The 56,573-nt window shown below is 70.9% G+C and carries 55 protein-coding genes (1 of these 55 running past the window's edge); 30 read left to right on the plus strand and 25 right to left on the minus strand.

The features are described from left to right. Both KF837_43430 and KF837_43435 read right to left on the minus strand, forming a co-directional pair. Nucleotides 1–732: hypothetical protein (locus tag KF837_43430; GenBank protein MBX3234225.1), on the minus strand; the 732-nt coding region annotated here is incomplete at its 3' end. Nucleotides 733–892: 160 nt separating this feature from the next. Beyond that, nucleotides 893–2,359 (minus strand): hypothetical protein, encoded by a 1,467-nt coding sequence (locus KF837_43435; GenBank protein ID MBX3234226.1) that lies wholly within the window; start codon nucleotides 2,357–2,359, stop codon nucleotides 893–895. Nucleotides 2,360–2,441: 82 nt separating this feature from the next. Between KF837_43435 and KF837_43440 the strand changes: the two genes are divergently transcribed. From KF837_43440 to KF837_43465, 6 genes are all read left to right on the plus strand, one after another. Then, nucleotides 2,442–2,912: a hypothetical protein gene (locus KF837_43440; protein MBX3234227.1), complete on the plus strand. Its 471-nt coding sequence runs from the start codon at nucleotides 2,442–2,444 to the stop codon at nucleotides 2,910–2,912. Between the two features lie 21 nt (nucleotides 2,913–2,933). Then, nucleotides 2,934–4,496, plus strand: a complete 1,563-nt coding sequence (locus tag KF837_43445) for an MBOAT family protein (GenBank protein ID MBX3234228.1) — start codon at nucleotides 2,934–2,936, stop codon at nucleotides 4,494–4,496. 4 nt (nucleotides 4,497–4,500) lie between these two features. Beyond that, nucleotides 4,501–5,007, plus strand: coding sequence for a hypothetical protein (locus KF837_43450; protein ID MBX3234229.1), 507 nt, complete (start codon nucleotides 4,501–4,503; stop codon nucleotides 5,005–5,007). Then, on the plus strand, nucleotides 5,004–6,683 hold the full coding sequence (locus tag KF837_43455; GenBank protein ID MBX3234230.1) for a hypothetical protein: 1,680 nt from the start codon (nucleotides 5,004–5,006) through the stop codon (nucleotides 6,681–6,683). Before KF837_43450 ends, KF837_43455 begins: the two co-directional genes overlap by 4 nt. A gap of 746 nt (nucleotides 6,684–7,429) precedes the next feature. Further along, the gene (locus tag KF837_43460) at nucleotides 7,430–7,702 is read left to right on the plus strand and encodes a hypothetical protein (protein MBX3234231.1); all 273 of its coding nucleotides are present in this window, start codon (nucleotides 7,430–7,432) and stop codon (nucleotides 7,700–7,702) included. A 164-nt stretch (nucleotides 7,703–7,866) separates the two neighbouring features. Next, nucleotides 7,867–10,107, plus strand: coding sequence for a bifunctional salicylyl-CoA 5-hydroxylase/oxidoreductase (locus tag KF837_43465; protein MBX3234232.1), 2,241 nt, complete (start codon nucleotides 7,867–7,869; stop codon nucleotides 10,105–10,107). Here the strand turns inward: KF837_43465 and KF837_43470 are convergent. After that, nucleotides 10,088–10,687 carry a hypothetical protein gene (locus tag KF837_43470; GenBank protein ID MBX3234233.1) on the minus strand — a complete coding sequence of 200 codons (600 nt, stop codon included), beginning with the start codon at nucleotides 10,685–10,687 and terminating at the stop codon, nucleotides 10,088–10,090. The genes KF837_43465 and KF837_43470 overlap by 20 nt on opposite strands. 80 nt (nucleotides 10,688–10,767) lie before the next feature. Here KF837_43470 and egtB point away from each other — a divergent pair, with 80 nt between their 5' ends. From egtB to KF837_43490, 4 genes are read left to right on the plus strand one after another with little or no spacing between them, the layout of a single operon-like run. Then, nucleotides 10,768–11,997 (plus strand): ergothioneine biosynthesis protein EgtB, encoded by a 1,230-nt coding sequence (egtB, locus tag KF837_43475; GenBank protein ID MBX3234234.1) that lies wholly within the window; start codon nucleotides 10,768–10,770, stop codon nucleotides 11,995–11,997. Then, nucleotides 11,994–12,977, plus strand: coding sequence for an L-histidine N(alpha)-methyltransferase (gene egtD, locus KF837_43480; protein ID MBX3234235.1), 984 nt, complete (start codon nucleotides 11,994–11,996; stop codon nucleotides 12,975–12,977). Before egtB ends, egtD begins: the two co-directional genes overlap by 4 nt. Before the next feature lie 4 nt (nucleotides 12,978–12,981). Continuing rightward, nucleotides 12,982–13,896, plus strand: a complete 915-nt coding sequence (gene gluQ, locus KF837_43485) for a tRNA glutamyl-Q(34) synthetase GluQRS (protein ID MBX3234236.1) — start codon at nucleotides 12,982–12,984, stop codon at nucleotides 13,894–13,896. Between the two features lie 59 nt (nucleotides 13,897–13,955). Continuing rightward, complete coding sequence (locus tag KF837_43490) at nucleotides 13,956–15,806, plus strand: SUMF1/EgtB/PvdO family nonheme iron enzyme (protein ID MBX3234237.1); 1,851 nt, start codon at nucleotides 13,956–13,958, stop codon at nucleotides 15,804–15,806. Nucleotides 15,807–15,854: 48 nt separating this feature from the next. Here the strand turns inward: KF837_43490 and KF837_43495 are convergent, their stop codons facing one another. Genes KF837_43495 through gpmI form a run of 4 tightly spaced genes read right to left on the minus strand, consistent with a single transcriptional unit; the run spans nucleotide 15,855 to nucleotide 20,899 of the window. After that, complete coding sequence (locus tag KF837_43495; protein ID MBX3234238.1) at nucleotides 15,855–17,015, minus strand: serine/threonine protein kinase; 1,161 nt, start codon at nucleotides 17,013–17,015, stop codon at nucleotides 15,855–15,857. A 24-nt stretch (nucleotides 17,016–17,039) separates the two neighbouring features. After that, nucleotides 17,040–17,957 (minus strand): LysM peptidoglycan-binding domain-containing protein, encoded by a 918-nt coding sequence (locus tag KF837_43500; GenBank protein MBX3234239.1) that lies wholly within the window; start codon nucleotides 17,955–17,957, stop codon nucleotides 17,040–17,042. Then, nucleotides 17,954–19,363 (minus strand): serine/threonine protein kinase, encoded by a 1,410-nt coding sequence (locus KF837_43505; GenBank protein ID MBX3234240.1) that lies wholly within the window; start codon nucleotides 19,361–19,363, stop codon nucleotides 17,954–17,956. The genes KF837_43500 and KF837_43505 overlap by 4 nt, the downstream gene beginning before the upstream one ends. Beyond that, nucleotides 19,364–20,899, minus strand: coding sequence for a 2,3-bisphosphoglycerate-independent phosphoglycerate mutase (gene gpmI, locus KF837_43510; GenBank protein MBX3234241.1), 1,536 nt, complete (start codon nucleotides 20,897–20,899; stop codon nucleotides 19,364–19,366). A gap of 57 nt (nucleotides 20,900–20,956) precedes the next feature. Between gpmI and KF837_43515 the strand changes: the two genes are divergently transcribed. The 7 genes from KF837_43515 to KF837_43545 all read left to right on the plus strand — a co-directional run bounded on the left by KF837_43515 (nucleotide 20,957) and on the right by KF837_43545 (nucleotide 29,183). After that, entirely contained in the window at nucleotides 20,957–21,667 is a 711-nt protein-coding gene (locus KF837_43515) for a ribonuclease HI (protein ID MBX3234242.1), read from the plus strand. A gap of 78 nt (nucleotides 21,668–21,745) precedes the next feature. Beyond that, nucleotides 21,746–22,324, plus strand: a complete 579-nt coding sequence (locus tag KF837_43520; GenBank protein ID MBX3234243.1) for an N-acetyltransferase — start codon at nucleotides 21,746–21,748, stop codon at nucleotides 22,322–22,324. Nucleotide 22,325: 1 nt separating this feature from the next. Then, nucleotides 22,326–23,165, plus strand: a complete 840-nt coding sequence (locus KF837_43525) for an SDR family oxidoreductase (GenBank protein MBX3234244.1) — start codon at nucleotides 22,326–22,328, stop codon at nucleotides 23,163–23,165. Between the two features lie 573 nt (nucleotides 23,166–23,738). After that, complete coding sequence (locus tag KF837_43530; protein MBX3234245.1) at nucleotides 23,739–25,793, plus strand: tetratricopeptide repeat protein; 2,055 nt, start codon at nucleotides 23,739–23,741, stop codon at nucleotides 25,791–25,793. Between the two features lies 1 nt (nucleotide 25,794). Next, entirely contained in the window at nucleotides 25,795–26,196 is a 402-nt protein-coding gene (locus KF837_43535; protein ID MBX3234246.1) for a hypothetical protein, read from the plus strand. Between the two features lie 6 nt (nucleotides 26,197–26,202). Beyond that, nucleotides 26,203–28,485, plus strand: a complete 2,283-nt coding sequence (locus KF837_43540; protein MBX3234247.1) for a hypothetical protein — start codon at nucleotides 26,203–26,205, stop codon at nucleotides 28,483–28,485. Then, nucleotides 28,485–29,183 (plus strand): class I SAM-dependent methyltransferase, encoded by a 699-nt coding sequence (locus KF837_43545; protein MBX3234248.1) that lies wholly within the window; start codon nucleotides 28,485–28,487, stop codon nucleotides 29,181–29,183. The genes KF837_43540 and KF837_43545 overlap by 1 nt, the downstream gene beginning before the upstream one ends. Before the next feature lie 5 nt (nucleotides 29,184–29,188). Here KF837_43545 and KF837_43550 read toward each other — a convergent pair whose 3' ends face one another. Beyond that, on the minus strand, nucleotides 29,189–30,982 hold the full coding sequence (locus KF837_43550) for a PAS domain S-box protein (GenBank protein ID MBX3234249.1): 1,794 nt from the start codon (nucleotides 30,980–30,982) through the stop codon (nucleotides 29,189–29,191). Between the two features lie 73 nt (nucleotides 30,983–31,055). On the opposite strand from KF837_43550, the gene KF837_43555 reads away from it, so the two are divergent. After that, a complete protein-coding gene (locus KF837_43555; protein MBX3234250.1) occupies nucleotides 31,056–31,388 on the plus strand; it encodes a hypothetical protein in 333 nt (110 codons plus the stop codon). A 215-nt stretch (nucleotides 31,389–31,603) separates the two neighbouring features. Here KF837_43555 and KF837_43560 read toward each other — a convergent pair whose 3' ends face one another. Further along, on the minus strand, nucleotides 31,604–32,722 hold the full coding sequence (locus tag KF837_43560; protein ID MBX3234251.1) for a hypothetical protein: 1,119 nt from the start codon (nucleotides 32,720–32,722) through the stop codon (nucleotides 31,604–31,606). Nucleotide 32,723: 1 nt separating this feature from the next. Further along, nucleotides 32,724–33,485 (minus strand): hypothetical protein, encoded by a 762-nt coding sequence (locus KF837_43565; protein ID MBX3234252.1) that lies wholly within the window; start codon nucleotides 33,483–33,485, stop codon nucleotides 32,724–32,726. A 164-nt stretch (nucleotides 33,486–33,649) separates the two neighbouring features. On the opposite strand from KF837_43565, the gene KF837_43570 reads away from it, so the two are divergent. Next, nucleotides 33,650–34,495: an AraC family transcriptional regulator gene (locus KF837_43570; GenBank protein ID MBX3234253.1), complete on the plus strand. Its 846-nt coding sequence runs from the start codon at nucleotides 33,650–33,652 to the stop codon at nucleotides 34,493–34,495. Between the two features lie 48 nt (nucleotides 34,496–34,543). On the opposite strand, the gene KF837_43575 is transcribed toward KF837_43570, so the two are convergent. Continuing rightward, complete coding sequence (locus KF837_43575) at nucleotides 34,544–35,317, minus strand: hypothetical protein (protein ID MBX3234254.1); 774 nt, start codon at nucleotides 35,315–35,317, stop codon at nucleotides 34,544–34,546. A 34-nt stretch (nucleotides 35,318–35,351) separates the two neighbouring features. After that, entirely contained in the window at nucleotides 35,352–35,774 is a 423-nt protein-coding gene (locus KF837_43580; GenBank protein MBX3234255.1) for a DUF4440 domain-containing protein, read from the minus strand. Nucleotides 35,775–35,922: 148 nt separating this feature from the next. Between KF837_43580 and KF837_43585 the strand changes: the two genes are divergently transcribed. The 4 genes from KF837_43585 to KF837_43600 all read left to right on the plus strand — a co-directional run bounded on the left by KF837_43585 (nucleotide 35,923) and on the right by KF837_43600 (nucleotide 42,019). Next, a complete protein-coding gene (locus KF837_43585; protein MBX3234256.1) occupies nucleotides 35,923–37,269 on the plus strand; it encodes a hypothetical protein in 1,347 nt (448 codons plus the stop codon). A 242-nt stretch (nucleotides 37,270–37,511) separates the two neighbouring features. Next, a complete protein-coding gene (locus tag KF837_43590; GenBank protein MBX3234257.1) occupies nucleotides 37,512–39,974 on the plus strand; it encodes a HEAT repeat domain-containing protein in 2,463 nt (820 codons plus the stop codon). 115 nt (nucleotides 39,975–40,089) lie between these two features. Continuing rightward, nucleotides 40,090–40,602 carry a hypothetical protein gene (locus tag KF837_43595; GenBank protein MBX3234258.1) on the plus strand — a complete coding sequence of 171 codons (513 nt, stop codon included), beginning with the start codon at nucleotides 40,090–40,092 and terminating at the stop codon, nucleotides 40,600–40,602. A gap of 73 nt (nucleotides 40,603–40,675) precedes the next feature. After that, nucleotides 40,676–42,019, plus strand: a complete 1,344-nt coding sequence (locus KF837_43600) for an alpha/beta hydrolase fold domain-containing protein (protein ID MBX3234259.1) — start codon at nucleotides 40,676–40,678, stop codon at nucleotides 42,017–42,019. Nucleotides 42,020–42,033: 14 nt separating this feature from the next. Here the strand turns inward: KF837_43600 and KF837_43605 are convergent, their stop codons facing one another. Next, nucleotides 42,034–43,590 carry a hypothetical protein gene (locus KF837_43605; protein ID MBX3234260.1) on the minus strand — a complete coding sequence of 519 codons (1,557 nt, stop codon included), beginning with the start codon at nucleotides 43,588–43,590 and terminating at the stop codon, nucleotides 42,034–42,036. Nucleotides 43,591–43,628: 38 nt separating this feature from the next. Here KF837_43605 and KF837_43610 point away from each other — a divergent pair, with 38 nt between their 5' ends. Together KF837_43610 and KF837_43615 are read left to right on the plus strand one after the other, a co-directional pair. Continuing rightward, entirely contained in the window at nucleotides 43,629–43,991 is a 363-nt protein-coding gene (locus KF837_43610) for a hypothetical protein (GenBank protein ID MBX3234261.1), read from the plus strand. 101 nt (nucleotides 43,992–44,092) lie between these two features. Continuing rightward, complete coding sequence (locus tag KF837_43615; protein MBX3234262.1) at nucleotides 44,093–45,316, plus strand: hypothetical protein; 1,224 nt, start codon at nucleotides 44,093–44,095, stop codon at nucleotides 45,314–45,316. On the opposite strand, the gene KF837_43620 is transcribed toward KF837_43615, so the two are convergent. After that, entirely contained in the window at nucleotides 45,317–45,898 is a 582-nt protein-coding gene (locus KF837_43620; protein ID MBX3234263.1) for a hypothetical protein, read from the minus strand. Nucleotides 45,899–46,000: 102 nt separating this feature from the next. After that, nucleotides 46,001–46,687, minus strand: a complete 687-nt coding sequence (locus KF837_43625) for a Crp/Fnr family transcriptional regulator (protein MBX3234264.1) — start codon at nucleotides 46,685–46,687, stop codon at nucleotides 46,001–46,003. Nucleotides 46,688–46,801: 114 nt separating this feature from the next. Here KF837_43625 and KF837_43630 point away from each other — a divergent pair, with 114 nt between their 5' ends. After that, the gene (locus KF837_43630; GenBank protein MBX3234265.1) at nucleotides 46,802–47,329 is read left to right on the plus strand and encodes a DUF962 domain-containing protein; all 528 of its coding nucleotides are present in this window, start codon (nucleotides 46,802–46,804) and stop codon (nucleotides 47,327–47,329) included. Here the strand turns inward: KF837_43630 and xth are convergent. The 8 genes from xth to KF837_43670 form a co-directional block, all read right to left on the minus strand. Beyond that, a complete protein-coding gene (gene xth, locus KF837_43635; GenBank protein MBX3234266.1) occupies nucleotides 47,326–48,213 on the minus strand; it encodes an exodeoxyribonuclease III in 888 nt (295 codons plus the stop codon). The genes KF837_43630 and xth overlap by 4 nt on opposite strands. A 6-nt stretch (nucleotides 48,214–48,219) precedes the next feature. Beyond that, on the minus strand, nucleotides 48,220–49,116 hold the full coding sequence (locus KF837_43640; protein ID MBX3234267.1) for an alpha/beta fold hydrolase: 897 nt from the start codon (nucleotides 49,114–49,116) through the stop codon (nucleotides 48,220–48,222). 285 nt (nucleotides 49,117–49,401) lie between these two features. Then, nucleotides 49,402–49,830, minus strand: a complete 429-nt coding sequence (locus tag KF837_43645) for a hypothetical protein (GenBank protein MBX3234268.1) — start codon at nucleotides 49,828–49,830, stop codon at nucleotides 49,402–49,404. A 155-nt stretch (nucleotides 49,831–49,985) separates the two neighbouring features. After that, entirely contained in the window at nucleotides 49,986–50,240 is a 255-nt protein-coding gene (locus KF837_43650; GenBank protein MBX3234269.1) for a hypothetical protein, read from the minus strand. A gap of 9 nt (nucleotides 50,241–50,249) precedes the next feature. Then, entirely contained in the window at nucleotides 50,250–50,636 is a 387-nt protein-coding gene (locus KF837_43655; protein MBX3234270.1) for a VOC family protein, read from the minus strand. A gap of 29 nt (nucleotides 50,637–50,665) precedes the next feature. Further along, nucleotides 50,666–51,028, minus strand: coding sequence for a helix-turn-helix transcriptional regulator (locus KF837_43660; GenBank protein MBX3234271.1), 363 nt, complete (start codon nucleotides 51,026–51,028; stop codon nucleotides 50,666–50,668). Between the two features lie 31 nt (nucleotides 51,029–51,059). Next, nucleotides 51,060–51,731 (minus strand): metalloregulator ArsR/SmtB family transcription factor, encoded by a 672-nt coding sequence (locus KF837_43665; protein MBX3234272.1) that lies wholly within the window; start codon nucleotides 51,729–51,731, stop codon nucleotides 51,060–51,062. After that, nucleotides 51,731–52,348 carry a class I SAM-dependent methyltransferase gene (locus KF837_43670; protein ID MBX3234273.1) on the minus strand — a complete coding sequence of 206 codons (618 nt, stop codon included), beginning with the start codon at nucleotides 52,346–52,348 and terminating at the stop codon, nucleotides 51,731–51,733. The genes KF837_43665 and KF837_43670 overlap by 1 nt, the downstream gene beginning before the upstream one ends. A 100-nt stretch (nucleotides 52,349–52,448) precedes the next feature. On the opposite strand from KF837_43670, the gene KF837_43675 reads away from it, so the two are divergent. Both KF837_43675 and KF837_43680 read left to right on the plus strand, forming a co-directional pair. Then, on the plus strand, nucleotides 52,449–52,769 hold the full coding sequence (locus tag KF837_43675; GenBank protein ID MBX3234274.1) for a VOC family protein: 321 nt from the start codon (nucleotides 52,449–52,451) through the stop codon (nucleotides 52,767–52,769). 234 nt (nucleotides 52,770–53,003) lie between these two features. Beyond that, entirely contained in the window at nucleotides 53,004–54,233 is a 1,230-nt protein-coding gene (locus tag KF837_43680) for a trypsin-like serine protease (protein ID MBX3234275.1), read from the plus strand. Between the two features lie 54 nt (nucleotides 54,234–54,287). Here KF837_43680 and KF837_43685 read toward each other — a convergent pair whose 3' ends face one another. Beyond that, on the minus strand, nucleotides 54,288–55,070 hold the full coding sequence (locus tag KF837_43685) for an SDR family oxidoreductase (protein MBX3234276.1): 783 nt from the start codon (nucleotides 55,068–55,070) through the stop codon (nucleotides 54,288–54,290). Next, nucleotides 55,067–55,414, minus strand: coding sequence for a nuclear transport factor 2 family protein (locus KF837_43690; protein MBX3234277.1), 348 nt, complete (start codon nucleotides 55,412–55,414; stop codon nucleotides 55,067–55,069). The genes KF837_43685 and KF837_43690 overlap by 4 nt, the downstream gene beginning before the upstream one ends. Nucleotides 55,415–55,512: 98 nt before the next feature. Here KF837_43690 and KF837_43695 point away from each other — a divergent pair, with 98 nt between their 5' ends. After that, a complete protein-coding gene (locus tag KF837_43695) occupies nucleotides 55,513–55,815 on the plus strand; it encodes a winged helix-turn-helix transcriptional regulator (protein MBX3234278.1) in 303 nt (100 codons plus the stop codon). Nucleotides 55,816–56,241: 426 nt separating this feature from the next. Further along, nucleotides 56,242–56,573 carry the 5' end (the start) of a hypothetical protein gene (locus KF837_43700; GenBank protein MBX3234279.1) on the plus strand. The gene runs 478 nt beyond the window's last position, so only the first 332 of its 810 coding nucleotides appear in the window; the start codon lies at nucleotides 56,242–56,244; the stop codon falls past the right edge of the window.

Here is a 56,573-nt window from a genome sequence, read left to right on the forward strand (position 1 = left end):
GGCGGGCGCAGCGGGCGTCGCCGGCGCAGCTGGCGTGACCGGAGCGGCGGGCCGGGCCGGAGCAGCGGGCGGGGGAGCGGCGGGCGTCACCGGCGCGGTGGGCGTGACCGGCGTCGTCGCCACACGCGGTGTGCTCGGCGATGCGAGGGCTTCGCGGCGGGCTGCGGCCTTTTCGGCCTCGAGGCGCTGGGTCGAGGCTGGGGCGGCCTCGACCTTCGTGATCTCTGGCTTCTCGTCGCCCTGTGGGCTCAGATCGGGGAGCTCCTCGTCCAGGAGGAGGTCCTCCTCCGTGAGGTTCTCGTCGACGATCTCGACCCAGCTCATCTCCACCTCTTGCGTCATGCGCCTAGGTGGAGGTGGCGGCTTGGTCGGCGGCGACGGGATGACAGGCATCGGCGGCAGCGTGTGCTTCGCGCCCGGCAACCGCGGAGGCCGCGGCGGGCGCGGGCGCGACACCGGCACCGCGCGATCGTCCAGCTCGGGCGGGACGTCGACCGCGACCGGAGCCGCGGGCGGCGTCGCCTCCTGCGAGACCTCCTCCGTGACTCCCTCCGCGACTCCCTGCGTGACGACCGGATCCGGGCGCGTCTCGAGCCACGCGACCTGCACTTCCATCGTCTGCCGCCGCGTCGGTGGCTTCGTCGCGCGCGTGTGCTTCGACTCCTGCATGTCCTCTTTCGGCGGAGGCCCGGTCGGGCGCGCCGAAGGACGATCGGGCGGGTCGGCCGGCATCGGACCCGAGACGATCGCACGCCCCGCTTCGCGTCTCAACGCTTCAACGCAGGGGCTGCGCCCCTGCACCCCGCTCGCTGGTCTCGCAGCCGCGCTGCGCGCGGCCGCCGCCAGCTTCGCTGGGGCGCCGCGCTGCGCTGGCGCGGGCGAGGGTTGGGTTTCAATTGGGGAGGGGCTTCGACGGATGAGGTGCGATCGCCCAGGCTTCGAAGCCGCTCGTGATGGCCTTGAAGAGGAGGTCGCCGAGGACCTCGCCGCCGGCGGGGGATGGGTGCGTGAGGTCGCTGCCCGCGAGGCCCTTCTTCACCCAGCGCGCCATCGAGCCTTCGCCGCCCATCGCCTCGTACGTGTTCCAGAACGCGACCCCCGCCTCCGCCGCCACCTTCTGCTGCGCGTCCACGAGCTTCTTGATCACGGGCTTCGTCCGCAGCTCTCCGTCCTTGCCCTTCTCGGCGCGATCGAGCGGCGCGACGACGAGCACGCTCGCGTTCGGCGCCGCGCCCTTCACCTTGTCGATCAAGCCGCGGAGCGTCCTCTCGTACTCCTCACGATCGGCCATCCCGCCCTCGCTCTCGTTCGTGCCGAAGTTGAGGATCACGAGCGCGGGATCGCGGAGGTCGAGCTGCTCCTTCCAGTGCGCGCCGTCCATCGCTCCCAGGAGCGCGCCTCGTCCTCCGTTCGCCCCGAGCGCGTCGTACACGACGCCCGGCACGTCGCGCTCGAGCGCGACGCCGAAGAGCCGCGGTGAGCCGGAGACCACCCGCAGCGTCATCTTGCTCTCGCCGTCGACGACCGAGAACGAGTGGACCCTCGACGTCTTCGCGTCGCCCTTCGTCGAGAACGTCTCCGTCTTGCCCTCGGCCTTCAGCTCGACGTCGCCGCCGTTCGGTGTCTCCATGTAATATACATCGAATCGGGAGACCTTCTTGCCGAACGTCTCGCCCTTCGAGGTGCCGTACCACGCGACCGCGCCGGGGGAGCCGACGAAGCTGACGCCGCCGACGCCGTAGGCGAGGTCGCGGTTGAACGGTCCGGTGATGCGGCTCGAGGTCCAGCCCTCCCCCGCCCCCTGGACGACGTCGTTGTGGAAGTACCAGTCCCACGCCTTCGCGACGAGGATGAAGCCGTGCCCCGCGTCGCCGTACTCGGCCTGCATCTTCCGGCGCATCGTCCCCGAGATGTAATCGCTCGTGATGACGCTGTCGCCGTAGTGCTCGATGCGCGTGACCGCCCCCGTCTCCTTGCGCTTCGTCTTCGCGAGCCGCGCGTAGAACGCGTCGAGGTGGTGGGTCGGGTCTTCGATCGCGAGCGAGCCCTTCGTCTTCGCGAGGTCGGCGGCGGACGGCGGCGCGAGGGCGGGCTTCTCCGGCAGCGCGTTCGTCACCGTGCCTTCGTTCTTCGAGGCCTCGAGCTTCGTCTCGCCCTGCGTCGGCGCCGGCGCAGGAGCCGCGCCCGCGCCCCCGCCCGCGCTCGAGGGCTCGGAGTCGATCTCGTTCGGCGGGGGCGACCACGGCGCGCGCGCGACGCGGAAGCGCTCGAGCTTCGGCGTCGCGTAGGGGATCGCGAGCAACACGAGCATCACGCCGACCGCAGCGGACGTCTTGCCGAGGAGCGGATGCGTCGTCACGACACCGTTCTAAGCGCCGGCGACGAAGGCCGCAAACTCTTGGCGCCGGCCGGCCCGCGCCGTGCTCTCCGACATGGGCACCATGGCCAACCTCACGAACACCGACGAACCGGAATGGATGGAGTCGAGCGACGCCGCGCCGATCGAGGCGCACCGCCCCGATCGGATCTCTCCCGCCATGGCCGGCGCGGTGGCCGGCGCGGTCGCCGGCGGGCTCGCGCTCGCGCTGGTCCACGCGATCGCGAGCGGCGGGCTCGCCGCTGCGATGGAGCGCGCCGCGGCCGTGCGCGGCGTCTCGTTCGAGGCGACCCTCGGCCTCGCCTACGCCACCGCTGCGGCGGCCGGTACGTTGACGGGCGGCCTCTTCGGCAACGTCACGCGGAACCTGCGAAAGTGGCCCGCCCTCGCGATCTGGAGCGTCGTGTACTTCACGAGCGCGGCGATCGTCTTCGTCCTCGCCACGCGCGCCACGCTCGCCGGTCCGATCGTCGCCGCGGGCGCGCTCTACGGGCTCCTCGTGTCCGTCTCCTTGCCCATTCGCCGCGCTCGCTGACATATACGGCTACGCGCTGTCGTGACAGCGCGCAGCCGCATGCTCTTCGCCAGCCCGACCTACGGCGTCTTCCTGCTCGTCACCTACGTGGTGTTCTGGGCGCTGCGTCGCCGGCCGTTCCTGCGGCCGCTCTTCTTGATGTTGGCGAGCTACGTCTTCTATTTCGTCGGCACCTTCGACGCGGCGAAGGAGCAAGACGTCCCGTTCGGCCCGCTCGGCTGGACCATCCTGTGCGTCGCGATCATCTTCTGCGGGAGCACGCTCGACTTCTGGATCGGCAAGACGCTCGACCGCACCGAGTCGCCGCGGAAGCGCAAGGCGCTCCTCCTCTGCTCGATCGTCTACTACCTGGGCGTCCTCTCCATCTTCAAGTACTTCAACTTCGCGACGGAGTCGGTCGCGACCGTGCTCGGCTGGGCCGGCGTGCACGTCGAGCCCGCGCACCTGCGGCTCGTCCTCCCGTTCGGGATCTCGTTCTTCACGTTCGAGACGATGAGCTACACGATCGACGTCTACCGCCGCGAGATCCCCGCCGCGACGCGCTACCTCGATTACCTCCTCTTCGTCTGCTTCTTCCCGCACCTCGTCGCGGGCCCGATCGTCCGGCCGAAGTCGATGCTCCCGCAGCTCGCGGCCGAGCCGGTCGCCTCCGACGCGATGAAGGCGGAGGGCCTCTTCCTCATCGCGACCGGGCTCCTCAAGAAGATCGTGATCGGCGACACGCTCGGCTTGAACCTCGTCAACCGCGTGTTCGACAACCCCGAGCGCTACTCGTCGCTCGAGACGCTCGTCGGCGTGTACGCGTACGCGATCAAGATCTACGCGGACTTCTCCGGCTACTCCGACGTCGCGATCGGGAGCGCGAAGCTGTTCGGCTACGAGCTCCCGCGCAACTTCGACGCGCCGTACACCTCGGCCGACCTCCAGGAGTTCTGGCGCCGCTGGCACATCTCGCTCTCGACCTGGCTCCGCGACTACCTCTACGTCACGCTCGGCGGCAACCGCGGCGGCACCTGGGCGACGTACCGGAACCTGCTCCTCACGATGGTGCTCGGCGGGCTGTGGCACGGCGCGTCCTGGAACTTCGTCATCTGGGGCGCGCTCCACGGCGGCGCCCTCGCCGTGAACCGCGCCTGGCAGCGGCGCCATCACGTGAAGCGACCGGTGGAGCCGATCGGCGCCGACATGGTCGCGAAGGCGACCGCCCTCGGCGGCGCCGAGATCCAGCGCGCGCCGGTGGTGTGGACGCCGCGGCGCGTGCTCTCCGTCTTCACGACGTTCCACTTCGTCTGCTTCGCGTGGATCTTCTTCCGCGCGCCCTCGTTCCTCCACGCGACCGCGCTCCTCTCCCGCTTCGGCAAGCTCTCGTTCGCGAGCCCGAACCTCTCCGCGCGCGTCGTCGGCGTCCTCGTGCTCGGGATGGTGACCCACTTCATCGGTCCCTCGCGCGCGTTCTCGAAGCTGAAGGACCTCTTCGTGCGAGCGCCGGCGGTGGCGCAGGGCGTCGCGCTCGCGGTCTGCGCGTGGGTGTTGCACTTCGCGGCTGCAGCCAAGGCCGAGCCGTTCATCTATGGTCAGTTCTGACCTCATGGCGATCGAAGCTCGTGATCGGCGCGCGCGGATCGGATTCGGGACCGCGAACGTGCTCGTGTCCCTCGCGGTGGCGGGCGGCGTGTTCCGGCTGCTCCCTACGCGGTGGTGGGTCGTCGACGGCGGCGCGGTGATCGTCTCGGCGCTCCTCCTCGCGTCCGGCGTGACGCTCCTCCGCAAGATGCCGATCGCGGAGACCTTGACGCGGGTCGCGGCCGCGATCGTGCTCGTGCTCGGCCTCGCGCTCGTGACCGCGATCTTCGGGACCGCGGGCTGGCTCAGCGGCGTCTACGGGCAGATCGGCGTCGGCGGCGCGATCGTCTTCGGCCTCGTCGGCGCGCTCGTGCTCCCGTACGTCGTCGTGCTCCCGGCGGTGGAGCTCGCGTGGCTCGGCCCGCGCGCCGCGAAGCCACCGGCGCCGGAGCCGGAGCCGGAACCGCCGGAGCCGCCGGCCGAGGAGGCGGAGCCCGAAGCGAGCTCGAAGAAGAAGCGGAAGAAGAAGTGAACCGCGCGACGCTGAAGCGGTTCTTCATCGGGTGGGCCGTCTTCCTCGTGGTCCTCCTGATCGGGATGCAGGAGTGGTCGGCGCTCGCGAAGCCGAGCGCGCCCGTGTACGTCGTCACGTCGTGGCAGCGCGGCAAGCGCATCGCGCGCGACGTGCGCACGGAGCCGGAGCCGGAGATGACGGGAGCGCCCAGCGGCGTCGACGTCGCGACCGAGGAGATCACCGGCGAGGGCCCGATCGTCATGAGCGGCGTACCGTTCGACGTGAACCTCGTGCCGGGACGCGACGGCGTGAAGGCGACGCTCGACGGCAAGACGGCGTACGCCACGGTCGACGATCTGCTGAGCGTGCAGGCCTACGACCGCGCGCACATCATCGTCGAGCAGGGGTTCGGCTGGGGCGTGAACCGCGCGCTCGTGCTCGACGTCCTCGGCGAGCAGCTCGGCGTGAAAGGTGACGAGCTCCTCGCGCGCGGATCGTTTCGCCGCGTGCGCTTCGAACGCAGGCCCTGGCGGCCGGCGCTCGCGCGCGACGCATCGAGGGCGCCGGACGCGCGCCCCCGCATCGAAGCGGCGACGCTGACGCGCGAGACGGTGCGCGACGCGCTGAAGGAAGCGGCGACGCACCTCGCGCGCAACGTCGACGGTCAAGGACGCTACCGCTACCTCATCGAGGCGGCGACGAACAACACGCTCCCCGGCTACAACTGGCCGCGTCACTCCGGCACCACGTTCTTCCTCGCGCAAGCCGCGGCGATCCTCGACGACGAGTTCGTGCGCCGGGCGTGCCTTCGCGCAGCCGGGCGGTTGCGCAACGAGATGACGCGGCTCTGCGGCGACCACGGGTGCATCACCGAGGACCAGCCGGTCGCGGAGGTGGGCTCGAGCGCGCTCGCGCTGATCGCGTTCACCGAGATCGTCCGCACGAAGGCGGACCGCTCGTATCGCGACGACATCGCGCGGCTCACCGCGTTCCTGCGCAGCCAGCAGCGACCCGACGGCGAGCTGATGCACTTCTACGATCGCGTGAAGAAGCAGCCGATCGACACGCAGGTCCTCTATTACAGCGGCGAGGCCGCGCTCGGGCTCGCGCGCGCGCACGCGGTCCGCGAGGATCCTCGCGACCTCGAGGCGGCGACGAAGCTGCTCGCGCGCATCTCGGGCGCGGGTTGGAGCTTCTTCGGGAGCCGCTACTACTACAGCGAAGAGCACTGGACCTGTCAGGCCGTCGCCGAGCTCTGGGACCGCGCGCCCAACCCGGACGCGCTCAGGTTCTGCTCGCGGTGGCACGAGTACCAGCGCCGCCTGCAGTACGACGCGAAGGACACGCCGTTCGACGCGGACGGCGCCTTCGGCTTCAGCCCGCTCGTGTCACCGCGCGTGACGCCGGCCGCGAGCCGCGGCGAGGCCGCCGGCGCGCTGCTCGCCGTGCTCCTCCAAGAGAAGCGCACCGCCGAGATCGCGGAGGTCGACCTCGAGCTCCGTCGCGCGCTCGCCTTCGTGCTCCGGCACCAGTTCCACCCCGGCCCCACCTACCTGTTCGCCGATCCTGTGGCAGTGCGCGGCGCCCTGCCAGGCAGCCCCGTCGACTGGCAGCTCCGCATCGACTACGCCCAACACGCCGGCAGCATGATGGCCCGCTGGCTCGAGCTAGACGCGCTCCAGAACCCCAAGTAACTGCCGCAAACAAACTGCCGCGTCGAGAAGGGCCCCGCGACCGCGGCCGCCACCCATGTGCCGCTTGGGGCGTCGAGAAGGGCCGTGGTCGCGGGGCGGGGGTGTCGGGGGCAGAGCCCCCGACCTTGAGTACCCAGGCCTCGAGATTGCACCTCAGACAAGAAGTGCGTCCGCCTACATCGGCTCCTCTAATTTCGCAAGAAAAGTGGTCGTGGTCGCGGTCAGGGCGTAACTTCAATAAAACCTGGGGACAAAATCCGGCCTACGGTCGCGGTTGTGTCCCGGAACTGAGGGGAATGCCGAACGATTCCTGCCCCACCGCGATGCAGCGCCCGAACCCGGGCGCGGCGGCTTCTCACGGTGGCAGCGCAGGCGCCGAGCTCGGCCGTACGCGGCGGGACCCGCGACGCTCCTACATGGGAGCTCTCCTCATCGTCGGGTTTCGCCCGACACCCACCCCGAAGAAACAGCCCTCGCGTTGTTCCCTTCGGGGCCCCGCATTGTGTGCAGGGGATTCGGCCGCGCCTCCCCGACGGGCAGCGGACGGATCACGAGTAGACGCTGCGAACGCTCCGGCGTCCTGCGTCGCGTCTTCGGCGTTCGTGCTCGCGGGTTCGCTCGCGGCAGGGACGCATGCAAACCGCGCGTGCTCCTCCTCACGGCGGAGCGCGCCTCTAGCCATCGTCGTTCGCGGCGATGCCACTGTTACGAACGGCCGCGAGTCCCGCGGCTCGAGAGGTAATGGGATGACCCCTGTTTCTGAACCCATCATCAAGTCCCTCGATGCGATCTCGCTCGAGGAGGCGCTCCAGTATCTGGAAACGGCAGAAGGTGACGAGCTCACGGCGGCGATCGCGCTCGCCAAGGATCGGAACCTCCTGGACGACCACGATGCGGGAGAGCCGGATGAGGCGGAGGTCCACCATGCTCTGTTCATGCTGCGTCGTGCACGCGGTCTGAACGCGCCCAGCTTCGATCTGATGCGCGTCCAGCTCCGCCGGCTCCTCGCCGCCGCCTGAGCAGGGTACTCGTACCCAACGTCGGGGGCTCTGCCCCCGACATCCCCGCCCCCCGAACACGGCCCGCTGTGGCGGCCGCGTTCGGGGGGCCCCTTCACGACGCAACGTTCTGTGTGTGGTAGAGCCTCTGGTCGAGAACGAGGCTCGGGATGAAAGTCGTCTGTATTGGGGGTGGGCCTGCGGGGCTCTATTTCGCGCTGCTCTACAAGAAGGCGCGGCCGGACGCGGACATCACGATCGTCGAGCGGAATCCGGAGGGGGTGACGTTCGGGTGGGGCGTCGTCTTCTCGGACGAGACGCTGTCGTATCTCGAGGACAACGATCGGCCGACCCACGAGCGCATCACGCAGAGCTTCGCGCACTGGACGGCGATCGACATCCACTACAAGGGCGCCTGCCTCCGCTCGGACGGACACGGGTTCTCCGGCATCGCGCGGAAGGAGCTGCTCGAGATCCTGCAGGACCGCTGCCGCGAGCTCGGCGTGACGCTGCGCTTCGGGACCGAGGTCGACGACTACACCCGATTCACCGAGGGCGCCGACCTCGTCGTCGCGTGCGACGGCGTGAAGTCGAAGATACGAGAACGCCACGCCGAGGCGTTCGTGCCGTCGATCGAGCTCCGGTCCGCGCGGTACATCTGGCTCGGGACGAAGAAGAAGTTCGACGCGTTCACGTTCTACTTCGAAGAAAACGATCATGGCATGTTCCAGGTGCATGCCTATCGCTTCGACGCGGACACGAGCACCTTCATCGTCGAGTGCGACGAGGCCTCCTTCTTCGCCGCCGGCCTCGACAAGGCCTCGACCGAGGAGAGCATCGCGTATTGCGAGAAGCTCTTCGCGCACCACCTGAAGGGCGAGCGGCTCTTGCCGAATCGCTCGACCTGGAACCAGTTCCCCACGATCAAGAACGAGCGCTGGAGCCACGGCAACGTCGTGCTCATGGGCGACGCCGCCCACACCGCGCACTTCTCGATCGGCTCGGGCACGAAGCTGGCGATGGAAGACTCGATCGCGCTCGTGAAGGCGCTCGTCGCGACCGACTCGATCTCCGGCGCGCTCGAGGCCTACGAGGTCGACCGCCGGCCGATCGTCGAGCGCACGCAGAAGGCGGCGCAGGACTCGCTGCTCTGGTTCGAGAACGTGAAGCGCTACCGCGAGCAGGACCCGACCCAGTTCGCGTTCAGCCTCCTCACCCGCAGCAAGCGGATCACGTACGAGAACCTGAAGCTGCGCGATCCGGGCTTCGCCGAGCACGTGCGCTCGTGGCACGAGGCGCGGACGCCGAGCGCGCCGAAGGACGCGCCGGCGATGTTCACGCCGTTTTCGCTGCGCGAGCTCGTGCTCCCGAACCGCGTCGTCGTCTCGCCGATGTGCATGTACTCGGCGGTGGACGGGCTCCCCAACGACTTCCATTTCACGCACTACCTCGCGCGTGCGCTCGGCGGCGCCGGCCTCGTGATGACGGAGATGACCGACGTCTCGCGCGAGGGCCGCATCTCCCCCGGCTGCGCGGGCATGTACCTCGACTCACACCTCGAGGCGTGGCGGCGCATCGTCCAGAACGTGCACGCCATGACGCCGGCGAAGATCGGGATGCAGCTCGGCCACGCCGGCCGCAAGGCGTCGACGAAGCTCGCGTGGGAGGGCAGCGACCGCCCGCTCGACGACGGCAACTGGCCAATCATCAGCGCGTCTCCGATTCCCTATTATCCCGAGAGCCAGGTCCCGCGCGAGATGGACCGCGGCGACATGGACGCGGTGAAAGCCGACTACGTCCGCGCGACGAAGATGGCAGACGACGCCGGCTTCGATTTGATCGAAGTCCACATGGCGCACGGCTACCTCCTCGCGAGCTTCCTCTCGCCGCTCACGAACGTCCGCAAAGACGAATACGGTGGGCCGATCGAAGATCGGATGCGCTACCCGCTCGAGGTCCTCGAGGCGGTCCGCGCGGCGTGGCCGAAGCACAAGCCGCTCAGCGTGCGCATCTCGGCGACGGACTGGATCGCGGGCGGCATCACCGACGCCGACGTGCTCGTGCTCGCGCGCGCGCTCTCGGAGCGCGGCACCGACGTGATCGACGTCTCCGCCGGCATGACGTCGCCGGAGGCGCGGCCGCGGTTCTACGGGCGCATGTACCAGGCGTACTGGTCGGACATGATCCGGAACGAGGTGAAGGTCCCCACCATCACGGTGGGCGGCATCTCGAGCGGCGATCAGATCAACACCCTCGTCCTCTCCGGCCGCGCCGACCTCTGCGCGCTCGCGCGGCCGCACCTCGCGAACCCGCACTTCACGCTCGGCGCCGCGATCGAGCAGGGATGGCGCGACGCGTTCGTGCCCAACCCCTACGGACTGGTCCGTCCCCTCGGTCCTGCGCCCGTCACGGCGAAGCCTGTTTGAGCTTCTCGTAGTCCTTCGCCGCGGCCTCCACCACCGCGAGATCGCGCGAGGCCTTCTCCGCGTCGGCGAGGAGCTCGGCGGTGAAGATCATGATCCCCCAGATGCCGTTGTCGCGGCGCTTGAACGGCCAGCGCGTGTTCTTCACCGTGACGACGCTCGCGCGATCGCCGTCCCGATCGACGTGCGCGACGCCGGAGAGGTCCTTGCGGAGGCGGCGTCCCCAGCCGCGCGTCCGGTAGAGGTGCGCGAAGACGTCGGCGCCGTCGGGAGCCTCCGCGAACGGCGCGTAGGCCTGCGCGAGCTCGTCCCGTTGCGGCGCCGGATAGCTCGCGAGCACGAGGTCGCGCGCCTTCTTGCGAACGTCGCGCAGCGTGTAACACGCCCAGATCGCCTCCTGCTCGATGTACGAGAAGAAGGCGCGCGGATCGTCGTCGCCGACGTGTCGCGCGACGCGCATGTACGCGCCCTCCGGCGTCGTGTCGGGAGGGTACGGCCGATAGAAGAGGACGAAGCCGGCGCCGATCACCGCGATCGCAGCGCCGCCGATCTTGAGCGCGGAACGTCGCGAGAGGTTTGTCATCTCGGATCGAGGATCGCAGCAAACCGTCGCATATGGTCACGAGGGTTGCCGTAGGGAAGAGGCGCGTTTATGGCTCGTCGATGCACCGGCGGATCGAAGACCTCGCCGGACTCGTAGCACGGGTCCTCACGACGAGGAGAGCGACGATCGCGCTGGCGGAGCCGCTCGAGCAGGAAGACTGGGTCGCCCAGTCGATGCCGGACGCGAGCCCGGTGAAGTGGCACCTCGCGCATACGACCTGGTTCTTCGAGCGCTTCGTGCTGGGCGCGCTCGGTTTCGAGCCGGTGGACCCCCGGAACGACTACCTCTTCAACTCGTACTACGAGAGCGTCGGCAAGCGGGTCGAGCGCGCGAAGCGAGGGCTCTTGACGCGCCCCACCGCGCGCGAGGTGCTCGCCTATCGCCGCACGATCGACGAGCGGCTCGCCGCCCTCGAAGGGTCGCCGCGCCTCGCCGAGGTCGGCGCCGCGCTCGAGCTCGGCCTTCACCACGAGGAGCAGCATCAGGAGCTCCTCCTCACCGACGTGAAACACCTCCTCTCCGAGAACCCGCTCGCGCCGGCGTACCGCCGCGGCCATTCGCCCGCGCCGCGCCCCGCGCCGCAGCTCGCGTGGCGCGACTTCGCGGGCGGCGTCGCCGAGATCGGCCACCGCGGCTCCGCGTTCTCGTTCGACAACGAGCGCCCGCGGCACAAGGTGTATCTTGCACCTTTCCGGATCGCGACGCGGCTCGTGACCGCGGGCGAGTACCGCGCGTTCGTCGCCAGCGGCGGGTATCGCAAGCCGGAGCTCTGGCTCTCGGAGGGCTGGGCGTGGATCCAGGCGGGCGCGCACGCCGCGCCGCTGTACTGGCGCGACGGCATGCACTTCACCCTCGACGGCGAGCGCGCGATCGACGACGCGGAGCCCGTCACGCACGTGACCTACTACGAGGCGGACGCGTTCGCGCGCTGGGCCGGGGCGCGCCTCCCGACCGAGGCGGAGTGGGAGCACGCCGCCGCCGACGCGACGCCGGGCGGCTTCGTCGAGGACGGGCACCTCCACCCGCGCGTGGCGGCGGAGGGCTTCACCCAGATGCTCGGCGACGCGTGGGAGTGGACCGCGAGCGCGTACGCGCCGTATCCCGGCTTCGCGCCGCTCGAGGGCGCCTTCGGCGAGTACAACGGCAAGTTCATGGTGAGCCAGATGGTGCTGCGCGGCGGCTCCTGCGCGACGCCGCGTGGCCACGCGCGCACCACGTACCGCAACTTCTTCCCGCCGAGCGCCGCCTGGCAGTTCAGCGGCATTCGATTGGCAAAGGACGGCGCATGACCCCTCTCGACGGCACCTCTTCCTGCTCCGCGCCGGCGGCCGAGCGCAATCCGTTCCTCGCCGACGCGCTCGCGGGCCTGCGCGCGCGGCCGAAGCGGCTCTCGCCGAAGTACTTCTACGACCTCGAGGGCTCGCGCCTCTTCGACGCGATCTGCGACCTGCCGGAGTACTACGTCACACGCACGGAGACGGCGATCCTCGAGCAGCGCGCGGCCGAGATCGCCGATCGCCTCGGGCCGTGCCGCATCGTGGAGCCGGGCGCGGGGAGCGGAACGAAGACGCGCATCCTCCTCGCCGCGCTCGGGCCCGATCGCTGCCGCGAGTACGTGCCGGTCGACATCGACGGCGAGCACCTCGCGCACGCGGCGGCGCAGCATCGCGCGGCGCTCCCGTGGCTCCGCGTCTCGCCGTACGCGGCGGACATCACGACCGCGCTGCCGTCGCGGAGCGAAGAGGGCACGCGCACGGTCGTGTTCTTCCCTGGCTCCACGATCGGCAACTTCGATCCGCCCGAGGCGGAGCAGCTCCTCCGCCGCTTCCGGCGCGCGGCGGGCGCGGACGGCCGCGTCGTGGTCGGGTTCGATCTGAAGAAGGATCCGTCCGTCCTCCACGCCGCCTACAACGACGCGCGCGGCGTGACGGCGGCGTTCAACCGCAACGTGCTCCGCCGCATGAACGACGAGCTCGGCGCCGACTTCGACCTCGCAGCCTTCCATCACTACGCGTTCTATGCGCCGGTGCCGGGACGGATCGAGATGCACCTCGTGAGCGCGCGCGCGCAGGAGGTCCGCCTCGGCGAGCACGTCATCGCGTTCGAGGACGGCGAGTCGATCTGCACCGAGCACTCGTACAAATACGACCTCGCCGGCGCGGAGCGGCTCGCGCGCGCGGCGGGCCTCCGCCTCGAAGGGCGCTGGCTCGACGCCGACCGCCGCTTCGCCGTGCTCTCGTTCGCGCCGGCGGACAACGTCGTATCCTGAGGGCATGATCGCGACGCGGTTCGCGCCATCGCCGACGGGAGACCTCCACGTCGGCGGCGCCTGGACCGCGCTCGCCTCGTGGGCCTACGCGCGCGCGCACGGCGGCAGGGTCGTCCTGCGCCTCGAGGACATCGACACGCCGCGCGTCGTGCGCGGCTCCGCGGAGCGCATCGCGGAGGACCTCGCCTGGCTGGGCCTCGACTGGGACGGCCCCACCATCGTGCAATCTACACGCATCCCGATCTACGAGGCCGCGCTCGCGCGCCTCCCCACCTATCCGTGCGACTGCTCACGCGCCGAGATCGCCCGCGCCGCGAGCGCGCCCCACGCCGGCGAGGAGACGCGGTACCCGGGCACGTGCCGCGACGCCGATCCGAAGCGGACGTTCAAGCGCGACCCCGCGATCCGACTGCGCGTGCCCGCGCGCGCGCGCGTCGCGTTCGACGACATGCTCCGCGGCCACGTCGAGGAGGACGTCGCGAAGTCGGTCGGCGACTTCGTGCTCCGCCGCGGCGACGGCGTGTTCGCCTACCAGCTCGTCGTCGCGGTCGACGACGCGGAGCAAGTGACGCACGTGCTCCGCGCCGACGACCTGCTCGCCTCCACCGCGCGCCAGCTCTTGCTGATGCAGCTCCTCGGCGCCGAGCGCGTCCCGGCGTACGGCCACTTGCCGCTCGTGGTCGCGAGCGACGGGGCGCGCCTCGCGAAGCGCACGCGCGGCGCGATCGTGCGCGAGCTCGATCGCGCGCCGGAGGAGATCGTCGGCGAGCTCGCGCGCGGCCTCGGCCTCACCACGCGCGAGGGCCCGCTCACCCCGCGCGAGGTCGCCGACTCGTTGACGGAGCCGCGCACGTGGCGGACGACGACTTGGCCGCTTCGGTCCGCCGTCGATCCAGGGAGAGAGCGCCCTACACCCTGATTTTTTCGGGGTTTTGGACACATTCCAGACAGGACGAAAAATTGCACTCCTGCTGTGCGATGAAGAACGCTCTGTTCGCGCTGCTCGCGCTCCTCGCGGTGACGACGGCGTGCTCGACCGATCCGACCGCGACCGACGACGACGGCAAGGAGGACGCGGGGAACACGCCTCCTCCCGCCGGCAACCCGAACGGCGCGGACGTCGGCGGCGGATGCAAGACGGAGAACGACTGCAAGAGCGGCATCTGCACCAACGGCGCCTGCCAGCCCGCGACGCCGCGCGACGGCACGCGCAACGGCGACGAGACCGACGTCGACTGCGGAGGAGCGATCGCGCCGAAGTGCACGGCGGGGAAGGGTTGCGCCGTGGGCTCGGACTGCACGTCCGGCGTCTGCACCGCGGACAAGTGCACGCCGGGATCGGCCGACGACGGGGTGAAGAACGGCGACGAGACCGACGTCGACTGCGGCGGCTCGTCGAGCCCGAAGTGCGCCGACGGCAAGACGTGCCTCGACGCGGCGGGCTGCGCGAACGCGATCTGCGAGGAGGGCAAGTGCAAGGCGGCCTCGCCCACCGACGGGGTGAAGAACGGCGACGAGTCGGACGTCGACTGCGGCGGCGACGTCGCGCCGAAATGCGCGGACGGCCTCGGCTGCAACGGGACCGGCGACTGCACGAGCGGCGTCTGCAAGGACGCCAAGTGCATCTCTCCGACCGCGAACGACGGCGTGAAGAACGGCACCGAGACGGACATCGACTGCGGCGGCATCGGGCCCGGCACCCCGCGCTGCGAGACGGGCAAGGCGTGCCTGCTCGGCCCCGACTGCGCGAGCCAGGTCTGCGCCGACGACACGAAGAAGTGCAGCGCGCCGACCGGCACCGACGGCGTCAAGAACGGCGACGAGAGCGACGTCGACTGCGGCGGCACCACCACCGGCGCGGCGCGCTGCGGGACGGGCAAGACCTGCAAGGGGCACGGCGACTGCGCCTCCGACGGCTGCGACTACAACGGCAAGTGCGCGCTCCGAAAGAGCTGCACGCGCCGGTTCGGCGGCGACACGTGCGGCGTGGGCGAGACCGGCGAAGGCGGCGTGCAGCACGAGAGCTGCTGCACGACGATCTCGTTCAACGCAGGCGGGGGAAACATCTCTCTCGACAAATACAGCATTACCGCTGGACGCATGCGCGCGTTCGTCGAGCGCACGAACGGCAACCTCCGCGCCGCGATGACCGGCGCGGGCGGCTTCCCGCAGGCCTGGCTCTCGTACCTCCCGCAGGACCTCGACCAGGCGAACGCGCGCATGGGCCCGGCGGAGGTGTTCGAGGAGTCGCCGCGCATCGCCGGCCAGCGCATCGTCGACGGCTGCTACATCGCCGGTCAGGGCGCGCGGACTTGGTGGGCGCCGGCGACGGCGGGCGATCCGACGAAGATGGGGCGCGATCAGCTCGACGAGAAGGCGCTCAACTGCGTCAACATCCCGATGCTCTACGCGCTCTGCGCCTGGGAAGGCGGCCGCCTGCCGACCTCCGCCGAGGTCCAGGCCGCGTGGCGCGGGACCAACAACCGGAGCTACCCGTGGGGGAACACGAGCGAGGACTCGCGCATGGTCCACGCGTTCAACTACTACTTCCCGTACGCGAACGCGGCCGGTCAGGCCTGCAACGTCGGCGGCAACTGCGACAACTCCGTGTTCATCGGCGCGCCGGGCCGCCGGCCGACCGGGTACGGACAGTTCGGTCACGCGGACCTCGCCGGCCTCGTCTTCGACTCGGTCTGGGACGGCGACTACCTCGGTAAGTGGATCTGGACCGGCTCGTGGGAGGATCACGACCCGTCCGTCGGCGGCGCCGTGACGGACCAGCGCGTACGCCCGCGCTACTGGGCGACCGGCGGTCGCTGCGTGCGCTGAGGGGTGGGCTTGCTTGTTCGAGAGGGAGAGGGATCCCTCGAAGGGCGGTCAGCTTCGTAGCGCGAGCCAGGAGCCGGCGGCGATGCTCAGGACGACGACGACGACCCAGAGCGCGATCCAGGCCTTGTTCGACGCCGGCTCGGGCGAGGGGCGCGAGGACACGCGCGGCGAAGGTGACGTGATCGGCGGCGACGGGCGCGAAGGGAGCGCGGCCTTCGGGATCTCGGAGTCGCCGAGGAGGGTCGCGGCGTTCGGATCGACGGGCGGCGCGGAGGTCGCCGGGATCGTCGCCGCGAAGGCGTCCGTGCCGGTCGGGGCGTTCGAGAACGCGCTCGGGCGCACCGCGTGCACGTCGTCGGGCGCTTGGCGCGCGTGCTGGATCGCGGCCGAGAGCGCGGTCGCGGACGTGTAGCGCAGGTTCGGATCGCGCGCGAGCGCGTGGAGCGTGACCGCCTCGAGCGCGGGCGTGATGCGGTCCTTCGCGCCGGCGCGCTTCGACGGCGGGACGAGGTCGCCGGTGAGGTGCGCGGTGAGGACGCCGAGCGGGGTCGTGCCGGTGAAGGGCGCCTCGCACGCGATGAGCTCGTAGAGCATGACGCCCGCGGCGTAGACGTCGCAGCGCGCGTCGAGCTCGTCGCCGCGCGCTTGCTCCGGGGACATGTACTCCGGCGTCCCGAACAACATGTTGTGCGCGGTGAGGTTCGTCGTGCCGGTGCCGGTGCCGGTCACGATCTTCGACATCCCGAAGTCGCCGACGATGACCTTGCCGTCCTTGTCGAGGAGCACGTTCGCCGGCTTGAGGTCGCGATGGATGACGCCTTGCTTGTGCGCGGACGCGAGGGCTTCGAGCACCTCGCGGAGGACGTCGAGCGCGCGATCGACCGGGAGCGGACCGCGGGCGAGGACCTTCTCCAGCGACTCGCCCTCGATCTTGGGCATCGCGATGTAGAGGAGGCTCGTCTCCGGCGTCTCGCCCGGGGTCTCGCCGAAGTCGAGGATCGTGCAGACGTGCGGGCCCTCGAGGCGACGGAGGATGGCGGCCTCGCGCTGGAAGCGGCCGCGGATCTGCTTGTCGCCCGCGAGCGCCTCGTGCATCACCTTGAGCGCGACGGACGCGCCGTCGGCGGTGCGGACCGCGTCGTAGACGATGCCCGTCCCGCCCTCGCCGAGGACGCCGCGGACTTCGTATTTGTCGGCGATGACGCGCACGGCGGCGAGTCTACAAGAATCGCCTCAGCGCTGTCCGCAGGCCGCGCGGACCTTCGGCGACACCGTCCGGGGCTCGAGGCGGACGTCGCCGTTCGGGACGTTCGCGCGCCACGCCGCGCAGGCGGCGCTCGCGGCCCCGGGCGCGTCGAGCGCGACGTAGGCCTCGAGGAGCGCGCGATGGATCGTGGCGAGCTGCGGTCGCGTGAGCTCGCCCGAGCCGAGGAGCTTGTTGCCCTTCGCGACCGCGTCGACGTAGCGGCCGCTGCGGATGTCGGCGAGGAGCGGCGGGATGTCGGCCTCGGCCTGCTTCTGCGCCTGGTACGGCTTGCCGCCGCCTTCGGTGCGCGTGCGCTCCGCCGCGGCGCGGGCCGCCTTCTTCCCCTCCTCCGTCAGCGAGATGTCGGCGAGCGGCACGAGGACGACGTCGCCGCGCGCGATCTTCTTCGGGTTCTTCTCGTCGCCGCCGTTGTAGATCGCGATCGTCCACGACTTGTTCGGATCGCCGTAGTACCGCTGCGAGATCGCGGTGAGCGTCTCGTTCTCCCCCGCGAGGTGCGCGACGACGGCGGGGACGATGATCTCCCGATGCTCCACCGGGGGCGTCCACGCCATCGTGAGGTTCGCGCGCGCGAGGACGTCGGCGCGCTTGCCGTCGCCGAGGTACGTCTTCGACAGCGTGAACCAGGTCTCGCCCTGCTCCACGCGGTGGTACATCGGCGCGGGGATCTCGAGCGGCTGCCCCGCGACGATCGGGCTGCCGCCGTGCGCGTCGAGGCGGTTCGCGCCGACGATCGCGGCCTCGTAGCGCGGGGTGCCGTAGAAGCGGATCGCGAGCTGGGCGAGGGTCTCGCCCTGCGCGACGACGTGCGTGAACGCGCCGGCGTGCGAGGGGGCTAGGAGGAGCGCCGCCGCCACGGCGACGACGAGGTGCTTCGGCTTCATGGCGCTTGCGCGTCCTTTCCCGCGTCGCCCGCGGCGAGGTCCATCGTCACGTCGAGCATCACCGTCTCTCCCGTCGCGATCGTGATCTCACGCTCGATCGGCGCCGCCTCGGGGTGCGTGAGCGTGACCCAGTGCCTCCCCGGCGCGAGCGCGATCGGGCGCGCGAAAGGTGTGGTCTCCACGAGCTGCCCGTCGACCTTCACGTACGCCCACGGCGTCGCGACGACGCGGAGGCCGCCCGCGCCCTCGAGCGACGCCGGCGGCGCGGCGGCGCCGGCGGCGCGCACCTCGCGGCTGCGCTGCGTCCCTTCGTTCGCGTAGACCGCGAGCGCGAAGGCGGCGGTGACGGCGACGAAGCCGGCGAGCGCGGGCACCGAGCGGCGCGGCGGCCGCGACTTCGACGGCTTCGGCTTCGACGCGACGGCGGAGACGGGCGCGGCCTCGGCCGACGCCGGCTCTGGGGGGGCGGGATCGGGCGTGGCGAGACCGGCCGCGACGAGGGCGGAGCGCACGATCGCGCTCGGGTCCTCGCGCGTCTCGGAGCGGAGCGCGGCCTCGAGGCGCTCCTTCACCGCGGAGGCAGAAGGGTAGCGATCGTTCGGCGACTTCTCGAGGAGCCGCATCACGATGCGCTCGACCGCGCGCGGCACGTCGCGCGCGGTCGAGCGCAGGTTCGGCGCCGCCTCGCGACGGATCCGCTGCGTCGCGCCCTTCGTGTCGTCGCCGAAGGGCCGCGCGCCGCTCAGCATCTGGTAGAGCACGACGCCGAGGGAGAAGAGGTCGCTCCGCCCGTCCACGAAGTCGCCGAGGATCTGCTCCGGCGACATATAGGCCGGCGTGCCGTACGCGTCCTTGAGCTGCTCCGGCGCCATGCGGCCCGTCGCGGTGATGCCCTCCGGGATGCCGGCGTCGCTCACGCTCCCGAGGCGCGGGCGCTGCGCGATGCCGAAGTCGATGAGCTTCACCGTCCCGGCCTTGGAGAGGAGGACGTTCCCGGGCTTCACGTCGCGATGCACGACGCCGCGGGAGTGCACGTGCTCGAGCGCCGCGCAGACGCCGCACGCGATCGCGAGCGCGACGGCGACGGGGATCTTCTTCTTCGCCTTCGCCTCGAGCTCCTGGAGCGACGCGCCCTCGACGTGCTCGAGGACGAGGAACGGCCGCCCCGACTCCGTGCGCCCCGACTCGAGGAGCAACACGACGTTGGGGTGGACGAGATCGGCGAGGACCTTCGCCTCGCGCTCGAGCTGCTCGCCGAACGACGAGGTCGCGGCGATCTGCGTCTTCAGCGCCTTGACCGCGACGACGCGACCGAGCGGCTCCTGCACCGCGCGGTAAATCGTGGAGAGAGAGCCCGTCCCGATCGTCTCGGTCGTGCGGTAGGAGCCGAAGCGGAGGTCGGACACTTATTTGGCAAACAGGGAGTGCCCTGTCATCGCGGCCGGGATCGGGATTCCCATCAGCTCGAGCATCGTCGGCGCGACGTCGCAGATGCGGCCGCCGCTGCGGATCTTGCGCCCGGCGCCGGCGTCGTCGACGTAAACGAGCGGCACCGGATTCAGCGTGTGCGCGGTGTGCGGGGCGCCGGTGGCGGGGTCCTTCATCAATTCGCAATTGCCGTGATCGGCGGTGATGAAGAGCGCGCCGCCCTTCGCGCGCACCGCGTCGGCGATGCGCCCGATGCCCGCGTCCACCGCCTCCACCGCGGTGATCGCGGCGTCGAGGTTGCCGGTGTGACCGACCATGTCCGGGTTCGCGAAATTGACGACGACGAAGTCGAATCCGTCGCTCTCGATCGCTTTGACGACCGCGTCGGCGACGCCGGCGGCGCCCATTTCGGGCTTGAGGTCGTAGGTCGCGACGTCCTTCGGTGAAGGGATCATCGTGCGCTCTTCGCCGTGGAACGGCTCTTCGCGGCCGCCGTTGAAGAAATACGTCACGTGCGCGTACTTCTCTGTCTCGGCACACCGAAACTGGGTCAATCCCGCTTTGGCGATCACCTCCGGAAAGATGTCGGGGTACGTCTCTTTCGGAAACGCGATCGGCAATCCGAGCTTCGAGTCGTACGTCGTCATGCAAGCGTAGACCCGAAAGGGCGGCTTGGCCTCGCGCGTGAAGGCGGTGAAGCCCTCCGTCGCGAGCGCCCGCGTCAGCTCGCGCGCGCGGTCGGGGCGGAAGTTGAAATGCAGCGCCGCGTCTCGCGCCGTGTCGACGCCGGTGTATCCGTCCACCACGAACGGCTCGACGAACTCGTCCGTCTTGCCCGCGGCGATGCTCGCCTTCGTTCCTTCGATCGCGCTCGGCTGCTTCGGCGCGTTCGCGTGCACGATCGCCTCGTACGCGCGCTCGACGCGCTCCCAGCGGTTGTCGCGGTCCATGGCCCAGTAGCGGCCGGACACGGTGCCGATGCGGCCCTTGCCCTTCAGCATGCCTTCGAGCGTCTCGAGGTAGCCGGGCGCGGTGCCGGGGAGCACGTCGCGGCCGTCGAGGAACGCGTGGACGACGACGTCGACCCCGAGCTCGTGCGCGGCGTCGATGAGCGCGCCGAGGTGCGTGATGTGGCTGTGCACGCCGCCGTCGGAGACGAGGCCCATGAGGTGGAGCTTGCCGCCGGCCGCCTTCGCCTTGTCGATCGTGCCGCGGATGACCTCGTTCTTGGCGAACGAGTGGTCCACGACCGCGTTGTCGATCCGCATGATGTCCATCAGCGCGATGCGCCCCGCGCCGAAGTTGAGGTGCCCGACCTCGCTGTTGCCCATCTGCCCCGGCGGGAGCCCGACGTCGGGGCCGCTCGTGCCGATGAGGCCGTGCGGGTACTTCGCGTAGAGGGCGTCGAGCGCGGGGGTCTTCGCCATCCGCACCGCGTTCGCGTCGACCTCGGCGCGTTCGCCGAGACCGTCGAGGATCATGAGGACAACGGGCCGAGGACGCTTTGCCGCCATGGCCCGACTGTACCACCGGCTTGTGCTCTCCCAGCGGGTGGCGTAGCACCGCATCCCGTGCCCTGGATCAAAGCGGTGCTGCGCGGGCAGCAGGTGCTCGCGCGGGTGAAGGCGGACGGCACGTTCGACGCGCAGGGCGGACGCGTCGAGATCCGGTACCGGCCCACCGACGCGCGGGCCTACCGCGCGGGGGTCGGGAACCTCGAGCGCGTCGCGGGCGCGGAGGTCCTCGCGGACGACGCCGTCGTCGCGGGCGAAGCGGCTCCGACGAAGGAGGAGCGCTCCGCCGCGCGCAAGGCCGACGCGGCGAAGAAGGCGCTCGCGCCGGACGCGGTCCCGAAGGACGCGTGGAAGGTCTACGCCGACGGCGCGTGCTCGGGGAACCCGGGGCCGGCGGGCCTCGGCATCGTGCTCGTCGCGCCGGACGGCAAGGTCCACGAGGGCTTCGAGTACCTCGGCGAAGCGACGAACAACGTCGCGGAGCTCACCGCGATCCTGCGCGCGGCGGAGCTCGCGCCGCCCGGCGCGACCGCGGTCGTGCACACCGACTCGCAGTACTCGATCGGCGTGCTCACGAAGGGCTGGAAGGCGAAGGCGAACCAGGAGCTCATCGCGAACGTGAAGACGGCCCTCGCCGCGCGGAAGACGTGGCGCATCGTCTACGTGCCCGGCCACGCGGGGGTGCCGCTGAACGAGCGCGCCGACGAGCTCGCGCGCGAGGCGGTCTCGAGCCGCCGAAACCGCCTCCCGACCATTCCCGCGGTCTGACGGCCGCGCGCGGCGGCTCGGCCGCGCGTGGCGGACGCAAAAAGCGGCGAGCGCTGCTATGCTGCGCGGCCATATTCCATGGCCATCCGCGTGCACGAGAGCTCCGTCGTCTCCCCCTCCGCGCAGATCGGGGACGGCACCCAGATCTGGCTGTTTTGTCAGGTGCGCGAGGGCGTCCGCATCGGCAAGGGCTGCATCTTCGGCAAGGGCGTCTACGTCGACTCCGGGGTCGTCGTCGGCGACAACGTGAAGATCCAGAACAACGCGTCGCTCTACGCGGGGGTGACGATCGAGGACGGCGTCTTCGTCGGACCGCACGTGTGCTTCACGAACGACAAGGTGCCGCGCGCGGTGAACGCGGACATGACGCTGAAGGCGGCCGACGACTGGCACATCACGCCGACGCTCGTGAAGGCGGGCGCCGCGCTCGGCGCAAACTCCACCATCGTGTGCGGCGTCACCGTCGGCAGGTGGGCGATGGTCGCGTCGGGCAGCGTGGTGACGAAGGACGTGCCCGATCACTCCCTCGTGATGGGCAACCCGGCGCGCCACGCCGGCTGGGTGTGCGCGTGCGGCAAGCGCGTGACGGTGGGCGAGCCGTGCGGCGCGTGCGGGCGCGTCCTCGTCCAAGAAGACGGCGTCGTGCGGGTGCGCTGAGATGGCGTCGATCTTCCGGAAGGGGCTCTTCGACGGTCACGTCGCGATCGTCACCGGCGGCGGTAGCGGCATCGGCTACGCGACCGCGCGCTCGCTCGGCGAGCTCGGCGCGAAGGTCGCCATCTGCGGGCGCAACGTGGACAAGCTCGCCGCCGCGGCGGCCCGGCTGGAGGCGCGCGGCGTCGCGGTGCTGCACGCGGCGTGCGACATCCGCGAGCCCGCGAGCATCGAGGCGTTCGTCGCGCGGGTGGGTGACGAGCTCGGCGCGGCCGACATCCTCGTGAACAACGCGGGCGGACAGTTCCCCACGACCGCGGAGCAGGTGTCGACGCGCGGCTGGGAGGCGGTCGTCCGCAACAACCTGAACGGCACGTTCTTCATGACGCAGGCGGTGGCGCAGAAGCACCTCATCCCGAAGAAGCGGGGCCGCATCGTGAACGTCATCGCGAACATCGCGCGCGGGTTCCCCGGCATGGTGCACACCGGCGCCGCGCGCGCGGGCGTCGAGAACATGACGAAGACGCTCGCGGTGGAGTGGGCGCAGCACAACGTGCAGGTCAACGCCGTCGCGCCGGGCATCATCCGCACGAGCGGGACCGACCAGTACCCGCCCGAGTTGGTGGAGATGAGCCGCAAGAAGACGCCGATGAAGCGCCTCGGCAACGCAGGTGAGGTGGCGGAGCTCATCGTGTACCTCGCGAGCGACGCGGCGTTCTTCGTGACCGGCGAGTGCTGGTACATCGACGGCGGCGCGCACCTCTGGGGCGACAACTGGACGATCCCGGACGACGACCCGCCGCCCCCACCGGCCATCATCGCCGAGCTCGGCACGACCGACTGAGGACGCGTGACCGACGGCGCAAACAACGACGCCCCCTCGCCCCCCGCGCCCCCCCAAGACGCAGCGCCCCCGCACGCCCCGAACCAACGCAACGAAGCGACCACGAACGACGCAACTCCATCGCAGAACGTGGCGGAGACCGCCGCGGCCACGAGGAGCGCCACGACCGCGCCGACGCGCGATGCGGCGAAGACCGACGCCGACGCGGGGAGCGCCGCTACTGCACCGACGCGCGACGCGGCGAAGGCCGGCGCCGGCGCGGATCCCGCCACGACCGCGGGGGCCGACGCGGCTGCGGAGAGCGCGGGCGAGCTCGTGGCGCCCCTTGCTGCCGAGTCGGCGCCGGCGTTCGGCGCGCACTCGGCTCTGCCCGGATCGCTCGAAGCACCCATCGCCGCCGAGTCGGCCCCCGCATTTGGCGCGCATTCGTTCGAGGCGCGCGCGACCGACACGACCGACGCGGCCAGCGGCGCGGCGGCGCAGGCGGAGGGGGGGGAGCCGTTCGCCGGGCTTCGGGCGGTCGTGCAGCCTGGGGAGCGGCTGCCGACGGTCTTCGAGACGATCAAGCACTGGATACGCGACTACTTCCTCGGCGACGATCCCTCCTTCGGGCTCGCGCTCGTGCCGTATTGCTTCCTCTCGATGCTGCTGTTCACGCGGCATCCGACGCGCACGAATTTCATCTTCGACGAACAGGAAGCGCTCCTCGCCAATCCGTACGTCCGGAGCGTCGCGGAGGCGAATCCCAAGTTCGGATGGCTCGACGCGTTCCATCGCGACTTCTGGGGGCTCGGGCCCGAACGGAGCATCGGCTCGTACCGCCCCATCCCCGACCTCGTCTGGCGCGCGCTCTGGGGGCTCGGCGCGCGCGACCAGACGCCGTTCCTCCATCACTGGGTGAACGTCCTCCTCCACGGGATGAACGGCGCGCTCGTGTGCGTGCTCGCGTTCGCGCTCACCAAGCGGCGCGGCGTCGCGTGGATCGCCGGCGCCACCTTCACCGGGAGCGCCGTCCTCACCGAGGCCGTGAGCGGCGTCGTCGGGATCGCCGACGTCCTCGGCGCGACCGGCACCCTCATCGCGCTGCTCGCGCTCACGACGCGACTGCCGTTCATGGCGGGCGGCGTGCTCGTCGGCACCCTGTTCGGGCTCTACTCGAAAGAGAGCGCCCTCTGCTGCGTCCCGCTCCTCCCCCTCGGCGCCTTCCTCCTCGCGCCGCTCCTCCACCCCAAGAACCCTCGGCGGACCCTGCGCGCGCTCGTCGCCTTCGTCACCGCCGCCGCCGCGTTCGTCTTTTACGTTTACGCGCGGAGATGGGCATTCCCGACCGCTATTCCCCACGAGCTCAGCGCCGAGGCGAACGCCGCCAAGCCATTTGCGGGGAGGGTATTTGCCGCGGTCCTGCGCTGGTACGCCCAGCCGATATTGCCCAAAGACCCGCTCAACAACCCGCTCGTCAACGCCGACGCGATCCATCGCATCGGCGGCGCGTTGCGGGTCTGGTCGCGCGGGCTCGGCCAGCTCGCATTGCCGATTACGCTCTCCGGCGATTACTCCGCGCCGCAAGAGCCCATTCCCCCGACGCTGCTGGATTGGGAGATCATCACCGGCGCGGTCCTCCTCCTCTCGCCGATCCCGCTCGCGATCTGGATCGCGGTGCGCTCCTACCGCCGCTGGACGCGGCGCGGCGACGCGGAGCCCGAGCGCGATCCGCTCCTCATCGTCGCGTTCGGCGCGCTCTGGGTGATGCTCTCGTATTTCCCGGTCTCGAACATCCCCGTGCTCCTCCCCACCGTGCGCGCGGAGCGGTTCTGGTACTTCCCAGCCATCGGCTCGAGCCTCGTCGTCGGCGTGCTCTTCGGGTGGGGCGCCGATCGGAGCAAGGCGAGCCCCGACGCGCCGCCGAAGCCGCGACCGCTCTGGCTCGACGTCACGCTCGCGCTCGCCGGGCTCTTCCTCCTCGCGCAGCTCGTCGCCGTGCGCCACAGCGCCGTCGACTACGCGTTCATCGCGCCGGGCCTCGTCGTCGCCGGCGCGATCGTGTTCTTCGCGTACCGCCGCACCACCGTGAGCCGGAGCTACAAGTGGCTCGTCTTCGCGACGCTCGCGTTCTTCCTCTATCAGGGCACCGCCGCGCGGCGGCACGCCAACGACTACACCGACGACCTCTCCTTCTGGGACGCGACCCGCAAGGCGGTGCCGCGCAGCGCGAAGGCCCACCTCAACTACTCCGTCATGAAGGGCGCCCGCGGCGACCTCCAGACGCGCCTCGATGCGAACGCGATCGCGCTCGAGCTCGCGCCCGAGTGGCCGATGGCGAGCGTGTATTACGGCGACACGCTCTGCCGCCTCCACCGCGCGATGGAGGCGTGGCCACACTACGTGAAGGGCTTCGACCTCGCGCCGAACGACGTGAACCTGATCGCGCTCGGCATCCAGTGCCTCTGGGACGAGAAGGTGCTCGCCGAAGGCACCGCCGAGCGCGCGGAGCTCGACGCGCTGAAGGACAAACACCCCGGCTCGTGGCTCGAGTACCTCGGGCGCGACATCCTCGAGCACGGCGAGGAGCACAACGGCGTCGATCCGAAGTACCGTCCTCGCGGCTACAACGAAGGCCCGAAGGAATGAGATGACGGACCTGCGCTTCAGCATCCCCGCCGTCCTCGTCGTCGCCGCGTGCGCGATCGCGGTGGGGGTACGCGCGGGCACCGCGCGATCGCCGGAGCCCCGGCGCGGCGCGACGAACAGGGAGCGCGCGAGCATGGCCGCCTCCGTCGCGGGCAGCGAGAGCGCGTGGCTCACGGAGGTGACGCAGAACTTCCCCGGCGACCACTGGTCTCAGCGCGACGACTTCCACGGCCGCGAGTACCGCCACTTGATCGAGCTCGCCGATCAGCACCGGGTCCGCCTCGAAGACGTCATCCGCGCGGTCGACGACGACCTCCACGAGAGCGCGACGACGAGCCCGGACGCCCCCGATCCGCGCGCCGCCCGCGCCGTCCCCTGCAAGCCGCGACCGTTCTACGACTGAGCCGCGATGGGACGCCTCGCCGAGCGCACGTCCGTCCGTCTCGCGCTCTTCGCGCTCCTCGCGCTCGTCGTCGTGTGGCCGATGCTCGCGCACGCGGGCTGGGTGAACGAGTTCCGCGACGCGCAGGTCCTCACCGTGCACGAGCGCGCCGCCGCGCTCACGGTGAAGACGTACCGACAGCTCCCGCTCTGGGATCCCTGGTACTGCGGCGGGCTCTACGGCCTCGGCGCGCCGCAGAGCCGCTTCGCTGCGCCGCCGTTCCTCCTCACGCTGCTCTTCGGCGTCGAGCGCGCGCAGCCCGTCATCGTGTGGCTCCTCGCCGTCCTCGGGATGGAGGGCACCTTCCGCTGGCTGCGCCTCCGCGTGACGGACGCGACCGCGGCGCTCCGCATCGCGCCGCTGTTCGCGCTCTCCGGACACTTCGCCGTCGCGTGGTTCCGCGGCTGGGTGAACTTCTTCGGGTTCGAGCTCGTCCCGTTCGTGCTCTACGGCATCACCGTCGCCGCGCGCGGACGCACGCACGGGATCGCCGTCGCCGCGATCGCCTTCGCGACCATCCTCGGCTTCGGCGGCACCTTCGCCGCTCCCCTCATCGCCGTCGCCGCCGCGGCCGAGAGCGCGCGCGTCCTCCTCGAGCTCCCGCCCGCGCGTCGCGGCCGCGCGATCGCGATGCTCTTCGCGCTCGCGTCCTTCATGCTCACCGCCGCGGCGGTGCGTCTCCTCCCGATCGCGGAGGTCCTCGCCGCGCAGCCGCGCATCATGGCCGGTACGCCCGGCCACTCGCCGCTCGCGATCCTCTTCTTCCTCGTGCGATCGCTCGAGGTGAAGGACGGCGACGTCGAGGACCTCGGTATGTTCTACGTCGGCGGCGCGTTCCTCGCGCTCATCGCGCTCGGCGGCTCCGAGCGCAAGTCGATCCGCCCGCTCGTCGTCGTCATCCTCTTCATGTGGCTCTCCGCCGGCTACGCGCGGAAGCCCGCCCTCTTCGCGCTCCTCCGCGAGCTCCCGATCTTCTCCGCGCTCCGCTACCCCGAGCGCTTCCTCTGGCTCGGGATCCTCTTCGCGTGCGAGCCGGCCGCGCACGCGCTCGCGAAGGTGCCGCGCCTCGGCGAAGGAAAGAGCTGGCGGCGCGGCGCGAACGCGCTGCTCACGCTCGCGGTGCTCGCGAGCCTCGGCGCCGAGGTCAAGGCGTTCTACGCGGTCGACTCCGCGCGGAACCTCGGCGTCGCCACGCCGGACCGCTCGCGACCGTTCCGCCAGTCGCGCGGCAACCGCTGGCTCGCCTCGCACTACGAGAGCGCGGGCCTCGGCTCGCTCTCGTGCTGGGAGACGCACCCCGTCACGATGTCGCCTTTGCTTCGCGGCGACCTCGCGCAAGAGGAGTACCTCGCGCCGCCGGCGCGCGGCGCCGCGCGTCGCGTGTCGTGGTCGCCGAACGAGATCGTCGTCCACGTCTCGCTCGCGGAGCCGGGCCGCCTGCTCGTGAACCAGAACTGGCACCCGGGCTGGACCTCGTCGATCGGCAACGTCGTGTCGCAGGAGGGCCTCCTCGCGGTCGACCTCCCCGCCGGCGACGCGGACGTGAAGATCGCGTTCCGTCCACGCTCCGCGCTCGCGGGCGGCGCCGTCACGCTCGTCGCGCTCGTGTCGCTCGGCCTCCTCGCGCTCGGGGCGCGCCGAGGTCGTCCCGCGTTCCGGCGCGGCGCGGTGCTCGGGAGCTCGCTCCTCGTGCTGCTCCCGTGGGCCACGCTCGCCGCGTTCGTCGCGACGTGGCCCTCGCCGCGGTTCCCGCCTCCGCCGCTCAAGAACCCGAACGGTGAGCCGGCGATCGTGAGCGCGCCGCCGGCGGACGTCCCGCACCTCGGCGCGCAGCTCGACGTCCCGCTCGTGGTCGACGCGGCGCGCACGACGGGCCCCGATCCGCTCGGGAACGTCTTCATCGATCTATGGATCCGCCGCACCGGCGCCCTCGCGCGGACGACGGCGATGTACGTCCATTTCAAGCGGCGCGAAGGACAGGAGCCGCCGGACAAGGAGCGCTCGCGCGAGTACCTCAACGGCGATCATCAGGTCGTCGGCGGCAGCTTCTACCTCTCGGACGCACCCGAGAACGCGGTCGTCCATGACTCGTTCGGCATGTTCGTCGGCAAGTCCGCGCCGGGGACGTGGGACGTCTGGCTCGGCTTCGGCCACGTCTCGGGGCGCCGCCGCCACGCGAAGTTCGTCGAGGCGGCCCAGGCCGAGGTGCGCGATGACATGATCCGCATCGGGACCTTCGTCGTCCCGTGATGCGCCGCGCGCTCGCCTTCCTCATGCTCGTCGCCGCGTGCTCGCGGCCGCCGCCACCGTCCACGCGCACGGACGCCGGCGTCCCGCAGGTGGATCCGCCCGGCTATTACATGGGCCGTCGCATGGCCGAGCCGATGAGCTGGCACGGCGCGGACTGGCTCGATCGCCCGAACCGCGACGAGGTGCAGCGACCGGAGCACGTGCTCGACGTCCTCCGCGTACGCGAAGGCCAGACGGTGGCCGACGTCGGCTGCGGCTCCGGTTACTTCACGGTGCACCTCGCGAAGCGTGTCGGTGCACGCGGCCGCGTCTACGCGACCGATCTGCAACAAGAGATGCTCGACCTCCTCGCGAAGAAGGTCGCCGCCGCGAGCCTCGGCAACGTCACGCCGATCCGCGCCACCGCCGACGACGCGAAGCTCCCTCCGCGCGCGCTCGATCTCATCCTCCTCGTCGACGTCTACCACGAGCTCCCGAACCCACCCGCGACGCTCGCCCAGTTCAAGAGCGCCCTCGCGCCGGGCGGCGTCCTCGCGCTCGTCGAATACCGCGCCGAAGACCCCAAAGTGGCGATCAAGCCGGAGCACAAGACGACGCTCGAGCAGCTCCGCCGCGAGCTCGCCGCCAACCACTGGACCTTCCTCGCGAGCGACGAGTCGCTCCCCGAGCAACGCATCGTCACGTTTCGACCCGAGTAACACCCTCAGCAGACGCGAGGCGCTGAAGCGCGCGCCGGGACGACGGCCGGCTCGTCCTCCTCCGCGACACGGAAGAGGACGCGGAAGGTGGTGCCGCGATCGGGCTCCGACGAGAACGAGATCTCGCCGCCGAGCTCGGCGACGAGGCGCTGCGTGACGGCGAGGCCGAGGCCGGTGCCGCGCCCGGGCGGCTTCGTCGTGAAGAACGGATGGAAGATGCGCTCGGCGTCGGGCGCGGAGACGCCGACGCCGTTGTCCCCCACCTCGAGCATCACGCCCGTGGAGACGCCGCGGCGAACACGGAGCGTGAGCTCGTTGTCGGCGGCGTCGCGATGGCGCATCGCCTCGAGCGCGTTGAGCACGAGGTTGAGGACGATCTGCGCGATGCGCGGGACGGAGCCGCGCACGAGCGGCACGGCGTCGAGGTGAACGGAGAGCTTCGCCGTGCGCGCGATCTCGACCCGCGCGAGCGCGAGCGTCGACTCCACCGCGGCGGCGAGATCGGCCGTCGCCGCGGGCGCGGGGTCCTCCCGCGCGAGGAGGAGGAGCTCGCGGACGATGAAGCCGATCCGCGCCGCGCCCTCGAGCGCGATCTGGAGCGCGGTCCGCGCGGTGTCGGCGCGTCCGGCGTCGACCGGTCCCTCCGCGCCGAGCTGCTTCTTCGCGATCTCGATGTTGTTGAGGAGGTACGCGAGCGGGTTGTTCACCTCGTGCGCGACGCCGGCGGCGAGGAGGCCCACCGCCGCGAGGCGATCCGCGGTCGCGAGCTGCCGCTGGAGGCGATCGTGCTCGCCGAGGTCGCGGCCGACGACGAGGCGCGCGGGGACGCCGTCGAACGCGATCCCCTGCGTCGCGGAGACCTCGACGCGGACGGGGCTCCCGTCCCGCGCCATGAGCCACGCCTCCGTGCGCTCTTCCTCCGTCACGCCGGTCTCGAGCGGCCGCCGCAGCCGCGCGGCGAAGAGCGCGCGCGAGCGCGGGTCGATCGAGTCGACGAGCGGACGGCCGACGAGCTCCTCCGCGCGCGCGAAGCCGAGCGCGCGCGCGAAGGCGCGGTTCGCGAAGACGATGCGGCCCTGGACGTGGATGACGACGAGGGCAGGGAGCCGCTCGAGCACGTTGCGGAGCTCGTCACGCGCGCGCTCCGACGCGTGGAGCCCGGCGTCGAGCCAGCGCCGCTGGTCCTCGAGCGCGTCGGCGCGCTCGCCGATGCGCGTGAGCGCGGAGAGCGCTTGAAAGCCGGCGCTGAACACGGAGGGGCTGCGCGGCAGGACGAGCTCGACGTCGAGCGTGCGTCCGTCGATGCGCGAAGCGACCAGCGTCGACGCGGGCAGATCGAGGATGATCGGCAACGCGACCATCGCGCCGGAGGCGACGTGGAGGAAGGCCTCGCACGCCTCGTACGACGGCGGGATCGTGCCGTGGATGAAGAGCCGATCGCCCGCCTCGAAGCGATGGTACGCGCGGAGGTGCGGGAAGCTCGCGCGCGCGAACCACCGCTCGGAGATGTCGTAGAACATCCGGACCGAGATCACGGTCCGCGCGAGGCGACGGAGCGGCGCGTACGAAGGGACGCCGCCCATCGCCGCGCCGATCGCGCGGAGCCGCGCCGGATCGTGCTCCACGGAGGCGGACACCGCCTCGTTCAGACGCACGAACGCGGACCACGGGATCTGGTGCGCGTCGCCCGTGAGCGCGTCGCGATCGATCCCCGCCGCCGCGAGCATCGGATCCGGATCGAGCCCGACCGCCTCGACGGCCTCGAGCAACATCCGGATCGGCCGCGCGCTGAGGAGCATGAACGCCCGCTCGTGGTAACACGGTCACGGCAGGGGACTTCGCGAATTCCGACCGATGCCGTACGCTCGAAGGGTGAAGCTTCGAGCAGCGATCTGCGCCTTGGGGCTCGGCCTCGCCGTCGCGAGCCCCGCGAGCGCCGTGTCGTCGCTGCAGACCTCACCGGTCACCGTCTACGCCGCGAAATGGTGCAGCGCCTGCAAGGCGCTCGAGCGCGGGCTCGAGGGCCGGAAGATCGCGTTCGACCGCGTCGACGTCGACGAGAGTCCCGCCGCGTTCGAGCGCGCTCGCGCGGCCGCGGGCGCCGGCGGCGCGATCCCGCTCACGTCCGTCGCCCGCGCAGAGGGGACGGTGTGGATCGTCGGCGCCGACGTCGACGCGGTGGACCGCGCCCAGCGCGGCGAGTGAGCGCGCGGTGAACCGACGCGACGCGCTCCGCTGGCTCGGCGCCGTCCCGCTCGCGCTCGGGTGCTCGCGCCCTCGCTCCGAGCCCGCCCCGGCCGCGACGCGCATGCCCGTCGTGTTCGCCGCGCACGGCGCGCCGATGTTGCTCGAAGACATTCCCGATCACGGGTTGGTGGATGAACAGCGCATTCACGCGGCGCTCCGTTCAATTCGGCTGATCAAAAATACATGTCGCAGTCGAGGCGGAGCCGGTCCTTGTTCGGCTTCACGTCCACGGTGGTGGGCGGGCTCGCGGTGAAGACTTTTCCGGTCTTGTATTCGAGAGTCTGCATATGCGCCTTCGCGGTGTCGGCGGAGTCGTAAATGCCATAGAGCCACTGCGCCGGTGTGCTCTCTCCGTAGGCCGTCCGGAGCGTATGGGTCTTGTCCGTCGACATCGACTCCGGCGGCTGGTTCTCGGGAATACCGATCACGAAGGCGCTCCCCACTTTGTCGGCGCCACCGACGAATGCGCCGTGGGCGTCCACCCGCGCGAGCGTCCGCAGCTCCGGCGGACGAAACGGCCGCGCCTTCGCCTTCTGCTTGCAGAGGTCGTCGCGATCGTCGACCGCGCGGTGCACGAGGAGGAACGCGGCGCCGCCGTCGGCCAGCGTGTACCAGCCCGTCCCGCCCAGCGCCTCGTCGTGACGACGGACCCCGCCCTCGGGCGGGAGGTCCGACTCGACGTCGAACGACGCGACGACGCGGCTCGTCACCAGGACGTCGCGCAGGCGCCGCCGCCCCCGCTCCGGGCCCATGAGCGGGTTCGGCGCGTCGCCGACGCGGACCTTGAGCTCCGTCAGCGGCGCGGCGATCGGGACCCGCGACGCCCACTCGATGACGGCCTCCGGAGCGCCGAGCGGGATCGGCTCCCCGATCGGCGCGAGATCGCCGCCCGCGCAACCCGGCGTCGCGAAGGCGAGCGTCGCGTCGAGCCCGCCGTTCGTGTTTCGCACGAGGAGCGTGAGCGCGAAGACCGGCCCGTGCTCCGCGTTCGTGTGCGTCGCGACGATCGAGCGGACGAAGCCGCGCTCGTGCAGCGCCGGGAACCAGCGCGGAAACTGGGAGTGATGGGTCTGCAGCGCGCCTTGCTCCGGCTGATTCAGGCTGCTCGTCATGCTCGCGATCAGCTCGTCGGCGCCGGGATCGCGCTTGCGGCACGGAGGCGTCGTCTTCGCCGGCGCCGGCGCCGGCGACGGCGCGACGGCCGGGCACGTCGCTGTCGCGGCGGGCGGAGCAGGAGGTGGGGCCGAGGTGCAGGCGGAGAGGGTCGCGACGGCGGCGACGGCGCGGCGCATCTCAGAACGCGATCGCCGGATCCGTGATGCGGGCGCTGCCGCGGTAGTGCTTGCGGATGAAGAGGAAGCCGCCCTTCCCGTCGAAGCTGATCTGCGACGGCGCGCGGCCGAGCGGCGTGGAGAGGCCGAACACCATCGTGATGTGGACGTGATCGACGAACGTCGGGTTCTTGCTGAACGAGAACCCGGTCGAGAGGACCTCGCGCTCCTTCTCGTCGACCCACGCCGTGCCCTTGAACGCGTCCTCGGCGGGGACCTTCGGGGTGAACGCGATGAGGACGCGCGACGGGTTCGCGGCGTCGCGCTCGACGAGCGAGAACGTGTAGCGCGCCTGCTCGCTCGGGAGGAACGGCAGCTTCAGGTCGTTCGCCTTCTTGTCGCCCTTCGACACCCTGTGCTTCGCGCGACGCTCGTCCGCCTTCGCTTGCGCCTCCGCGGTCTTGTCCTTCCCGTCCTCGACGTACCGCATCACCTTCACGATGCGCTCGCGCGGCGTGCTGGTCGGCGTCGAGCGCATCGTGATCTCCTTCACCTCGGACGCGTGGCCGTCGCCGTCGAGCGCCTCCATGCGGCCGGTGAACGTGAAGGCGCCGCGGCGCTTCATCTCCTCGAGGCTGCTCGCGTGCTTGGCGAGCCCGGTGAGGAGCGCCTCGGGGACGGAGGCTTGCGCGGCGGTGGGGGCCGGCGTCTCGTCGGCGTGCGCGAGCGCGGGGACGGCGAGGGCGGTGGAGAGCGCGAGCAAGAGGACGAAACGTGAAGCCATCCCTCAAGTTTGCTCCGCGGCGGAGCGGCGCGCCAGCGTGGCGAGAGTGCGCATCGGGACACGTCACGGCGTCGCAGCGCATCATCCATGCCGTCTCTTTTGCGCCCTCGCACGTCCGCGCACCTGCGCGGTCGACATGCCGGACCTATGGTTCCGACCACGTCATGGGGAAGACGTCCGACAGCATGATGGTGCGCGCCGCCCCGACGAGCGGCGTTCGTCTCAAGACGGCACGCGACGAGCGCTCCGGCGGCCTCGCTATCACGCGCCACGCCGCGCCCCCCGATCTCGCGGAGATCATCGATCACGTCGCGATCGTTCGCTGGGACCTCGATCGCAGCGCGCCGATCGATCGCGAGGTCCTGCCCGCGCCCTGCGTCGACGTGCTCTTCGGCGATCATCGCGCGGGCGTGCACGGACCGATCAACGATCGCGCGGTCGTGCGGCTCACCCGCCGCGGCGCCGCCGTCGGCGTCACGTTCCGGCCCGCGGGCTTCCGCGCGCTCCTCCGTCCGGGCCTCGAGCCGAGCGCGCTCGTCGATCGCCCGCTCTCGCACGCCGACGCGTTCGCGGCCTCGAGCGAGGTGAAGGCGCTCTCGCTCGCTCTCGACGAAGAGAAGGAGAACGAGAGCGACGAGGCGAAGCTCGACCTCGTGCATCGCTTCCTGCGCGCGCATCACCCGGGCCTCGACGAAGAGGACGCCGAGGTGAACGCGCTCGTGGACGTCGCGCGCTTCGACCTCACGCTCACGCGCGTCGCGCCGCTCGCGGAGCACGCCGGCCGTCCCGTGCGCGCGCTCGAGCGCCTGCTTCGCTCGCGCGTCGGCGTCTCGGCGAAGTGGATCATCCGGCGCTTCCGCGTCGCCGAGGCCGCCGATCGTATCGCGAGGGGTCTCTGCATCGACCTCGACGCGCTCGCCTTCCTCCTCGGCTACGAGCGCGACGACCTCGTCCACGACTTCCGCGCGCAGACCGGCCGCTCCCCCGCTCAGTTCCTACGCTCGGCTTGACGCACCGAGAGCGCGCCGACGATCGCGATCAGCTCGCCCATGCTGCGGTCATGGCTCCTGGCAGCGCGTGGTGACGAAGGCTTCGACGAGATGCGCGAGCGCTGGGTCGTTCGGCTCGAGCCGGTCACGCTCTGCGGCGCAGGCGGCGGGGCCGGTCGTCGGATCGCACGTCGCGCAGGCGATGACCTGCGTCGCCTCGCGGTCGCTCATGACGCCGGCGCGCTCGGTCGGGCGGTTCGGGCCGTCGCAGGCGAGGGTGCCGCCCGGCGCGGCGATCTGCGCGCGCTCCGGCGAGCAGCGGCATGCGCGCGCGTGGAGCGCGGTCGCGCCCTTCTTCTCGGCCTTCTCGGCGCGCAGGATCTCGGCTGCGGTGAGGCACGCGTACCCGTCATCCATGATCGGGCAGTCGGCGTGGCCCGTTCGCTTCGGCGCGCCGCACGGTCCGTCGCGGTGGCAACACTCGGCGATCTCGGCGTGCGTCGCCGCCGTCACCTTCGGCCCGCGCCCGAGCCGCGCGTACGCGTCGCTCACGCGCCGCATGTATGTTGCACGCACCGCGTCGGGCTCACGCAGGAGCGCGTCGATGCACGCGCTGCCGAGCGCGCTCGGATACACGCACGCGTCGATGCTGCGCCGCTCGTCGACGCGCGGCACACCACGAACGAACACGATCCCCCGGCCCGCGTCGGGAGCGGCCGCCGGCCCCGCGGCCGCGGCGCCAGGCTTCGCCGGCGCGGCGGGGTCGTGAGCGGGCGTCGTCGTCGCCGCGGCTGCCGGCGCGCCGCACGCGACGACGAGGCCGAGGACCCACCTTCTCGTCATCGCATCGCCATCGCGTCGTCGAGCGTACACCGCGTTACGCGGCGATCGACGCGAGGACGATCCTCCAGCCGCCGCCGGTGCGACGGAGGACGTACGAGAGCTCGAAGCGCTCGATGACGTTGCCCTTCCCGTCCCTCCATGCGCCGGCGCCTTCGATCGAGACGATCCCCACGCCGAAGCGACGCGCGTCGAGGCGATCGAAGGTCGTCGTCGCGTAGCCGCGCGCGCGGGCGTCCTCCATCACGCGCGCGTACGTCCGCTCGACCTCGGCCGCGGTCGGGAGAGCGAAGTCGCCGCGCGGCGTCAGCATCACCGCGGGCGCGTGGAAGAACGCTGCGACGGCGCAGGCGTCGAGCGAGCGGAACGCCTCGGTGTAGCGTCGAAACGTCGATAGCGCGGCCGCGCGGTCGCTCCACTCCGTCGCCGACGGCACCGTGGTCGATGCTCCTGCTTGCATGGCGTTCCTCTTCCTCTCGACGCAGTCGTGCATCAACCACGCCGCCCGCGCCGACGATCCAAGCGCGCGATCCAGCTGCACCGGAAACGTGCGTAAAAGCCCGCGGAAAGATGGGTGGGACATGTAGGCATACAGGTTGCTGAGCCTCATGAAGATGAGGTTCCTCGCGGCATTGGCACTCGCGGCGGCGACCACCGCGGTCGCGTGTGGCGCACCAGCCGACGACGACGACGCGGACGCGGACGCGACCGCGGAGGCACAAACCACGACCGCGCGCCCCGCAACCGCGGACCCCGACGCGACCGCGCGACCCGCGGACCCCGGCGCGACCGCGCGACCCGCAAGCGCGGACCCTAACGCGACCGCGCGACCCGCGGACCCCGGCGCGACCGCGGCGACGCGGACGGTGCTCGCGAACCTTCACTCCTTCGACTTCGCGAGCGGCGACCCGTTCGATCGACGCGTGATGATCGGGCAGCAGGAGCCCGACGTGTCGAACCGCGCGTCGTACGCGACGCCGGTCGTCCCCGACGTCGAGCGACTCACCGGACGCACGCCCGCGCTCGTGAGCTACGAGCTCTCCAACGCCGACCGCGGCGCGCGGACGATGTTCGACGCCGCTGCGTTCCGCGCGGGGCGCGACACGCTGCGCGATCTCGTCCGCGCGCAAGCACGACGCGGCGCGCTCGTCTCGTTCGTGTGGCACATGCGCTGTCCGAAGGCGGCCGTCACCGATCGCGACCTCTTCGCGCCGAACGAGTGCCCGCGCGACTACCGCCTCGAGGAGCTCCTCGCGCGCAAGCCCAACGGCCGCGAAGGCGCGCACTTCCGCGAGTGGCGCGCGATCCTCGACGAGCTCGCGGAGCTCCTCTGGTCGCTGAAGGACGACGACGGCGAGCCGATCCCGGTCCAACTCCGCCCCTTCCACGAGTTCACCGGCAACTGGTTCTGGTGGGGCCGCGCGAACGGCGCGAGCGCCTACGCCGCCGCGTGGCGCGAGATGGTCAGCTACCTCCGCGACGGCCGCGGCCTCCATCACCTGCTCTGGGTCTTCGCGCCCGACTCGCCGTCGTCGAACGGAGGCTGGGAGTCGTATTATCCTGGCGACGACTTCGTCGATGTTATCGCCTTTGACCGATATGACCATAACGACGGTCGATTCGCGCGCGGCTACGACGGTGACCTCCGGGCGGTCGGCTCGTTCGCCAAGCGCCATGGAAAGGTCGCCGCCGTCTCCGAGGTCGGCTTCAATCTAGGCGCGCACGGCACCAACGCGAACCCAACCTGGTTCACGCAAACGATGCTCGCGCCGCTCCGGAAACACGGCTTCGCGTACGCCGCGCTCTGGCGGAACGCACCATGGGAGAAATTCATCCCAGAGCCAGGCGACGGCGCGATCGCCAACGACTTCGCCCGCATGGCATCCGACGACGCAACCCTCTTCGCCGGCACCCACGACCTCTACCTCCCGCTCCACGTACCACCGGAGTCGTGAGCACACCGCCTCCACGTACCGCGAAGCTCGTGAACATATGGCCTCCATACCGTGGGGCTCACGAGCCTATAGGCTTCTCGTGCCACCAGCTCATGAGCGTATGGCCTCCACGTACCGCGGGGCTCACGAGCGTATGGCTTCCACATACCGCGGGGCTCACGAGCGGGCTGAGCGTAAGGCTCCACGTACCGTGGGCTCATGAGTGCGCGTACTGGCGGGGCGTGAGCGTGTAGGCTCGGGGTATGCGGGCGGTCTTTTTCGGCGCGCTGGTGTTCGGCTTTGCGTGTGGCGGTTCGAGCAGTGACGTTCGTGTGCCGGTGCCCGTCGTCGCGAAGGTCGAGCCGAAGGGCGACGTCGCTCCCGAGCCCGTTCGGCCCGTCGTCGATCGGAAGACGATCCAGCATCTGCCGATCGCCGAGGCGCTCTCGGTGTATCGCGATTGGACCCACGATCAGGATCCGAGCTACGCGATCGAAGGGCTGACCCAGGTCGCGTGGGCGAAGGACGAAGCGGCGGTCCCGCTCGCGATCCGCGCGCTCGCGGCGAAGGACCACGAGGTGCGCGCCGCCGCCGCGCGCGTCGTCATCGAGCCCGACGTGCCGAAGCCGGACGCCGCGCGGGCCGCCCTCCGCGACGCGCTCGCCGAAGCGACGCCGCTCGATCGCAGCGCGATCCTCTGGGCGCTCCTCGTCCTCGGAGACCGCACCGTCGCCGACGCCGCGATCGAGGAGTATCGCTCCGGCACGCTCGCGAAGGTCCACGCGCTCGACGGCTCACCCGCCTTCGCGCTCGCCGCCCTCGCACGCGCCATCCCCGCCGACCGAGCGAAGACGCTCGCGACCGAGCGCGCCCCACCCCTGCGCGACCTCGGCCTCGCCGCCCTCGCACGCAACGCCGCGACCGCGACCGCAGGCGACGCCGCACCCGCGTCCGCACGCGACGCGACCGCACCCGCACGCGACGCCGCGACCGCGACCGCTCACGACGCCGCGACCGTGACCAAGCTCGTGACCTCACGCGATGCCGTGGTCGCCACGCCCGACGCAACCGCGCGCGACGCAGCGGGCGCCGCGCTGTCCGTCCTCGTTGCGGCGCTCGAGAGCGCGGACGCGGAAGGGCGCGCTCGCATCGTCGATGTGCTCGCCCGCGGCGCGGGTGGGGCGGCGGTGCTCCTCGCGCTTCCGGCTGTGAGCGCGGCACCGCGCGAGAAGGCGAAACATCAGGCCAAGGTGGTCTTCGATCGGCTGCGCCAGCTCGCGGATCCGCGGGCCGCCGATGCGCTCGCGCGGTACCTCGGCACGAAGCCCGAGCCGCACTGGCGCACCGAAGCTGCGATGCGCCTCGCCGAGCTGGGCGATCTCCGCGCGGTCCCCACGCTCGCGTGGAGACTCACGCAAGACCCACTCGCGCTCTACAAGAGCGGCGTCGACGACGAGCTTCGCCGCACCGACTCCGAACGCGTCGGCGCCGCGCGTATGCTCGCGGACCTCGCGGTGCTGCACCCCGATCGACGCGGCGAGATCCGGAAGCACGCCGTCGGCCCCGTGCGCGCGTGGCTCCTCGGGAAGCCGCAGCCACACGCCAACGGCATGCGCTTCGTCGCGGCCTCGGACGCGCGTGAGCTCCTCCCCGAAATGCGGAGGTGGGCGAATCCCGGCGTCCCGCTCCCGAAGCCGGGGCAGCAGAGCTTCCCGCTCGCGTTCGAGAGCGCGCAGACCGCGCTCCGGTACGTCGGATGGATGCGCGATCCCCAGAGCTGGGCCACGCTCGAGTCGACGCTCGGTCGTCGTCCCGCCTCCATGGACGCGACGATGGAGAGCCTGCTCCAGGGCGGCAACGCCGTGCTCGGCATGACGCTGCGCGCGCTCGGGACCGGCGCCGCGACGGGCTTCGCGCAGTGGGGCGATCCGAAGGCGTACCCCGTCCTCGTGAAGTACATCGAGGACAGGAAGAACAACGAGCAAGCGCGCCTCGAGGCCGGCGCCGCGCTCGCGTGGGTCGCGACGGACGCGCAGCTCACCGAGATCGCGGGCAAGGTCCGCTCGCTCCCGCGCGACCCGCAAGCGCAGGTCGTCCGCAACTGCTACCTCGAGGCGCTCGCGCGGCGTCCGGTTCCGGTCGCGACCGCGCCGCTCGTCGACCTGCTCGGCACGACGCCGGAGCACACCCTCGCGCGCGCGATCGGCGGCGGCGGCCTCGCGCCGGAGACGACGACGCGCCTCTTCGCGATGCTGAAGGAGAGCGCGATGCTGAAGGAGAGCTCCACCCGGCTCGACGCGACGCTCGCGCTCCTCCTCGGCGCCGACCCCGACACCGCGCGCCGCGCGCTCGCCACGTACGAGGACGCCGACGCCGCCGAGCTCGAGGAGCTGAAGGTCGCCTACGACCAGTCGTTCGGCGCGATCAGCGACGCCAACTACGAGCGCGGCGACGTCGCGCGATGGACCGCCAACGCGGAGGCCGCCTCGCACGTGAAGCTCGGCGGCGCATACCAGGACTGGGTGCGCACGACCGTCACACGCAACCTCGACGGCATCGAATACGACGCTGGCCCGCGTTCGCTCACGAGGGTGCAGCTCCGCGTGCGCCTCTTGCGCGACACGCGCTCGCCCGACACGAAGAAGCGGACCGACGCGCTCCGCATTCTCCGCTTCATGAACGAGCGCGGCGCCCTCCTCGCGCTTGGCCTCACCCCACGCGACTGACGCGGGCCCCCACCTTCGCGACGAGCGGCGGGAAGACCGGGAACACAACGGCCTCGGGATCTGAAAGCCTGCCGCGATCGTGGCGAGGACGGCGTCGCGTGCTACGACGCGCACCGTGCGGAAGCTCATCTCGCTCCTGTTCCTCGGCGCTGCTGCGTGCGCCGCTCCCACCGACGAGACCGGCGAGACCGCGACGGAGAGCGCGGCCGTGATCGCGCCCGCGGCCGACGTCGTGCGGCTCCGCTACGAGCCTCAGTTCGTGCTCGAGAAGGTGCTCGAGCAGAAGCAGCGGCCGTTCGACGCGGCGAAGCCCTTTCCTGCGATCAAATTCGCGAGCGAGATCACGCTCACCGAGTTCCAGGACGCGATCGAGACGCAGTGGGGCTTCCGGCCCGACGTCATCACGAACGCGTATTCGGTCGTGGAGAACACCATCTACCTGATGGATGACGCGGCCTACTACTCGCAGCACGGTCGCTGCATCGACGACTCGCTCGCCCATGAAATCACGCACTATGTCCAGGTCGTGTACCAGGGCTGGACGCTCGAGGCCGCCGACGACTCCATCGAGGTCGACGCCGTCTACATGCAGCGCTGGTTCCGCCAGGAATACTGCGGCGCGAGCTAGCACCCTGATCTCGCAGATCGCCCCGGATTTCGGGTTGCGCACCCCCTCGCGCAAGCGTAAAGCGCGCTTCGAAATGAGTGCCCGCCTCGCCGCCGTGACCGCGCTCGCCCTCGCCCTCGGAGCGTGCGCCGCGCAAGACCATGAAGACGAGCCGGCCGCCGCGGAGGCGGAGATCGGCCTCACGCGACCGAGCCTCCCCAACGTCACCGCGTGGGCCGCGGGCACGAACTGGAAGTACGAGACGGACTTCCTCGGTCTCCGCCACGCGTGGGTCTACACGCCGAACGGCTTCAGCAAGCGCGCGCCCGGACGGCGCGGCGTCGTCTTCCACCTCCCCGGCTGCGGCGAGCTCCCGTACCAGGTCGCGCAAGGATCGGCCTGGGCCCCCGTCGCGGAGGCGCACGGCCTCGTCGTCGTCGTGCCGGAGATCCTCTCGCCGGTCTACCCGAACCCCGCCGCGCCCAACGTCGCTTGCTACGACTTCGGCACCGTCATGCAGCCGACGCGCTATGCCCGCGATCACGCCGCGCTCATCGAAGCCGGCACGCGCATCGCGCGGGACGACCTCTCGCTCGGGATCGATCCGCGCCAGATCTACATCGGCGGCCTCTCCGCCGGCGGCACCGTCGCGATGCAGGTGGCGTGCATGGCGCCGGAGATCTTCAGCGGCGTCGGCTCCGTCGCCGCGCCCTCGCTCGGGACGTGGCAGTCGATGGCGGTCATGCCGCCGGTCTGGAGCGCCCCCGCGATCCGCTGGGGCTGCGAGTACTACGCAAACTCGAGCCCCGCGCCCGACGCGAAGGAGAAGCTCGGGAAACAGGTCTACGCGATCGCCTCCGACGACAACGGACTTCCGGCCGGAATCCCGATCATGATCGGGGGAGTGTGGACCGCGACGAAATTTGCCAATCAGAAGATCTGGGACGGCGACAAATACATCCCGTTTGCCCATCATCGTCTCATCGCCGACGCGATGGCGCCTCTCTTCGGCGCGAAGATGACGGGCGAAGACGTCGGCCTTCCGTACCACGGCACCGGCTGGGGCTGCCCCGGCGGCGAGGTGAGCCACCACGACACCGCCGAGACGGAGTGCGAATTCTCCGCCCTCCAGCCGCGCCCGTGGCAGGTCAAAGCCGATATCTGGAAAGACACGAAAGGCCGCACGCGCGTCGTCCACTTGAAGCAGGACGGCCTCCGCCACCGCTGGCCGACCGGCCACAAACCGCCCGTCACGCCGAGCTTCGAGGAGCTCGTCGAAAAGGGTTATATGAGCCCCTTCGCCGAGGTCTACGAGGCGAAGGCCGCGGGCGCGCCCACCGGCACGTTCGGCATCGGCTTCTTCGGCAGCATCGACACGTTCGACTTCACCGCCTACCTCGCCGACTACTTCACCGCGAACAACCCGCGCCTCGACTGAGGCGCGCCGGCGCGTCAGAGCGACTTCGCGACGACCTCGACGAGGAGGCGGCCCTGCGCGACGATCGCCGCGCGGTAGGCCTCGAACGTGGCGTCGGTGACCGCGCCGTTCCCGCTCGAGAAGCGCGTCATGATCGGCGTGTGGATGTGGCCGACCGGGATCGTGAGACCGAGCACGTCGCGGAGCAGCGTCGCGCGGTAGGCGCTCTCGTTCGAGAGGTAGTCGCCGCCGCTGCCCGAGCGCGCGCACGCCGCCGCCGCCGGCGGCTGACGACCCGGCGCCGGCGGATACGGGACCGACGAGTAGAACACCTGCGTCGCGCTCTTCGTGCAGTCGGGGAACACCTCGAAGTCGTAGCCCCACACCACCTCGAACCTCCCGCCCGGCGTGCCCGCCGGCGCCGGCACCTGCGCGCTCGTGTTCGCGGCGATCATCGCGTCGACCGGGAGGCTGCTCTCGACGAACTGCGGGGGTTTGTCCTTCGCCCAAGGCCGCGGCTCGTAGCCGAGCCATCGCGCGGGCGGATCGATCGCGCAGCCCGTCGTGCTGGCAAGGAACCCGCTCGCGCACGTCGCGACGTCGTCGTTGCCCTCGAACGTGCCGTGGAAGCGGCCGTTGTACTCCTCGAGCTTGAAGCGGTAGCCGCTCCCCTGGCTCATCGTGATCGCGACGTTCGCGCGCGAGTCGACCGGCGCCTGGAAGACCGGTCCGAGCGTGTCCTCCTCCATTCCGCGCTCGAACGGGCCGTAGTTCACCGGCAGCGTGTACGTCTCGATCTGCGCGGTCTTCCCGTTCGGCAGCGTGAACGTCACGCCGTCGTACGCGAGCGCGGCCGCGCCGGAGGGGTTGCCGATCCGGATGTTCACGTCGTTCGTCGCGCCCGGCGCGCCGAGCGTGAACGGATCGAAGCCGCTCAGCACGATGCGCACGAAGTCGGGGCCGGCGGGGAGGTTCAGATCGTACTGCCCGCGCGACGCGCGCTCGAGCTCCCACTCGAGGTCGCCGCGCTGCTCGGCCGTGAGCGCGAACGACGGCTCCCACGCGCGGAGCGTCTTCGTCATCGTGAGGCGCGCCCAGTAGAGCATCCGGTCGTCGCCGGCCGGGAGCGTGCCCATCGTCCGCTTGCCCTGCACGCGATCGACCGCGGCGCGCCACAGCTTCGTGCCCTCGCCTTTGACGAGCTCCTTCGCCTTCTCGAAGCTGTTCGCCCCCGCTTTTCCGTCCTGGCAGAGGCGCGCGGAGAAGTCGCGCTCGAACACGTCGAAGCCCGTGCCGGTCAGGATCTCCGTCGCGAACGGCACGTCCTTGCCGGGGAGACGGTTCACGAGGCGGCGCTCTTCGAAGTTGAGCGCGACGTCCGGGTTCATCGTGCACGTGGCGGGCGGCCCGTCGTCGTCGTCATCGTCGCCCGGCGTGGTGGTGTCGTCGTCGTCGTCGCCGTTCGGACCGCCGTCCTTCTTGCCGCCCGGCCGCGCCGGATCGTCGTTCTCGGGATCGTCCGAGGCGGCGGTGTCGGAGCACGCGGAGATCCCGAGCACGAGACCGAGAGCGAAGACGGAGAGGAGCCGCATGAGGGAACACGAGCGTAGCAGGGAGCTATCCTGACGGCATGGACGCGCGCACGCCGGAGAGGCCCTCGAGCTCCGAGGCCGAGAGCGATACGCGTGCGAGCGAAGAGCCGTGGGTGCGCTGCGCCGACTGCAGCGCCGAGATCGCCCCCGTCGCGGCCGCCATCTCCGTCAACGGCGCACACCTCCACGAGTTCGTGAACCCGTCCGCGATCACCTTCGTCGTCCGTTGCTTCGCGCAGGCGCCGGGCGCGGTCGGCGTCGGCGAGCGCTCCACCACGTGGACGTGGTTCCCGGGATTCGCGTGGGAGATCGAGCTCTGTCGCCGATGCGCCGCGCACGTCGGCTGGTCGTTCCACGGGGTCTCGGTCTTCTACGGCCTCATCCGCGATCGCCTCGTCTGAACCTCACGGATCGCCGGTGGGCCGCTCCAAGTGCGCGAAATATCGTGGCGTGGGCCATGGCACACCAGGTGCGTAGGTGTGGGCCAGAGGAGATCACCACCATGCGCTTCCTTTCGTCCGTCGTCGCTCTCTCGCTCGTCTCCACCTTCGCCGCGGTCGGCTGCTCCGCGCCCACCTCCGAGAGCGAGAGCGCCTCCACCGACGACGCGGACCTGAGCGAGTACTCGTTCTCGTCGTGGCACGTCGCCTCGACGATGCACGTCGGCGAGACGATCGAGGACTCGCTCGCGGCGCCCGGCGCGTACACCGATCCGCTCGTCCGCGTGGTCCACCCGATCTTCATCGGCGCGACGCCGGAGCGTCCGGTGCGCCTCACGATCGACCTCGAAGGCGTGGACGCGACGAAGGTGCAAGGCGTCCTGCTCGCGCCGCTCGAGGACGGCCGCCGCGCGACGATCGCGAACGACGGACAGTCCGCGCCGAAAGAGAAGGTCGAGCTCACGACCGAGCTGACGAAGACCGGCGTCTACCTCCTCGCGGTCTCGACCCACAAGCACCTGACCGGCGGCCGCGTCCGCGTCAGCTCCCACGTCCCCTACGATCGGACGAACGCGGGCCAGACCGACGCGCTCGTGTCGCCGCAGTCGGGCGAGCTCTCGGGGCGCACCGTCACGGTGAAGCTGAACCCGTTCCTCGCCGATCAGGAGATCGAGCTCTGGGCCTCGTGGCCCGGTCCGTGGTCGTCGGCCGAGCGGCGCAAGCTCGGGAGCACGCGCTCGGTGAACCACGAAGCCTCGTTCACGATCGGCGAGGGCGTGGACGAAGGCGACGAGCTCTTCGTCGTCGTGCCGGCCAAGGCGCCAGGGACGGACATCCCGCTCGACAGCGGCACGGTCACGCGCTTCTGGACGCGCAAGGAAGGCGGCGTCCGCACCGACCTCATCGGGATCAGTGACTTCGGCAACTCGCTCACGTTCACCGGCGTCGCCGGGTTCTACGAGGGCGGCACGTCGATCATGGTCGTCTCCGCCGATCGCAAGGGCGACGACGGCAAGCCGCTCGAGATCGCGAGCACGTTCGTGCGCCGCGATCGCCCCGGCCAGCTCGGCATGGGCTACGCGATGTTCGACACGTCGCTCGGGGTCGACATCGGCGATCCGCGGACGCCGCGCACCGGCGAGATCCTCGCGGTGGGCACGGTGAGCCCGCGCCCCTCGTTCCACGCGATGACGTGCTTCCGCTTCTGCAACGACCTCTCCGGCCTCTCGTCGTGCGAGCGCGAGGAGGTCCCCTGCCCCGAAGAGGTGCAGACGATCCTCTGGTGATCAACGCGTGAGGTCCGCGAGCCACATGACGAGCGCGACCGCCGCGATCGCGCCGAGCGCGAGACCGGCGAGGACCTCGCTCGTCGTGTGACGCCGGTACGCGACGCGGCCCCAGCCGATCACGCACGCCGCGAGCGCGAACGCGACGCCGCCGGCGTGGCTCACCGGCCAGACGATGCCGGCCGCGAGCATCGCGAACGCGGCGTGGAGCGACGCCTTGAGCCGGCGGTTCACGAGCGCGCAGGCGGCGAAGAGCGCGGTCGCCACGGTCGCGCCGCGCAAGGCGGCGGGGCTCGCGCCGGTCGCGAGGAGGATCGCGATCGTGGCGACGAGGCTCCCGATCGCGACGCGGAAGACGCCCGATCGCTGCTCGCGCGTGGACACGTCGATGTCGGAGACCTCGCCGCGCCGATGCCGCCGCACGACGTGGAACGCGACCGCGATCATCGCGGCGGCGACGAGGCCGAGGATGAGCGCGCGCGCCTGCGCCGCCTGCGTCGACGTCGCGATCGTGACCGCGAGCGGCGTGAGGATGAACGGATGCCCGGCGATCGAGATCGCGCGGCCGACCTTCTCCCTCACTGCGTCACGAGCGCGTGCACGGCGTGCTCCGGCGTGTCGATCACCTCAGTGAGCCCGAAGTGCGCGAGCAGCGCGCGGTTAGAACGTGAGCGACCCCGTTGATCACCCGCCGAGCGTAGCCTCCTCCGCGGCGACGCGAAGCCCCTCGAAATCGAGCAGCTCGATCCGTCCGTACGACGCGCGGAGCAGCCCCTTCGCGGCGAAGTCCTTCAGGATCGCGTTCACGGTCTGGCGCGAGGTTCCGAGCATCGTCGCGAGCTGCTCCTGTCCGACCGAGAGCACGCGACGGCTCCGGTCGTCCCACTCGCCGTGCACGCGCGCGAGGCTCAGCACGCGCCGCGCGAGCTGCGTCTTGAGCGGCAGCGCGACGGTGTCCTCCACCATCGCGAAGACGAGGCGCAGCTTCGTCGCGAGGAGCATCGCGAGATCGCGCCAGCGCGGCGGGTTCGCCGCGAGCATCGCGAGGAGTGGCACCTGCGGGACGAGGATGACCGTCGTCTCGACCTGCGCGATCGCGTCGTGCGTGCGGACGTCGCCGTCGAAGACCGCGATCTCGCCGAACCAACCCGGCGGATCGATCACCGTGAGCAGCACCTCCTTGCCCGCGTCGGTGCGCCCGCAGATCCGGACGCTCCCGTCGACGACGGCGTAGAGGCCGTCCGGCTCGGCGCCGCGGAGGAAGAGCGTCTCCTCCGGGGCCAGCGTCTTCACCACCGCGAGGGCGAGGAGATCGTCCTGGACCTCGGGCGCGAGCCCGCCGAACCAGCGGCCGGAGCGCAGCAACGCCACGAAATCTCTGGCCTTCTTCGGATTCGACATGCCCCTCGGGGCATTGTCGCCGAAGTGTCGCGGGCTCGACAATCTCCGGGGCCGGCGTCGCGCATAGTGACGCTCGAGGACGCCATGAAGAGCATCACCGAGCACCTGAGCACGTACGCCACCTACCACCGCGACCGCCGCAACATCGCGACACATTTCGTCGGCATTCCCACCATCTACGTCGCCTCGGTCGCGCTCCTCTCGCGACCGGTGCTCGCGGTCGTGGGCGGCGTCGCGGTGTCGCCGGCCACGATCGTCGCCGCCGGCGTGATCGCCTTCTACCTCTCGCTCGAGCGCCGCTTCGGCGCGGTGATGTCGCTCCTCACGGTGCTCTCGCTCTGGGCCGGCGCGGGGATCGCGTCGCTCGGGACCGCGGCGTGGCTCGCGACGAGCCTCGGGCTCTTCGTCTTCGGCTGGGTCTTCCAGCTCGTGGGGCATCACTACGAAGGACGCAAGCCCGCGTTCGTCGACGATCTGATCGGTCTCCTCGTCGGCCCGCTCTTCGTCGTCGCCGAGGTCGCCTTCGCGCTCGGGCTCCGGTCGGAGCTCCGCGCAGCGATCGAAGAGGTCGCGGGGCCGACGCGCGGCGCGAGCGAGCCGAAGCGCGCTTAGGTCTTCTTCGCCTTCGCTCGGCGCGCGGCGATGCGCTCCGCCGCGCCTTCCCAGCCGGCGTCGAACGCGCGGCCGGGCGCGTCGAGATCGACGGTGACGGGCGCGTGATCGGAGGGGATCGGCTTCCCCTTCCTCGCTTCGCGATCGATCTCCGCCGCGACCGAGCGCTCCGCGAGGCGGCGCGTGACGAGCAGGTGATCGATGCGCATGCCGACGTTCTTGTAGAAGTCGCCCGCGCGATAGTCCCACCACGAATAGCGCTCGAGCTCCGGGTGGTGCTCGCGGTACGCGTCGACGAGGCCCCACGCGCGGAGGCGCTCGAAGGCCTCGCGCTCCGGCGGCGACACGTGCGTGCCGCCGTTGCAGGCGAGCGGGTTCCAGACGTCGCCGTCGGTCGGGGCGACGTTGAAGTCGCCGCCGACGACGAGGTCATCGTCCGGCGAGCGCGTCTCTTCGAGCCACCGCGACAGGCGCGCGAGCCACGCGAGCTTCGCGGCGTAGAACTTCGAGGCGACCGCGCGGCCGTTCGGGACGTAGACGCTGACGACGCGCACGCCGCCGGTCAGGCCCGCGATCATGCGCGCCTCCGCGAGCGGCTCGTCGTCGCCGGCGCTCGGCGTCTGCGCGGGACGGAGCGGCTCGCCGAAGTTGGTGCAGACCTCGGCGATCGGGAGCTTGCTCGCGATCGCGACGCCGTTCCAGCGGCCCTCGCCGTGATGCGCGAACGTGTAGCCGAGCTCCTCGAACGCCGCGGTCGGCGCGTCGGCGTCGGAGAGCTTCGTCTCCTGCATGAGGAGGACGTCCGGCGCGGCGCGCTCGAGCCACCAGCGGACCTTGTCGAGGCGCGCCTTGAGCGAGTTGACGTTCCAGGTCGCGATGCGCATCGCGACTCACGCCGTGAGGCGATCGATGATGCCGGTGCCGAACCACGGCGAGAGCACCGGCGTCGCGTCACGATCGAGGAACGCCTCGAGCGCGTCGACGAAGGTGCCGGGCCGCTCGCGATGGGGATAGTGCCCGCAACGCGCGAAGGTGGTGATCGTGACGCCGGGGATGACGCGCGCGGCTTCGGCGGCGTGCGACACGGGGATGATCGGATCGTTCGCGCCCCAGAAGACGCCGATCGGAGGGAGCTCGCGGAGCGCGTGCGCGTGCTGGTGGAAGCCGCGGCGCTGGCCGCCGAGATCGATGACGTCGCGCACGGTGCGGGCGAACGCGCGCGCGGTGCCGCGCTTGCCGTTCTGGAGCGCGAGCTTCAAGAGCTCACGCGACGAGTACACGCCGCGGATCGCGACCTGGAGCGCGACGAAGGTGCCGGTCGCCATGAAGGGCTGGCCCATGTGCTCCATCACGTACGGCGTCGCCGCGAGACGGAGCGCGAGCGAGACCTCGCGCCCGAGGCCGCCGGACGAGACGAGCGCGAGGCGGCGAACGCGATGCGCCGGGTTGAGGAGCATCCACTGCGCGACGCCGCCGCCGTACGAGTGACCGACGACGTCGGCCTCCTCGATCGCGAGCTGCTCGAGCCACTCGGTGATCGTGCGCGCGTGCCAGTCGAGGGTGTACGTCGCGTTCGGCCGGCCGGAGAGGCCGTGGCCGCAGAGGTCCGGCACGAGGACGCGCCGCGTGCGCGCGAGGGCGGGCACGACCTTCGACCACGTGAGGTGCGAGTCGCCGACGCCGTGCAAGAGCACGAGCGGGCGACCTTCGCCGGCCTCGACCCAGTGCAGATCGACGCCGTTGGCACGAGCGACGGATCCGCGACGGTGCAGCAGGCGCGTGAGCACGTCGGTTCGCATACGCGGATCGCGCCCCGGCGTAAACTCCGCCCCTCTCCTTCTTGCGAGCCTTCCGACGAGCCGGAACAGGTGATTGGTACGCGGTCGTTTCTCGCGAACGCGACGCGCGCTCTTCCTCTCACTCGTCGTCCTCGCGTGCACACACGAGGTCTCCGCGCCGGTGCGGCCGCGTGTCCTGACGCGAGGGCCGGATCTCCTCGAGGCGCAGGACTGGAAGCTCGAAGGGTTCCCCGCGCGCCCGCGGAAGTGACCGAACGCTCCGCCGGCGGGACCTCAACGGTTGGGCGCGGACTTCACGCAGAGGTCGCTCGACCGGCACGCGGCGAGCCGCTCGAGCTTGTCGAGCGGGTTGTTGCAGCTCTCGGCTCGGATCTCGGAGAGACACTCGTCGAGCTCCTTCGCGTCGATGCCGGCCGGGCACTGGGCCACGCCGAGGTCCTCGACCATGTCTTGTCGCATCTGCTGCACGCAAGCGTCGTGGGTCGCGTACCGCTTCTCGACGCCGACGTTGTTGCACGCGAGCTCGCGCGTGCAGCGGCCGTCGGCGATGCGCGACACCGCGGTGGTGTTCGCGAGCAGCGCGCCGGTCACCGTCGTCGTGCCCGGCTCGTTCACCAGCGGGTTCGACCGATCGGTGCGGTCTCGGTTGCAGGATGCAAGCGCGAGAAGCGCGAACGGAATGACGTAGACGAAGCGGGACATCGAATCACCTCCGCGTCCCCGCTCTGCAACCCTGGTGCCCGCGCAACCGCCCGAAGTCCCGACCCGAGAGCTAGCCCTTCGGTGCGGAGGCGCTCGCCACGTCGTGCGATGCCCCGCTCCGTCGTCGGCGATCGCAGCCGCCATCGACGATCGGATCACACGCGCCGCCGCGACCAGAGAACGCCGAGTGGGATCGTGACGAGATGAGCGAGGGCGCACGTCGTGAGCGAACAATTGAGCCCCTCGGAGATCGCGTTCGCGAGGATGCGCGCCTTCTCGGCGGCGCCGTCACCCGCAGAGGTCGCGGCGAGCCCGCGGAGGAACACGACCGCCCCGACGGCACCACCGATCAGGAACGCCGCGGCGATCCCGACGCCGACGCCGCGGGCGAGGACGCGGAGCTTCGTCACACGCCGAGCTTACGCCGGCTGGTGGAGCTGGATCAGGTTTCCGCAAGTATCGATGAAGGAGGCGATAACGACAGGGCCGGCCGGCGTGGGCTCCTTCGTGAAGACGACGCCGGCGCCCTTGAGGCGCGTCACCTCGGCCGCGATGTCGCTCGACTCGAACGACGTGAACGGGATGCCTTGCTCGAACATGGCTTTTTGGAATGTCTTCGCGGCGGGGTTCGCGTTCGACTCGAGCGCGAGCTCCACGTCGTCGTGTCCTTCCGGCGACACGACGGTGATCCAGCGATACTCGCCGACCGGGAGGTCGAGCTTCTTCTTGAAGCCGAGCACCTCGGTGTAGAAGCGGAGGGCCTTCTCCTGGTCGTCGACCAGCACGCTCGTGAGCTTGATCTTCATGCCGGCGGAGCGTGCCAGACGCGTGCCCGTCACGCTTCTCGGAAATTGCGAAACGCGCCCGCGCGGACGCGCCGCTGGTAGCGCGACGGCGATTCGCCGAGGTGCCGCGCGAACATCGCGCTGAAGCTCCCGACGCTCGAGAAGCCGAGCTCCATGCAGACCCGCGTGACGGACGCGCCGCCCGCGAGGAGCCGGCGCGCGCGCTCGAGCCGCGCGCCGGTCCGGTAACGATGCGGCGTGACGCCGAACGCCGCCTCGAACACCCGGATGAAGTGATACGGCGAGATGCCCGCGCGGCGCGCGACGTCCGCGATCGACGCCGCGTCGTCCTCCCCCTCGAGGACAGCCCGCGCGCGCGAGATCCGAAGTCGCGTGTCGTCGTCGAGCCGCATCGGAGCCGTAGTGTAACCCCGCCCTCGCCGCTCACGGAGCTGCCACGACGACGCGACCGCCGCGCGCCCGCCAATCGACGACGCCCAGCTCCATGCGGTGCGCCTTGAACCCTCTTTTCCGCAATAGCTCCACCGCCTCCACCGCCATGACGCAATAAGGACCACGGCAATACGCGACGATGGTGCGATTCTTCGGGAGCTCCTTGAGTCGGGACTTGAGCTCCGCGACAGGGATCGAGAGCGCGCCGGGGAGATGCCCCGCGCGGTACTCCTCCGCGGGGCGAACGTCGAGCACGGTGACCGCGCCGGCCTTGACCCGCCGGAGGAGCTCGTCGCCGTCGACCGCCTCCAGCGCCCCGCGTCGATCGAAGAAGGCGCGCGTGACGTGCTCGACCTCGGCGAGGCGCGTCTCCGCGAGGCCGCGGAGCGCGAGGAAGAAGCGGCCGACCTCGTCGCCGGCGAGGCGGTATTCGACGTAGAGCCCCTTCTTCTCCGCGTCGACGAGGCGTGCCGCGCGCAGCACCTGCAGGTGTTGCGACGCATTGGCGACGGAGATCGACGCCTGCGCGGCGAGCGCCTCGACGGTGCGAGGGCCCTGCGAGAGCACGTCGAGGAGCTCGAGCCGCTTCGGCGCCGAGATCGCCTTCCCGATACGAGCGAATTGCTCGTAGATGGCGTCTTTGAAGCGTCGCTCCGGGGTCATCACGGCGCGCGCCGAAATCGGCTGAACTGAAAGGCCTGCACCTTCCCCGCCGGCGTGACGTGCTCTTCGTGCAGGCTCTCGACGAGCCGGAGCTCGGGCCCGAGCTCGGCCGCGAGCTCCTCCGGCTCGTAGCGCTGCACGGGGAGCCCGCTGCAGCGCTCGGGTCCGCTCGCCGCGAACGTCGCGACGATCGCGTGCCCGCCGCGCGCGAGCGCACGGAGCATCGTCGCGCGGTACACCTCCCGGTCCTCGGGGCGCACCATGAAGTGGAACACCGCCCGATCGTGCCAGACGTCGAAGACCACCTCCGGCGTCCATCGCAGCACGTCGCTCACGATCCAGCGCACGCGCTCCGCGACGCGCGCCCGCGACCGCGCGAGGGCGGCCTCCGAGATGTCGACGACGGTGACGTCCCGATGCCCCACCTCGAGCAGCCCGTCGACGAGCCGCGACGCCCCGCCGCCGACGTCGACGATCTTCGCGCTTCGGCCGGCGCCGGTCCGAGCGATCAGCTCGAGCGACGTCCGAGGCCGCTCCTGAAACCACGAGACGTCGTCCTCCGCCTTCTCTCGGAAGACCTTCTCCCAGTGCTCTCGTCGCTCCTCGGGCAGCGGCATCTGTTCAAGTATTCAATGCGTCGATTGAACATGCAACCAGCAGGCATCTTCGTTCGTCGCGGGCCGCCGTGTGGTAGGAGAACGAACCATCATGGTGAAAGTGGCGCGGGTGATCTTCTTCACCAACCAGATCGAGGCGATGACGGAGTTCTACCGCGACGTCATGGGGCTCCGGCTGCTCACCGACGAGAAGGGTTGGCGGGAGCTCGACGCGGGCGCGATCAAGATCGCGCTGCACTCCGGCCCGCCCTCGCCGGGGAAGAAGGGCCCGAAGCTCGCGTTCTTCGCCAAGGACGTGGCGGCCCTTCGAGAGACGCTCAACGAGCGAGGCGCGAAGTTCGGCAAGGTCTCCGACGGCGAGATCCAACAGAGCAACGGCAAGGACCCCGACGGAAACTGGCTCCAGCTCTCGAACCGCTGAGCGACGGCGCGCCGTGCGTGCATGTCCCACAAAAAAACCTGAAAGAGTGCGTGGAGTAAGCGCACACCCAGGGGCCGATCGAGGCGGATCCAATCGAGGTTCGTCCGCCTCAGCGAACGCGACGCCGTTCGAACCACTTTTCTACTGAGAGAGAACGACGACGCGTGCGGGTTGCACGTTTCTGCCGAGGGCGCTCTTCGCCGCGCTGGTCCGAGCGGTGCAGTGAGAGCAAGCATGCGAACGACGCGGCTCACGGTCCTCCTCTCCTCCCTCCCTCTCGTCGCGATCGCTTGCGCCGCGCCCACGGTCGAGCGCGAGAGCAGGGAAGAGCGGGCGAGCTCGGTCATCAACGGGACCGTGTCGTCGGCCGCCGACGACGCCGTGGTGCTCCTTCCGATGGGCAACTCGTTCTGCACCGGCACGCTGATCGCGCCGAACCTCGTCCTGACCGCGCGCCACTGCGTCGCCGCTCCGGGCGCGGGCCAGACGGAGTGCTCGCCGTTCGGCGCCGACAAGCCGGCCGCCTCGATCGGCGTCGCGCTCGGCGCGCAGCCGTCGGCCGCGGCGACGGTCGCGAAGGGGGCGCGGCTCTTCGTCGAGCCGAACGCGACGATCTGCGGTCAGGACATCGCGCTCGTCCTCCTCGACAAGGACGTGCCGAACATCGAGCCGCGGACGGTCCGCCTCACGCCGCCCGTCGTCGGTGAGCTCACGACCGCGGTCGGCTACGGCCAGGACGAGGACCAGCAAATCACGGGGCGGAAAGTCCGGACGGGCATCGCCGTGCAGGCGGTCGGCCCCGCGCAGCGCACCGCGACGGCGTCCGGGCGGACCGTCCCGGTGAACGTCCCCGCGAACGACTTCATGACGGGCGAGTCGGTCTGTCACGGCGACAGCGGCGGCCCGCTCTTCGACGCGAAGGGCCACATCCTCGGCACCACCTCGCGCGGAACCGCGCTCGGATGCGTCGGCGCGCCCGCGCTGTTCTCCTCGAACGCCGGACACGCCGAGCTGATCAAGACCGCGCTCGCCGCGGCAGGGCATCCCCTCACGACGGCGACCGACGCGGGCGCCGACGCGAACACCGACGCAGCGCCGCCGACCACGACGGACGGCGGCGCGGACGCGGGCCCGATCGCGCCGAGCGACGAAGGGACGACGGCGCCGGCGCCGGCGCCGGACAGCGTGGGCGACTCACCCGAGAGCGAGGAGACCGCGCCGGCGGACGCCGACGAGGACCCGACCGACGTCTCCGACGAGGACGACGACGACGACACGAAGAGCTCGAAGCCGAGGAAGAAGAAGAAGTCGACGGGCAGCGCCGATCCGGGCGCGCAGGTCGTGGTGACCGGCTGCGCGACGAGCCCCGGCCCCTTCGCGCCGAGCTCGCTCGCTCCGTTCCTCCTCGCCCTCGCCGCCCTCGCCGCCCTCGCCTCGCGCCGCCGGCGCGCCGGCGGATGGTGACCGTCGACCCAGGCGAGTGCTCCGGAGCGCGTCGCGCTCGTCGACAGGTCAGGCTCACGCCGTCGGCACGGTTCCGCCGTCGATGACGAGCTCCGTCCCCGTGACGGAGCCGGCGCGCGGAGAGGCGACGAAGGCGATGAGGTCGGCGACCTCGCGCGGCTTGGCGGGGCGACCGAGCGGGATGCCGCCGAGCGCCTTCATGATGATCCGCTTGCCGCCCTCGTAGTCCGTGCCGGCGCCGGCGGCGAGGCGCTCGGCGAGCGCGACGGCGGCCTCGGTCTCGACCCAGCCTGGGGACACGCGCACGACGCGCACGCCCTTCGGGCCGACCTCCTTCGAGAGCGACTTGCTGTAGGTCGACAGCGCCGCCTTCGCCGCCGCGTACGCCGTCGTCGACTCGGGCAACGGCATCACGTGCTGGATCGACGTGACGTGCACGATGACGCCCGAGCCCTGCGCGAGCATCGACGGCAAGAGCGCCCGATCGAGCCGCACCGCGGGCATGAGGTTGAGGTCCAGCTCCTTCTTCCACTCGTCGTCGTCGAGCGCAGCGAAGCCGCCCGGCGGCGCGCTCGAGCCACCGAGGACGTTGACGAGCACGTCGACGCCGCCGAGCTGCGTGAGCGCCTCGCGCGCCACGAGCGCGCAGCCCTCGAAGGTCGTGATGTCGGCGGCGACGTAGTGGACGCCGTCGCCGGAGCCGCCGGGCACCGAGCGCGCAGCGGCGACCACGCGCGCCCCCGCGTCGCGAAGCGCGGTCACGACCGCCGCCCCCACCCCCTTGGTTCCTCCCGTCACGAGGGCGCGGCGGTCCTTCAGCTCGAGGTCGAAGCTCACGGTGCGATTTCCAGCCGAGCGATGAGCGCGCCTTGCAACGTGAACCGAAAGAGGAGCTCGATCGGGCTGCCCGGAAAGGTGCCGCTCACCTTCGCTCGGACCGTGGTGTGGGCGCCGTCCTCGTCCTCGATCGCGAGGACCTGGGTGGTGATCCCGAACTTGGCGACCGCGGCGGCGTTCCATGCCGCGATCGCCGCGCGCCCGCGATGCTCCTGGCGCTCGTCGACGACGACGGCGTCCTCCGTGAAGCACCGCGCCACGGCCTGCGGATCGGTCGCCTCGTGGGCGAAGTAGCTCGCGATGGGTGTTTGCATCGACCCATCTCTAAGGAGTACGGTTTCCATGCGCAAGAACGCACGATAAAGTGGGGTACCTACCTTTGGGTAAGCATGACCATCACACGCCGACGACGGCGGCCAGCGGCGTCGAGGAGGCCATCCAGATGCTCGAGGGGCGCTGGAAGCTGGTGATCCTGTTCCACCTGTTCGGGGGCAAGAAGCTCCGCTTCTCGGACCTCGAGCGCGCCATCCCCGCCATCTCGCAGAAGATGCTCATCCAGCAGCTTCGGCAGCTCGAGCAGGACGGCATCGTCGCCCGCATCGTGCACGCGCAGGTGCCGCCCAAGGTCGAGTACCACCTGACCGACTGGGGTCAGTCCTTGTGCCCAGCGCTCGACGAGCTCCTCACATGGGCCGAGAAGCGCCCCACGCGAAAGCGCCCGCGACGACCGACCGCCGAGTCATGAGGCTCACGGCACGGACCCCGCTCCGTCGCTCGGTGTAGCCTGCAAATGGGTCGTACGATGCCATCGCTCCGCGGAATCGGGCTTGCTGTAGCGGCGGGGTCGCTCCTCTTCGCCTGCATGAAGAGCACGCTGCCCGCACCAACGACGGCACCGGTCACGACACCTACGCCCGTGACGAGCGTGAGCGCGGACGCGGGGAGCGACGCCAGCCTCCTCACGCGCATCTCGCGCTCGCATGGATGCACCGATCCCGCGTCGACTGTCGCGCGCGCGACGATCCCGGCGTCCACGTGCGTCATTCGCGGGAGCCGCGCCTTCGTGTACGGCATCGTCATTCCCTTCGACGACGGGACCTTCATGGAAGTAGGGCTCTACGGCGGCGCCGCCGAGCTCGACGCACCCACGACGCACGGCGCGCGCACGCGCGTGAAGATCACCGATCCGCTCGAAGTGGAGGGGATCGTGCCGTACGACCGTTTTCATATCGCGCTCATGCATACGAAAGGCGGTCAGGTTCATCCCACGTTGAAGCTCGCCCCCCAGGCCGCCATCTCCGGCGTCGCCGACGGCGATCACTTCCGCGCGCGGGCGCTCTTCGACGGCCACTTCGCGGTGGGCCCAATCGACCTATCTTGCGATGCGATAGGGCTGGGGGACGACAACGAGCTCGATCCTCAGGACCTCAAGGCCAGCAAGAACAAGCTCGTTCCGCCGAAGGGACGGACCTACAACGCGACCTGGCCCAATACGACGCCCCT

Origin of the sequence: Labilithrix sp. (assembly GCA_019637155.1) — a bacterium.
Classification (GTDB): domain Bacteria; phylum Myxococcota_A; class Polyangia; order Polyangiales; family Polyangiaceae; genus Labilithrix.

Coding starts and splice junctions, on each gene's coding strand:
- KF837_43525 (MBX3234244.1), top strand. CDS start 22,326: ATGGCGTCGATCTTCCGGAAGGGGCTCTTCGACGGTCACGTCGCGATC.
- KF837_43695 (MBX3234278.1), top strand. CDS start 55,513: ATGCTCGAGGGGCGCTGGAAGCTGGTGATCCTGTTCCACCTGTTCGGG.
- gluQ (MBX3234236.1), top strand. CDS start 12,982: ATGATCGCGACGCGGTTCGCGCCATCGCCGACGGGAGACCTCCACGTC.
- KF837_43690 (MBX3234277.1), bottom strand. CDS start 55,414: ATGGAAACCGTACTCCTTAGAGATGGGTCGATGCAAACACCCATCGCG.
- KF837_43570 (MBX3234253.1), top strand. CDS start 33,650: ATGGGGAAGACGTCCGACAGCATGATGGTGCGCGCCGCCCCGACGAGC.
- KF837_43645 (MBX3234268.1), bottom strand. CDS start 49,830: ATGTCCCGCTTCGTCTACGTCATTCCGTTCGCGCTTCTCGCGCTTGCA.
- KF837_43610 (MBX3234261.1), top strand. CDS start 43,629: ATGGACGCGCGCACGCCGGAGAGGCCCTCGAGCTCCGAGGCCGAGAGC.
- KF837_43630 (MBX3234265.1), top strand. CDS start 46,802: ATGAAGAGCATCACCGAGCACCTGAGCACGTACGCCACCTACCACCGC.
- egtB (MBX3234234.1), top strand. CDS start 10,768: ATGCACCGGCGGATCGAAGACCTCGCCGGACTCGTAGCACGGGTCCTC.
- KF837_43470 (MBX3234233.1), bottom strand. CDS start 10,687: ATGACAAACCTCTCGCGACGTTCCGCGCTCAAGATCGGCGGCGCTGCG.
- KF837_43545 (MBX3234248.1), top strand. CDS start 28,485: ATGCGCCGCGCGCTCGCCTTCCTCATGCTCGTCGCCGCGTGCTCGCGG.
- KF837_43590 (MBX3234257.1), top strand. CDS start 37,512: ATGCGGGCGGTCTTTTTCGGCGCGCTGGTGTTCGGCTTTGCGTGTGGC.
- KF837_43680 (MBX3234275.1), top strand. CDS start 53,004: ATGCGAACGACGCGGCTCACGGTCCTCCTCTCCTCCCTCCCTCTCGTC.
- KF837_43440 (MBX3234227.1), top strand. CDS start 2,442: ATGGCCAACCTCACGAACACCGACGAACCGGAATGGATGGAGTCGAGC.
- KF837_43520 (MBX3234243.1), top strand. CDS start 21,746: ATGGCCATCCGCGTGCACGAGAGCTCCGTCGTCTCCCCCTCCGCGCAG.
- KF837_43580 (MBX3234255.1), bottom strand. CDS start 35,774: ATGCAAGCAGGAGCATCGACCACGGTGCCGTCGGCGACGGAGTGGAGC.
- KF837_43450 (MBX3234229.1), top strand. CDS start 4,501: ATGGCGATCGAAGCTCGTGATCGGCGCGCGCGGATCGGATTCGGGACC.
- KF837_43615 (MBX3234262.1), top strand. CDS start 44,093: ATGCGCTTCCTTTCGTCCGTCGTCGCTCTCTCGCTCGTCTCCACCTTC.
- KF837_43605 (MBX3234260.1), bottom strand. CDS start 43,590: ATGCGGCTCCTCTCCGTCTTCGCTCTCGGTCTCGTGCTCGGGATCTCC.
- egtD (MBX3234235.1), top strand. CDS start 11,994: ATGACCCCTCTCGACGGCACCTCTTCCTGCTCCGCGCCGGCGGCCGAG.
- KF837_43500 (MBX3234239.1), bottom strand. CDS start 17,957: ATGAAGCCGAAGCACCTCGTCGTCGCCGTGGCGGCGGCGCTCCTCCTA.
- KF837_43665 (MBX3234272.1), bottom strand. CDS start 51,731: ATGACCCCGGAGCGACGCTTCAAAGACGCCATCTACGAGCAATTCGCT.
- KF837_43565 (MBX3234252.1), bottom strand. CDS start 33,485: ATGGCTTCACGTTTCGTCCTCTTGCTCGCGCTCTCCACCGCCCTCGCC.
- KF837_43660 (MBX3234271.1), bottom strand. CDS start 51,028: ATGCGGCTCGACGACGACACGCGACTTCGGATCTCGCGCGCGCGGGCT.
- KF837_43585 (MBX3234256.1), top strand. CDS start 35,923: ATGAAGATGAGGTTCCTCGCGGCATTGGCACTCGCGGCGGCGACCACC.
- KF837_43490 (MBX3234237.1), top strand. CDS start 13,956: ATGAAGAACGCTCTGTTCGCGCTGCTCGCGCTCCTCGCGGTGACGACG.
- KF837_43540 (MBX3234247.1), top strand. CDS start 26,203: ATGGGACGCCTCGCCGAGCGCACGTCCGTCCGTCTCGCGCTCTTCGCG.
- KF837_43550 (MBX3234249.1), bottom strand. CDS start 30,982: ATGCTCCTCAGCGCGCGGCCGATCCGGATGTTGCTCGAGGCCGTCGAG.
- gpmI (MBX3234241.1), bottom strand. CDS start 20,899: ATGGCGGCAAAGCGTCCTCGGCCCGTTGTCCTCATGATCCTCGACGGT.
- KF837_43460 (MBX3234231.1), top strand. CDS start 7,430: ATGACCCCTGTTTCTGAACCCATCATCAAGTCCCTCGATGCGATCTCG.
- KF837_43535 (MBX3234246.1), top strand. CDS start 25,795: ATGACGGACCTGCGCTTCAGCATCCCCGCCGTCCTCGTCGTCGCCGCG.
- KF837_43655 (MBX3234270.1), bottom strand. CDS start 50,636: ATGAAGATCAAGCTCACGAGCGTGCTGGTCGACGACCAGGAGAAGGCC.
- KF837_43575 (MBX3234254.1), bottom strand. CDS start 35,317: ATGACGAGAAGGTGGGTCCTCGGCCTCGTCGTCGCGTGCGGCGCGCCG.
- KF837_43560 (MBX3234251.1), bottom strand. CDS start 32,722: ATGCGCCGCGCCGTCGCCGCCGTCGCGACCCTCTCCGCCTGCACCTCG.
- xth (MBX3234266.1), bottom strand. CDS start 48,213: ATGCGCATCGCGACCTGGAACGTCAACTCGCTCAAGGCGCGCCTCGAC.
- KF837_43670 (MBX3234273.1), bottom strand. CDS start 52,348: ATGCCGCTGCCCGAGGAGCGACGAGAGCACTGGGAGAAGGTCTTCCGA.
- KF837_43600 (MBX3234259.1), top strand. CDS start 40,676: ATGAGTGCCCGCCTCGCCGCCGTGACCGCGCTCGCCCTCGCCCTCGGA.